Genomic DNA, 45,456 nt, shown 5'->3' on the forward strand with positions numbered 1-45,456 from the left:
CCAGCAGTTCGCACAGCGCGGTATTGGTCTCGTCGATCACACGGTCGCGGCCAAACACCGCCACGCCGTCGGGCATGGCCAGGAACAGCCCACGCAAATGCTGCTTCTTCTCGGCCAGGATATCGCGCACCACGGACTCCCGGTCGGCCAGCGCGGCGAGCTGGCCCAGCGCGGTGAACTGCCGGACCTGGAAGAACATCACCAGCACGGTGACCACGCCGGCGATCACGATCCCGACGCGCAGGCGGTCGTGATAGCTGGCAAGGGCCGCATCGCTGCTGATGCCGACCAGCACCGCGAGATTGCGCCCCGGCAGGCGCTGGATGGCGTAGATGCGGCGGGTGCCATCCAGCCCGCCGGCGGCCGTGATGAGGCTGTCCGGCGCGCCGGCCAGTGCCCTGCGCAACGCCGATCCGGGCATCAGCATCTGGCCCGGCTGGCAGCTTTCCTCGCTCCAGCGCGCGCGCACCACGAAGTCGTCGGTGCCCGCCAGCAGCACGGTGCCGGAATCCCCCAGGCCCGCCTTTGCGTAGACCTGCGACAGATAGCCGGGGTCAAGCGACACCACCACCACGCCCGCGAAGCGGCCATCCTTGGCGGCCACGATGCCTCGGGACAATTGCACGGACCAGTGGCCGCTGAACCGCCCGACAAGCGGCATGCCGACATAGAGCGACGGCAGCGCACGGCTCTCGTGAACGCGGAAATACTGGCGGTCGCTCAGGTCCAGCGACTCGAAGCCCTCGCTGGTGGATGCGCGCAGCCTGCCGGCGCGGTCGAGCACGGATACCTCGAGAAAGGGCTCGACAGCAAGGTAGCCGGCTCGCTTCCATTGCGCCAGCGGCAGCGCAGGCCCGCGCTCCACCACGGCGCCACCAATGAGCGACGCGATCTGGTCGGCCTCGGCCAGCGTAAGCTCGGCGTGTTCGCCGAGCAGCCCGGCCACGCGGGCCAGGCCGGCATGCACGTGCCGCAATTCGGCCGCGCGGTCCCATAGGCCCCAGCCGGCGAGCGCGCACCAGATGCAGACCACGATGACAATGCCTGACCAGAACGGGTGCCTCGCGGAGCGATGCGCACCTGCCAATGCCTGTCGGTAGATTTCCAGCCTCATGGGAAAGCTACCAAAAAACGAATATATTGTTCATCACAGCCGTGAATCGCAGCCTTCGATACTAGTCCGCGCGTGCGTGCGCCCCGCGCACCCCCTCGGTGCTGCTGCCTGAGGGCAGCCTGCTTGCGGCAAAGCTTCACAGTATGATCTATTCGGCTGCGCCAGTCCGCTCGCACTGGCCCATCGCCCCGGGACATCCGGCATAGCCGGCCAGGTGCATCGCGAAGCGTTAGCTTCGACGGTTCAGCGATGCCTTATCATGATTGCGTGTTTTCCTGGCATTAAGTTGCGCTCTGGCAGCTTTCCGAAGAATAATGAAAACAATACGATACGTAACGCCGCAGCCTCGCCCGGCGCGCGTTGCGTCAGTTGAAGAGGCCATATGACCGATCTGCGCTTTTATTCCACCAAGACCGCTGCCGAGTTGCTTGGCGTCTCCCTGCGCACGGTCCAGCTCTGGGTCGAAAACGGCCGGCTGCCCGCGTGGAAGACCGACGGCGGACATCGCAGGATCCCGGCCGATTCGGTCGACCGCATGGTGGCCGACCAGCGCAGCCAGACCGCCGCGTCCACGACAGCGGCAGCCGCCCCGGCGGGAAGGGCGTTTCGCGTACTGCTGGTAGAAGACGACGAGCACCTGCTGCAGATTTACCGCATGGCGCTGGAAACCCTCAACCCACCGGTCGAAATACTCGAGGCCACCAACGGATACGACGGTCTGCTGCTCATTGGCAGCAGCAAACCCGACCTTGTCATCCTGGATCTGATCATGCCTGGCATCGATGGCTTTCGCCTGTGCCGGACCATCGACGCGCAGCAGGAGTTTGCCGCCACACGCATCGTCGTGGTGACTTCGCTGGACAAGCATGCGATTGCGGACCGTGGCGGCATTCCCGCGCATATCCGTGTCTTTTCCAAGCCGATCCCGATGTCCGTGCTGCAGTCGCTGGTGGTGACCTTGCAGGTCGGCCCCGGCACGCCAGCCTAGGATTTGGGCAGGCGCAATGGCGGGATTCAGCGCAGCCATTGTATATCATTTTTTTCAAATGCCTTGATGCGCAAGGTTTCATATTTGCGCGAGTCGCGTGCGATGAAGGGCTGCCCCCCACTAGCCACGCCCCCCTCCCGGAGATCCCATGTCTATCCATGAACAACACCTGCGCGAAGCCGTACGCCTGGCCCGCGCCAATCGCGCGCGCGGCGGCCGGCCCTTTGGCGCGGTGCTCGCGCTCGATGGCGAACTGGTGGCAACCGGCGTCAACGACATCGTGCACAGCTTCGATCCCACCACGCACGCCGAGATGCAAGCCATCCGCGCCGCGTGCCGCAAGCTGGGCCGGCCAAGCCTCAAGGGTGCCATAGTGTATGCCAGCGGCCATCCGTGCCCGATGTGCCTGGCCGCGTTGACCATGACAGGCGTGGCGGCGGTGTACTACGCCTTTGACAATGCCGACGCTGCGCCCTATGGGCTCTCTAGCGAGGCCGCCTACCAGGCGCTGCGCCTGCCGCTGGACCCGCCACCGCTGCCGCTCACGCGCCTGCCGGCAGGGACGACGGCGGCGGAACTGTATGGGGCGTAGGACGGACGCCATGCGCAAAAACGGGCCGCATAACCAAAGCGTACCCGTTTCTGCGTGAGCGATAAAACCTGTTCCGTACCCATTTCTGCGTGGCTTTCAGGAGGCCGGAACAGGGAGCGTACCCGTTTCTGCGTGGCGCGGAGCGCCCGGGTGCCAGCCCCAATCAGTAGGTTTTATAGGGCAGGAACTTGCCTGACATCTCGATCTTCACGCGATCGCCATTCGGATCGGCCTCGCGCTGCAGGTCCATGCGGAAATCGATCGCGCTCATGATGCCGTCGCCAAACTCTTCGTGGATCAGCGCCTTGAAGGTCGTCCCGTAGATGCTGACCAGCTCGTGGAAGCGGTAGATCAGTGGATCGGTTGGCACGGAAGTGGGCAGCGAGCCCTTGTAAGGCACGGCACGCAGCCACGGCTCGGCCTGCGGCGGCAAGCCGAAGATTTCCATCACGGCCTGCGCGCCGGGCGCGTCGAAGGCCATCTGGCCCAGGCACGCGGCGGTCGTCCACTCCTTGCTCTTGCCTACCTTCTCGGCCACATCCGCCCAGCGAATGCCTTGGGTGACCTTGGCTTCGATGATCAGGTCGGTTACATCGCTGCGGTTCATTTGCGCTCCTCTGGATCCGGGTTCAGGGTGGGGGTGGCGGCTGCCGCGGCGTGGCGGCATATGCGCCGCGATGTCAGGGAAGCCCGTCCAACCGGGTGCAAGCCGCGGTGCGCGCGTTGTCGTATCGCGCCAGCGCGGCAAATGAGGTAGCACCCGGCACGAGGGCCTGCAGCGCCAACACGACAAGAAGGATCGGCATCACACCTCCGGCAGGTTCGTGCGCACCACATGGGGACTCGGTACCGGCACCACGCGTGCCGGCGTGGATCGTTGCGCGCATAGCCAGCATGACAATGCGCGCGCTCCCGTGACAAAGCGCTCCGCGCAAGGTTCGTGCCACTGCGCGGAACGCTGCGCCAGATGGTGCGTGCGAGCGCAGGCGCCGCACACAGGCGCACCAAGGCCGTCGCGACGCACGCACTGCCGCGGTGAATCACGCCGCGCTTGCGCACCCATCACCGCGCTCGCGCCCCCAAGCGGTGCAGCGCGGCGCATGGAATCCCGCCGCACGCGCCGGGCGTTGCGGCATGGCGCACATGGCGCACGTGGCACAGCCATTGCTTGCATACAAGATCGCATACAAGCAGCGGCCCGAGACCAACGAATTCCCGGAGAAATGCCATGACCAAGCTTTGCGACGAGACGCTGGCGCACTACGCCCGCAGCGCGCTCAAGCTGCACGGGCTGGAGCTGCCCAAGGACGCCGAGGCGCGCGTGATCGAACAATTCCTGCGCGTCGCCGCGGTGGCGGCGCCCATGCTGGCGCACCCGCTGGACGCCCATGACGAGCCGGCTCCGGTGTACCGGCCATGAGGGCGCACGATCCCTTGTTCGAATCCGCGCTGGCGATCCGCAGCGACATCGACACCGGCGCGCGCAGCGCGCTGGATGTGGCCACCGCCACGCTCGCGCGCATCGAGGCCTGCGACCCGCTGCTGCACGCCTTCACGGCCGTGACGCGCGAGCGCGCGCTGGCCGAGGCGCGCCGCATCGATGCTTTGCGCGCCCAGGGCGCGCGGCTGCCCCCGCTGGCCGGCGTGCCCTACGCCGTGAAGAACCTGTTCGACGTGGCGGACCTCACCACGCTGGCGGGCTCTCGCGTGCTGGCCGGCGCCGCACCGGCCCGGCGCGACGCGACGCTGGTTTCGCGCATGCGCGAGGCGGGCGCGGTCCTGGTGGGCGCGCTCAACATGGATGAGTTCGCCTACGGCTTCACCACCGAGAACGCGCATCGCGGCACCTGCCGCAATCCGCACGATCTGGCGCGGGTGGCGGGCGGCTCCTCAGGCGGCAGCGCGGCGGCGGTGGCCGCTGGCCTGGTGCCGCTGTCGCTCGGCTCGGACACCAATGGCTCGATCCGCGTGCCGGCGGCGCTCACCGGCATCTTCGGCCTCAAGCCCACCTATGGGCGGCTGTCCCGGCGCGGCAGCTATCCGTTCGTGCACAGCCTGGACCACGTCGGCCCCTTCGCGCGCTCGGTGGCGGACCTGGCGGCGGCCTACGATGTGCTGCAGTTCGCCGACACGCGGGATCCGGCCTGTGCGCGCCGCCCGCTCGAAGCGGTCAGCGGGCAGGCGCCGATGCGCGTGCGCGCGGCACGCCTGGGCGGCTACTTCGATGACATGGCCGGCGCCGACGCCCGCGCCGCCGCGCAGCGCGTGGCCGATGCGCTCGAAGCCACGGGCGTGATCCATCTGCCGGGCGCGGCAGCCGCGCGCTCGGCCGCCTTCGTCATCACCGGCACCGAGGGCGGGCACCTGCACCGCGAGCATCTGCGGCACCAGTACGCGCAGATGGAGCCGCTCTCGCGCGACCGCCTGGCCGCCGGGCTGGTGCTGCCGGCCGCGTGGTATGTGCGCGCGCAGCAGGTGCGCGCGGCCTTTCGCCAGGAACTGCTCGACGCCTTCACGCGCACCGAGCTGCTGATCGCCCCGGCCACGCCGGTGGCAGCACCGCTGGCCGGGCAAGAAGGCATCGAGATCAACGGCCAGGTGCTGCCGGCGCGCGCCAGCCTGGGCCTGCTGACCCAGCCCGTCTCGTGCATCGGCCTGCCGGTGCTGACGGTGCCGCTGGCCGGCCCCGACGGCTTGCCGCTAGGCGTGCAGCTGATCGCGCCGCCGTGGCGCGAGGACCTGGCCTTTGCGGCCGCCCAGGCGCTGGAGGCCATGGGTGTGGCGGCATGCCCGCGGCCATCCGCCTTGCTCGCGCAGGCCGCAGCATGAGCGGCGCCGAGGTCCGTGTCGTCTCACGCGCCGAAGCGGTCTATGCGCAACTGCGCGACGACATCTTCGAGTTCCGGATGCTGCCCGGCGACCGCTTCACCGAAGGCGAGATCGCCCTGCGCCTGGGCGTGTCGCGCACGCCGGTGCGCGAGGCGCTGCTGCGGCTGCAATCCGACGCGCTGGTGCAGGTGTATTTCCGCAGCGGCTGGGAGGTGGTGCCGCTGGATTTCACCCGTTTCGACGAGCTCTACGAGCTGCGCAAGCTGATCGAGGTCAACGCCGTGCGCATGTTGTGCACGCACGCCACGCCCACGGTGGATCACGGCGCGCTGGCCCAGCTCGCGCAGTTCTGGCAGGTGCCGCAGGACGCACGCCTGGACGATGGGCGCCTGGTGGCGCAACACGATGAGGCCTTTCACGCCGCGCTGGTGGCAGCGGCCGGCAATCGCGAAATCGCCAGCGTCCACCGGCAGGTCACCGAGCGCATCCGCATCATCCGCCGGCTCGATTTCACGTACGCCGCGCGCGTGACCGCCACCTACGACGAGCACGCCGCCATCCTGCGCGAGATCCAGCGCCAGCGCGCGGAGCAGGCCGTGCTGCTGCTGTCCAGCCATATTGAAGAAAGCCGCGCCGAAGTGCGCAAGATCACGCTGCACCGCTTGCAGACGATACGCACCGACGGCGCGCGCGCACGCGCCTGACGTGCACCGCGATGGCACCACGCAGGCACGGCGCTCACCTGCCGCGCCTTATCGCGCCTGATCCCACCATGGCGCGCCCGCATGCGCCGGCACGCGGGCGTGCACGGGCAGTGGCACAGAGCTTGCGTCTTTGATCTTGTGTACCGGCTTGCATACAAGATGCAGCGAACCTCCCCGCCCGCGCTTCGCGCTCCCCGGCGTCTGCGGATTTTGTCCCTCCACTCCTTTCGTCGCGAGATCACCATGACCGATTCACGCTTCAACCCACGCCGCCGCCTCGCCCTGCGCCAGGGCCTTGCCGCCGGCGCGATGCTGGCCGCGCCTGCCATCGTGCGTGCGCAAACGCAGAAGATCCGCCTGGGCTTCTGGCCGATCGCCGGCGGCATCCCGCTGTACGCGGGCATCGAGACGGGGCTGTTCAAGCAAGCCGGCCTGGAGGTGGAAGCCGTGAAATTCGCCAGCGCGCAGCAAGTGGTGGAAGCCATGATCGCCGGGCGCATCGAGGGCTCGGCCAACGGCACGGCTTCCGCGGCGCTGGGGCTGGGCGAGATCACCTCGCCCGGCCTGTGCAAGATCTTTGCCGCCAACCCGTCCAACGCCACGCTGCTGCTCGATGAGATACTGGTGGCCAAGGACAGCCCCTTCAAGACCCTGGCTGATCTCAAAGGCAAGCGCATCGGCTGCGGCCCCGGCATCCAGAACGTGACGCTGGCCAGGGTGATCTTCGAGAAGAACGGCTACGCCGACGTCAAACCCGTCGAGTTGCCGGTAGGCCAGCACGTGGCCGCACTTGCCGCGGGCCAGCTCGACGCGGTCTATACGCTGGAGCCCACCGGCACCGTGGGCCGGCTCAACGGCACCTGCCGCGCGCTGGAGTACGGCGTGATCTCGCGCTATGTGCTGGGCAACGCCGGCCTGCCCTGGTTTGGCGGCTCGGCCTCGCTGACCTCGGCCTTCCTGTCATCCAACCCGGAGTTGTCGAAGCGCTTTATCGCCGCCTACGGCCACGCCATCGACATGGTGCGCAAGGATCCGGTCAAGGTGCGCCCCTTCCTGAAGGGCTACACCAGCATCGACGACCAGCTTGCCAAGGAAGTGCCGCTGCCCGGCTTCACGCTCTACAACGAGTTCAAGCCGGCCGATATCGAGGCCTTCCAGAAGTTCTTCGACGTCTTCCACGACCGCAAGCTGTTTGCCCGCCGGGTGCCGGTGGCGGACATGCTCTACCGGGGCTGACATGCGTGCTTCCCACCTGGCGCCGCGGCTGCTGCCGCTGATCGGCCCGCTGGCGCTGCTGGCGCTGTGGCAGGCCGCGGTCTCGGCCAAATGGGCCAACCCGGTGCTGCTGCCATCGCCGGCAGCCACGCTCGGCGTGCTGTTCGGCAGTTTTGCCGACGGCTCCATCAACACAGACCTGCTGGCCACTGTGTCACGCACCTTCTACGCGTTTGCGATCGCCGCGGTGATCGGCGTGCCGCTGGGCGTGGCGCTGGGCAGCTCGGTCCCGGCCTATCGCAGCGTGGAGTTCCTGATCGACTTCTTCCGCTCCACGCCGTCATCCGCGCTGATCCCGCTGTTCATGCTGCTGTTCGGCCTGTCGGATGCGAACAAGATTGCCATTGCCGCGTTCGCCGCGGTGCTGCTGATCCTGTTCAACAGCGCTTACGGCGTGATGAACGCCAAGAAGACGCGCGTGCTGGCGGTGCAGGCCATGGGCGTGTCCAGGTGGCACGTGTTCAAGGACGTGCTGCTGATGGAGAGCCTGCCGCAGACCTTCGTCGGGCTGCGCACCGGGGTGTCGATGTCGCTGGTGATCGTGATCGTGGCGGAGATGTTCATCGGCTCGGACACGGGCCTTGGCCACCGCATCATCGACGCGCAGCAGGTCTTCAACATCCGCAGCATGTACGCCGCCATCCTGGTCACCGGCGCGCTCGGCTATGTGCTCAACCTGGCCTTCTTCATGCTGGAGAAGCGCTTTGTCCACTGGAGCGGCAAATGAGAGTCCTGCAATCGGGTGCCGGCGTGGCCGACGCGCCGCCGCCGTCGCCGCTGGTGGCCGCACCGGCTAGGCGCGAGGTCCATGTCACCATCCGCGGCCTGTCCAAGGCCTTCGGCGGCGTGCCGCTGTACCAGCATCTCGACCTGGACCTGCCGCGCGGCAAGATCGTCTCGATCTTCGGGCCCAATGGCTGCGGCAAGTCGACGCTGATCAACATGGTGGCGGGCCTGCTGCCGTTCGACCGGGGCGAGGTGCTGTTCGACGGCAAGACGCTGCGCCAGACCGTGATCGGCTACGTCTTCCAGAACTACCGCGACGCCCTGCTGCCGTGGATCAGCGCGCGCGACAATGTGGCCTACCCGCTGCGCCGCAAGGGCATGCCGGAGGCGCAGGTCAAGGCGCGCACCGAGGAGCTGCTGCGCACCTTCGACGTACGCTTTGACGTCAACCGCTTTCCCTATGAGCTCTCGGGCGGGCAGCAGCAACTGATCTGCATCATGCGCGCGCTGGCGCCGCGGCCCGAGGTGCTGTTCCTCGACGAACCCTTTTCTGCGTTGGATTTCGAGACCACCCTGTTCATCCGCGACAAGCTCCAGGAGGTGCAACTGGCCGAGGGCACCACCATGGTGATCGTCTCCCACGATCTGGAGGACGCCGTCTTCCTGGCCGACCGCATCCTGCTGCTGACGCGCCGGCCCACGCGCGTGGCCGAGGCGATCGACTTCGACATGCCGCGCCCGCGCGATGCGCAGGCGGTGGCCGATCCGCGCTTCATCGCCACCCGCGCGCATGCGCTGGCGGTGTTCCAGCGCGAGGTGCGGGCACGCTGAGGCGCGTGTCGACGGGCCGCTGCAGGGGCAAATCCTTGCGAGAGTTATTTCCGATGTAACGCCACATTACGGGACCGGCCACGGTCCCGTTTTCTTTTTGAGGCTGCGGCCGGCCCCGCGGCACCACCCGTGCGCCCAATGCCGGCAAGGCCTGGAGGGTCGCGTGCGAGGGCTCGGAGAGCCTCTCCGAAGGTGACGCCGAGGCCGTTGAAAGTGTGATTGCGCCTTACAAGTGCAAGCACACCGGCGCGGGCCCGATGGCTACAGTGAAGCCATGTTCAACGCGAAGCCAGTCACGGAGTCCCCAACATGAAACGCGCCATCGCCCTGGTTGTCCTGCTCTCCTCCGCAGCGGCCCTGTTGTCCGCCTGCATCGTGGTGCCCCCGCGTGGCGGCCCGCCGCCGTACCGTTACCACGACCGCTATTGAGCGGCCGCCGGCAAGACGCACGCGCCGCCCCCGAATCCAATGCATCGCTCGCCCCCTGGAGTTGAACCATGAAACGCCAACTGCTGCTCGCCCTCACTACCCTTGCCGCTGGCGCCGCGCTTGGCCTGATCTCGCCGGCCCAGGCCCAGGCCTATCCCCCGGGCTACCACGGCACCCCGCATATGCGCCCGGCGCCGCCCCCGCCGCGCTATGAGCCGCGCCCGCCGGGCCGCCCTGGCCAGGCATGGGTACCGGGACACTGGAACGCCCACGGCGGCAGCTATGCCTGGCGCGGCGGCTACTGGCAACGCGAACGCCCGGGCCACCGCTATGTGCCCGAGCGCTGGGTGCAAGGCCCGCATGGCGGCTGGGTGATGCGGCCCGGCTACTGGACCCGCTAAGCCGATCCTCCGCGGCAAGCATGCCACGCACGCCGTCCCTGCCTCGCGCAGGGACGGCGTTTTTTTTGCGTGCCTGGCTGGCGCGCCCGGCACGCTACAGCAGCCGGCCATCGAGTGTGTGCTAGCCAACAGTCCCCCTCGTGGCCCGGCATTACAGTCACCTCACTACCCGTCACCCGGCTCGCCGCTAGCGCGAGCCAGGCTTCGTGCTGCGTGAAGGAGACATGCCATGGCAGACGACAAGCAGATCGTACCGGTCATCCTGTGTGGCGGCGCTGGCTCCAGGCTGTGGCCATTGTCCCGTGACGGCTATCCCAAGCAGTTCCTGCGCCTGCTCGGACAGGACTCGCTGCTGCAAGACACCCTGCTGCGGGTGCGGGAGATTCCTGGTGCGCAAGACCCCATCCTGGTCAGCAATGAAGCGCACCGTTTCGTGGTGGCCGAACAGGCGCGGGAGGCGGGCTGCGCACTGTCCGCCATCGTGCTCGAGCCGCATCCGCGCAATACCGCGCCCGCCGCCGCCGTGGCTGCGCTGCAGGCGCGCAGCGGCGGTGCCGACCCGGTGCTGCTGGTGCTGCCCTCCGATCACCTGATCGGCGACCGCGCCGCCTTCACCCAGACCGTGTGCCAGGCCAGCGCCGTGGCCGCGACCGGGGTGGTGGTGACGCTGGGCGTGGTGCCCACGTTTGCCGCCACCGGCTACGGCTATATCAAGGCGGTGCCCAGCAATACGGCCGACTTGCTGTCGGTCACGCGCTTCGTCGAAAAGCCCTCGCTGGAAATGGCCACCGGCTACCTGCAGGAAGGCAACTGCTTCTGGAACAGCGGCATCTTCCTGTTGCGCGCCTCCGCCTATCTCGCCGCGCTGGAACGGTTCGCGCCGGACATCCTGCTGGCCGCGCAAGAAGCGATGGTGCGCGGCCACCGCGACCTGGACTTCTTCCGGCTCGACGCCGACGCCTTCGCCGCCTGCCGCTCCGACTCGATCGACTACGCCGTCATGGAACACCTGCGCGACGCGCAAATGGCGCCGCTCTGCGCCGACTGGAGCGACGTGGGCTCCTGGGACGCGGTGTGGAAAGCCGCCGGGAAAACCGCCGATGGCAACGTGGCCATCGGCGACGTGGTCACGCACCACGCGCAGGGCTGCCTCGCCCACGCCTCGCACCGGATGGTGGCGATCGCCGGCCTGGACGACGTGATGGTGGTGGAAACGCCGGATGTGGTGCTGGTGGTCCACAAGGATCACTGCCAGGACGTCAAGCAACTGGTGGAGGCGGTGCGCGCCCAGGGCCGCCCCGAGGCCACCCAGCATCGCAAGGTATACCGGCCCTGGGGCACCTACGACGCCGTGGACCACGGCACGCGCTACCAGGTCAAGCGCATCACGGTCAAACCCGGCGCCAAGCTTTCGCTGCAACTGCATCACCACCGTGCCGAGCACTGGGTGGTGGTTTCCGGCACGGCGCGCGTGCGCCGCGGCGACCTCGAGTACCTGCTGACCGAAGACCAATCCACCTATATCCCGATCGGCGAGGCGCACAGCCTTGAAAACCCCGGCCGGATCCCGCTCGAACTGATCGAGATCCAGTCCGGCTCCTACCTTGGCGAAGACGACATCATCCGGATGGCAGATATCTATGGGCGCGCATGAGTTCGAACGCCTTGGCCGGCTCGCGACCAGCGAGCTGCAACCCCAAGCCTGCGGCGACACCGGCAGCGGCGGGGCGCAACGCCCGCGCCGCGCGCTGATCACCGGCATCACCGGGCAGGACGGCGCCTACCTGTGCGAACTGCTGATCGCCAAAGGCTACGAGGTACACGGCATCAAGCGCCGCAGTTCGTTGTTCAATACCGAGCGCATCGACCACCTGTACCAGGACCCGCAAGCGCCCAGGCGCAGCCTGATCCTGCACCATGGGGACATGACCGACACCGCCAGCCTGGTGCGCGTGGTGCAGCAATCGCAACCCGACGAGATCTACAACCTGGCGGCGCAAAGCCATGTGCAGGTGTCGTTCGAGCAGCCTGAATACACTGCCAACACGGATGCACTGGGCACGCTGCGCCTGCTCGAAGCCGTGCGCATTCTCGGCCTGGAGAAGCAAACCCGCTTCTACCAGGCGTCCACCTCCGAGCTGTACGGCCTGGTGCAGGAAACACCGCAAAAGGAGACCACGCCGTTCTACCCGCGCAGCCCCTATGCAGCCGCCAAGCTGTACGCCTACTGGATCACGGTGAACTATCGCGAGGCCTACGGCATGTATGCCTGCAACGGCATCCTGTTCAATCACGAGAGCCCGGTGCGCGGCGAGACCTTCGTCACGCGCAAGATCACGCGGGCGATCGCGCGCATCGCACTGGGGCTCCAGGACACGCTCTATCTCGGCAATCTGTCGGCCCTGCGTGACTGGGGCCACGCGCGCGACTACGTGCAAATGCAGTGGCTGATGCTGCAGCAGGACAAGCCCGAGGACTACGTGATCGCCAGCGGCGAGCAGCATAGCGTGCGCGAGTTCGTGCAGTTGGCCGCCCAGGAGCTCGGCATCACGGTGCGCTTCGAGGGCGAAGGCGTCGATGAGGTTGGCGTGGTGGCGCGCGTCGATGCCGCCACCGGCCCGGTGGTGGCGCGTTGCAAGGTAGGCGACGTGATCGTGCGGGTGGATGCGCGTTACTTCCGGCCCACCGAAGTCGAGACCTTGCTGGGCGACGCCAGCAAGGCGCGCGAGCGTCTTGGCTGGTCGCCGCGCACGCATTTTGCGGCGTTGGTGCGGGAGATGGTGGAGGCTGACTTCGCCGCGGCGCGGCGCGATGCGTTCGTCAAGCTGGCCGGGTTCCGGGCTTACGACCATCATGAGTGAAGCCGGCAACGCGGTGTCAAGACATCCCGCGCCAGGTTCCACTCCCGCGCGGCGAGCCCCTGTGTTCGTGGCGGGCCACCGCGGCATGGTTGGCTCGGCCATCGTGCGCGCGCTGGAGGCAAGCGGGCAGGCCGACGTCATCACGCGCAGCCACGCCGAGCTCGACCTCACCGACCAGCAGCAGGTGCGTGCGTTCTTTGCCACCCAGGGCATCGACACGGTCTACCTGGCAGCCGCCCGGGTCGGCGGCATCCACGCCAACCACACCTATCCCGCCGAGTTCATCCAGCAGAACCTTATGATCGCGGCCAACGTCATCCACGAGGCCTGGCGCGCGGGCGTGAAGCGCCTGCTGTTCCTCGGCTCCAGCTGCATCTATCCGAAGTTCGCGCCGCAGCCCATTGGCGAGGCCGCGCTGCTCACCGGGCCGCTCGAGCCCACCAACGCGCCCTACGCCCTGGCCAAGATTGCCGGCATTGCCCTGTGCGAGAGCTACAACCGCCAGTACGGCACCGACTACCGCTGCGTGATGCCGACCAACCTCTACGGCCCGGGCGACAACTATCACCCCGACAACAGCCACGTGATACCAGGCCTGCTGCGGCGCTTCCACGAGGCCGGCATGGCACACGCCCAGCACGTGCCGGTGTGGGGTAGCGGCACGCCGCTGCGCGAGTTCCTCTACGCGGACGACCTGGCCGCGGCATGCCTGCATGTGATGGCGCTGCCCGAGGACGTGTACCGCCAGACCGCGCCGGCCGGATTCCTGAACGTGGGCAGCAGCGAGGAAGTCAGCATCCGCGAACTGGCGGTGCTGGTGGCGCTGACCGTGGGCTTTCGCGGCGACGTGGTCTTCGACAGCGGCAAGCCCGACGGCACGCCGCGCAAGCGGCTCGACTGCACGGCCCTTGCCGCCACCGGCTGGCAGCCGGCCGTGGCGTTGCGCGACGGCCTGCGGCTGGCCTACCTGGACGCATTGCAAAGCGGGAGGCTGGCGCATGGCACAGCGCCGGCACAACCCGTGGAGGCCTGACATGAAACCCCTGCTCCGCCATGCCGACAAGCGCGCACGGCCCCAGGCCGCTGCGCCCACGGCGTCGGCTACCTCCTCGCCAGCGCGTCCCGGCGTGCTCTGGCCCGGCCAGGTCGTCTTTCCCACGGGCAGCGCTGATGCGGGCCTGTGGCGGCGCTGCCTGCAGCAGATGAGAGCCATCTCGCTCAGTCCCGGCGCGCTGGTGGTGTTGGCGGGCCAGAGCCGGCTGGAGAACTGGGCCATGCTGCTGGCCAGCATGGCCCTGGGCCGGCGGCGCGCGGCATTCTTCCACGGCGCCGCCTTTGCGAGCGTTCCCGGCCGCCTGGGCGCGCTGGCAGATGCGGTATTGCTGCGCCGTTGCCAGGGCGTCTTCGTGGGCAGCGAGCGCGGCTGCGCGCGCGCCATTGCCGCCGATGTCCCACCGCGCAAGATCTTTGCCTGCCGCCCGCCTGCCGTGCTGCCGGACGGCTTCAATGCCGCCGCCGAACTGCGCGAGCGGGTCGAGCACGCACCGCCGCCGCATGCGCCGCATTTCCTGCATGTTGGCACCCTCGCGCACGATCCGGCCCTGGTACTGCTGCTCTACGCGTTTGCCGGCGCGCGGCAGGCGTGGCCGGCGGCCACGTTGGCGCTGGTGGGCACCGGCCACGCCTATGGCCGCCTGCGCACCATGGCCGACGCGCTCGGACTGGGGGCATCGGTCCGCTTCCTGGGTGCGATGGCGCCGGCGGACTATGCCGTGGAGTACCGCAAGGCGAGCTGCCTGGTACTGCCCGATGCCGCGCTGCGCTGGCATCCGCTGGTGCGCGAGGCACTGAGCTACGGCTGCCCGGTGGTGGTGAGCGTGAACAACGACGACGCCGGCGAACTGATACGCGACGGCGTCACCGGCTTGTACTTCAAGGCGGGAGACGCCGGTGCGCTGGCCAGGTGCCTGACGCAGGTACCCACGCGTTTTGCCGATGCCGCCGCCACCGCCGCGCGCTGCCAGGCCGCCGCGCTGGAGGACTCCCCCGCCTCCGCGGGCAGGGCCATGGCCGCCGGCTGCGTGCGGATCATGGCCGCGGACTAGGCGCGCGCCAGCATGTGCCGCCACGCCCCCCGCGCGCCGCGCAGGGCGTGACGGCTTCGTACCCCCAGACAAAGCATCGACGCCACTGACGCTACCGTTGCCATGAAGATACTCATGTACTGCCTCAACTATGCGCCCGAGCTGACCGGCATCGGCAAGTACACCTGCGAGCAGGCCGAGTGGCTGGCCGCACGCGGCCATGAGGTACGGGTGGTCACGGCGCCGCCGTACTATCCGGCGTGGCGCGTGGGCGAGGGCTATCGCGCCTGGCAATACAGCCGCGAGCGGCGGCGCTGGGTAGAAGTGTATCGCGCGCCGCTGTGGGTGCCGCGCAAGCCAACCGGCGTCACGCGGCTGCTGCACCTGGCGAGCTTTGCCGTATCCAGCCTGCCCAGCCTGATGGCCCAGTTGCGCTGGCGCCCGGATGTGCTGTTCGTGGTGGAGCCCCCCCTGATGTGCGCGCCGGCCGCCCTGCTGTTCGCGCACTGGTGCGGCTGCAAGACCTGGCTGCATGTGCAGGACTACGAGGTCGACGCGGCCTTTGCGCTGGGGCTGCTGCGCCGGCCCTGGCTGCGCCACCTGGCGCAGCACATCGAGCATCAGCTGATGGCGCGCTTTGACCGGGTCTCATCGATCTCGCAGGCCATGGTCTCGCTGGCGCGCGGCAAGGGCACGCAGCCCGAGCGCGCGGCCTTGCTGCCCAACTGGGTCAACCTGCGCGAAATCGGCGCCGGCAGCGCCACGCTGGCGCGGCGTGCGCTGGGCATTCCGGCCAATGCCGTGGTGGCGCTGTACTCGGGCAATATGGGCGCCAAGCAGGGGCTCGATGTCATGGCCGACGCAGCCCGCCTGCTGCATGGCCATGAACGCCTGCTCTTCATCTTCTGCGGCGACGGCGCCGGGCGCCCGGCACTGGAGGCCGCCTGCGCCGGGCTGCCACAGGTGCGTTTCCTGCCCTTGCAGCCCGCCGACATGTTTGCATCGCTGCTGGCCGCCGCCGACATTCACCTGCTGCCGCAGCGCGCCGGCGCTGCCGACCTGGTCATGCCCTCGAAGCTGACCGGCATGCTGGCCAGCGCCCGCCCGGTGGTTGCCACCGCGCAGCCGGACACGGAACTTGGCCGCGTGGTCGCGCAATGCGGCGTGCTGGTGCCGCCGGGCGACGCGGCGGCGCTGGCCGGTGCCATCGACATGCTGGCGGCCCGGCCCGCGCTGCGCTCGCACCTTGGTGACGCCGGGCGCCGGTGGGCCGAGCAGTACCTGGACCGCGACATGGTGCTGGGGGAACTGGAGAAGGCACTATTTGCGCTGGTCAGGCGGCAGCCTGCCGGTGCGCCTACGACCGCCGGGGTTGGTGGAGAGTGATTTGGTGGGGCGTTTTAGGGCTCTTAGCTGTTGGTGCAGGCTGGCGTCCCCAAGCACCCAACCTCATACCCAAAAAAACTCTCACGCATCCACCGATACGCGGTCTTGCACCGAAGCCGCCGCCAACACACCAAGATAGATACGCTCGTACTGGTCGATGGCCTTCTCCGCGGAGAAGTTCTTGGCCCACCCTATCGAGCGCGCGGCCACTTCGGCGCGCCGCGCCTGCGGCCATGCGAGCATCCCGGCCAGCGCCTGCGCGCCGCGTAGCGCCCAACCGTCCATGTCACCGCTAGCCATCGGCTCGAGCAACTGCACCTGGTTGCCACTGATCTCGGTCATCGGCGCGCGGTTGGTGGTCAGCACCGGCGCGCCGCATGCCATGGCTTCGATGATGGGCCAGCCAAAGCCTTCTTCCAGGCTGGGAAACAGCATCACGGCGGCTAGCGAATAGGCTGCCTGCACCGCCTCGGTGGGCAGCCTCGTCAGGAAGCGCACGCTGCCGCCGAGGGCAGCCGCCCGCTCGCCCTGCTCGCGCATTTGCGCGGTGGGATCGCCACCGATCATCCACAGCGCCCGGGGCTCGCGGCACTGGCGGCAATAGGCGAGGTAAAGCGCCAGCACGCCTTCGCGGTTCTTGTACCACTGGTTGCCGCCGATATGCACCAGCATGCCTTGCGGATCGGCCGGCACGCCGGCGCGCTGCAGGCAGGCCAGCGCCTCGGTGGTGCCCATCCTGTGGAACGGATAGTTCATCCCGTTGTAGACCACCCACGCCGCCTCGGGCGCGCACGGATGCAGCCGCCGCAGGTCGCGCATGGTCTTGTTGGAGACCGCGATAAACGCCTTTCCCTGCAACAGGCCCCAACGGATCAGCGACTGATAGGTGTGCCCGCTGGGCGAGAGGCCGTGCTCCGGGAACTCGCCGGCGAGCGTGCGCAGGGCAATGAAATCATGGCAATGCACCACGTGCGGACGATGGCGCAGCAGGGGCATCCAGATGCCCAGCGCATGATCGGCCAGCACCAGCAAGGTGTCCTTGTCGACTTTGCGCAGGCGCCATAGCGCAAGGATCGGGAACAGGATGTACTGGTCGATGTAGCCCAGCCATTTGCGCAGCCCGCCCCGGGCCGGCAGGCGCCACATCACGGCCGCGGGTGTCCATAGGTCGGCCTGGTGGCCGCGTGCGCGCATGCCGTCGACGATCATCGCGGCAAAGCGGTCCATGCTGTGGCTGCCAAAAAAGGCGGGGTGACCCAATAAGATGATCTTCATGGTTGTTGGAAGGTGTGCGGATAGCCGGTCGCTGCCGCGTAGTTTTTTTATGACGTGACTTCGTCATGCCGCTCCCAGGAGGGCTTAGCCGGGGTGATACAAGCGTTGGCTCGCCTGCCGCGTGGCCGCCAGCGTAATGCCGGCAAACACGAAGCCAAGCACATTGGCTGTCAGTTGCCCGACCACCGGCCAGGAGGTCAGCCCGAAGATGGCAATGGTCCACATCAGGATAAGAAAGCAGTTGCCGGTGCGCTTGGCCACGCGCAACGCGCGCCACATGCCGTTGCAGAAGATCAGCACCTTGAGCAAGATGCTCAGGTAGCCGACCAGGCCCATCTCGCCAATGACGCGACCGGTCTCCGTTTCGCTGATCACGAACAGCAGGCCGGTCTGCAGGAAGTAGTTGGCAAGATTGCTGCCAAGCCCGAGCCCGCTGCCAAGCAGGCTCTGCTCGGCCGAAACATCGTTGACGCCAAAGAACATCGACTCCACCCGGTCGCCGAAGCTCTCCGACTCCGCCGCGGAGCTGAAGCGCTCGAGTGTCGCGTCCACGGCCGAGCTGACGAACAGCACGATGACCACGCTCATGAGGATGGAGACGATGCCCCACGACACCGCTGCCCTGCGCCGTTTTCCCTTGCCGTAGCGCAGGTTTGCCAGCAGTGCGATGCCGAACACGATCGGCAGCAGCAGGATGGCCGAGCGCGACCCGCTGACCAGCGAGGCAATGAAGAGACTGCCCATGACCGCAAGCGAACGCAGCTTGCCCCAGAGCCCCGGCTTCTGCCCGCCCAGCACCGCCTCCAGCGCGAAGGGGCTGACGATCGCCAGGAACAGGGTGTAGCCCAGCGTGAACGAGAAGGTGCCCGTGGTGCGCACCACGTCGGCCGTCACGCGGAAGACCGTATCCGGATCGCCCTCGATCTGGCGATTGAGGAAACTCTCCGGCGGCTGGAAATGCTGCACCAGTGCCAGCGGGGCCATGAACAGCAGCATGGCGAGCGCGACCTTGTAGATGGCATCCAGGTCCTGCTCCTCGAGCAGCTCTGCGGCGGCGTAGGCAAACCACAGGTACAGTAGCCAGAAGCGCACGCCGATCAGGAAAATGGGCAGCGAGTTGATGCCCGCGACCAGCTGCAGCAAGCCCCAGAAGCAAACAATGGCCGACCACCATAGCAGCATGCGCACGGTGCGCCGCGCCGGGGTAAAGCCTGAATAGCGCACCGCGTGGTACAACGCATACACGACCATCAGGTCGCGCAGCAGGATCAGCGGCATGGTGAGCGAATCCGACACCCACTTGCGCGCGGCGCCCTCGAGCACCGCAATCACGAAGACCGTGATGAAGATCCGCCCGAACACAGTGACGCGTGCCCGGCGGGCCGCGACCGCGGGTTTCGCGTAGGGAAGGGAATGGCTCAGCATAGCGCGGCTACCGTTTCGGCTGCACTCAGGCGGTACCTCGCCCAGGTGTATTTCTGCCCGGCGACACAGGCCTGGGCGCGCGCGCGCTCCAGCTGCGCGCGATCGGTGGCCAGCGCCAGCATGCGTTGATACAGCGCTTCGGCGCTGAGCGGCACCACCCAGCCGGCCTGCGGGAACTCATGGATGATTTCTTTCGCCCCGACCCGATCCGAGAGCAGCACCGGCGTGCCGCATGCCAGCGCCTCGGCCACCACCATGCCGAAGGAATCGAAGCGCGACGGCAGCACGAAGCAATCGGCATCGGCAAACACCTGGAACAGCGCCGGCTGCGGCAACGCGCCAAGGTGAACCACGCCCGGCATGGCAGCAATGCGCCCGCCCAGCTCCGGCTCCACGAGCGCGCCGGCAAGCACGAGCTCCACCTCCGGCAGGCGCTCCTGCAGCCGCGCGAACGCGTCCAGGAGCAGGTCGATGCCCTTGCCCACGCGCACCGCCCCTGCGAACACAAAGCGCGGGCCGCCAGCGGGCCGCTGGCGGCGGACGTCATCCGGCAGCGTTGCGCCAAGCAGGATCGGCTTGAGCTTGGCGGGTAGCACGCCGGCGTCGATGTAGGTACGCGCGGCAAACTCCGAGCAGGTGATGATGATGTCCGCCAGCGCAATCTCCGCATCCTTTTGCGCGTTGATCTGCGCAAGGTAGGTGCGGTCTTCGACCGGCACCATGGCCTCGGCCGCGCGGTGGTGCACGGCGGGTGCCTCCAGCACGCAGCGCGCGCCAATGCGCCGCGCCGCCTGGAAGGTGCGCAGCGCGGAGTTCTCGTAGGCCACCACGATATCCGGGCGCAGCGCCTCCACCCGGGCGGCCACCCAATGGTCGAACAGGTGGAAGACCCGGTGCGCGTAAGCCGACGAAGAGCGCCCGACGTAGCGATTCAGGCCGAGCTTGAGCACGCCCGGAAAGAACACCGGGTGCCGCCGCATCGCGCTGGGGATCGCCACCTCACGCAGCTTGGCGCGATAGGCGGCCGGCAACCACCACGGCGGCGCCTCGCCCGGGGCGCGCACTGGCACGCCGGACCAGTATTGCTTGAGCAGATCGTGCTCATAAAGCGCCTGTGCCATCTGGTGCGAATGCTGCAGGCCGGGATGCGTGACCAGGGCTTTCATGCTTCGCTCCCCCGTGGCGCGCCACCGGGCCTCGCGCCCGCGGGCACCGCTGCCGCGACCGGCCCGGCCCAGCGCGTGGGCCGGCCGGGCGGCTGCATGCGCAGCGTGCCCGCCAGGCGCACGCCCTGCACAAAGCCCCCCCAGCCACCCAGCAACTGCCCGGGCAGGCAGCGTGGGCGCTTGAGCAGGCTGTGCGCCAGGAAGTAAGCGCCCGGGCAACTGCGCGATCCCACCAGCAGCTGGAACAACACAAGGCGCAGGCGCATCGCCGGCGGCGCGTACGCCATCGAGATCGCCGCCATGTTGCAGGTCTCTTCGAAGCAGCGCTTGCGCGCATAGCTCTCGCGCTCGTAGTTGTAGCGCGCGGCCGGATAGTGGTCGACGATGGCGCCGGGATCGAGCACCAGGCGCCATCCTGCGTGCCGCAGCATCTGGCACATCCACGTCTCGTTACCGGGCTGCGCGCCCTGCCCCTGCAGCCGCTCGTCGAAACGCGCCGTGCCCAGCGCCGCGCGGCGCAGGATCCAGTTGCAGCCCTTGAGCGTTTCCACCGCGCGCGGCGTGCCGCGCACGCGATGGGTCTCGCCGATGATCCTGCCCCAGCCGTCGCGATAGCCGGCCAGCGGCACATCCGGCACCGCCAGCGGTTCGCCATCGGCGCCGCGCACGACGTCCCGGCCACCGGCGCCGCCCACCGCGGCATCGGCAAAGTGGGGCAGCAAGCGGGCCAGCCAGTCCGCGCGCGGCAACGCGTCGTCGTCCAGGATCGCGAGCAGCTCGCCGCTTGCGTGCGGCAGGCCGGCGTTCATGGCGGCCACCACGCCCGGCTCGATCACCTTGACTACCAGCAGCGCCGGATAGCGAGCCTGCGCCGTATCTGCCAGCCACGCTGCCGTGTCGGGATCGTCAGCGCTGCGGCAGACCACGATCAGCTGGCTGGGCGCGGGCACAAGCGCGGCGGCAGCCTGCAGGCAACGCTGGAGCATGTCCAGGCGCCGGTAGGTCGGGACCATCAGCGTAACGCTTGGCGCATCGCTCATTGCATGCTTCCTCCATGGGGGGCAAGGCGCTCGTCGGTTGGCAGCAGGCGCCCGGCACGCACGGCGGCGGCGATCTCGCAGACGATGGCCGCGGCCAGCCCCGACGACAGCCCGAGCTGGAACCACAGCACGCCATCGAGCGTGGTCAGGTCGAGAAAGCGCGGCGCAACCGCGCACCAGGCGAGCACCACCGGCACCTGCACGAATGCAAAGTGATTCAGCCCCCGGTTGGCCAGCAACTGCCAGGCGATGCCGACCACGCTGGCAAAGCCCGCGCCAAGGCAGGCGATCACCAGCTCGGCGCCCAGCGAGGCGTAGTTCGGCCCCACCAGCCACAACAGCAACCCTGGCCAAGCCAGGGCGAGCAGCACCAGCGCGGCGGCAGGCAGACAGGCCAGCGCCACCCAGCCGGCAAGACGCCGCAGCACACCTTCACGCACTTGCGCGAAGCGCGGGATCACATACGCGGCCACCACGGCGCCCACCGGCATCAGCAATTGCCCGATGCGCGACAGCGCGCCCAGCGAGGCCGTTTGCCCGACCGCGCCGTGATAGGCGACGATGGCAAACACCAGCTGCCCCTGGACGCAGTAGAACGCCTCCAGCGGCAATTGCCGCCGCATGATGCGGCCGATGTATTGGCTGTCTTCCACCTTGCCCACGCTGGCGGCATGCGCCGCCAGTGGTATCTCGCGCGCGATCCAGCGTCGGACAAACGGCACACGCAGTCCCGCGAACAGCACGTTGACGAGTGTCGCGCCCAGCACGCCGAGCAGGCCCAGCGCGTAGAGCGCGGACGACAGCACCAGCCGCCCCACGGACAAGCCGGCATCGAGCGCCTGCAGCGCCGGCGCACGGTTGGCGAACAGCAGCACCTGGTCCACCACGCGCGATTGCATGTCGAAGTACCAGGTCACCAGCAGCAACGCCAGCAGTAGCAAGATCAGGATCACGCCCGCATGGTTGCGATACAGCAGCCACGCGGCCATTGCCAGCACCACCGGCAGCAGCCAGGCGGAGAGCTTCCAGCGCTGGCCCATGGCGGCGCAAGCCAGTTCCGCGGCACGCTCGCGGTCCGGCCAGGTTTTGCCCAGGAGGGCGTTCAGGCCAAGCTGGATGCCGCCCTTGGTGACGATGGCGATGGCGCCCATGATCAGGCCGACCACGGTGTAGATGGCGTAGTCGCCCACATCCAGCCAGCGCGCCAGCAGCAGGCCGGTGATGGCGCCGATCCCCTGCGAGAGCACCGCATAGACGAGGAATTTGAGCAGCTTCACGGCGGTCCCGCTCCCCGCGCGATGACGCTGTGGCATGATGGCGCGACCATGGCCTTGTCTCCTCTATCCCGCCGTCGCGTGCTGCACGGGCTGCGCGGCCTCGGTCGCGCCATGGATGATGTCGAGGAGGCGTTGCGCCGCCTGCCCGGCCTGAAAGCGCCGGGCAAAGGATAGCCGCGCGGCAGTGCGCATGCGCGCCCGCGCGGCGGGCTCGGCCTGCAGCCACTGCTGCAGGGTAGCGGCAGCGCCATGCGCTGTGTCGGGGCCGACCAGCCCGGCGCCGTCGGCAACGATCTCGCGCCAGATGTTGACCTTGTCGGAGATCAGCACCGGCACGCCGCAACCAAGCGCCTCGGCCACCGCCACGCCGAAGTTTTCCTGGTGCGAAGGCAGGCAGAACACCTCGGCCGCGTGAAAGGCGCCCCACTTGAGATCGCCCTTGAGCATGCCGGTCCAGCTCACGCGCGCGGACAGGCCAAACGCGGCAATGCGCTGCTCCAGCGCCGCGCGCAACGCGGCGTCGTACGGTCCGGCCAGCACCAGATGCAGCGCGGGATGCTCCGCGGCCACGCCGGCGAAGGCTTCGACCAGCAGGTCGCAGCCCTTCTTCTCGTGGATCCGGCCAAGGAACAGCACGCTGCGCTTGTCGCGCACCTCCGGGAAAGCGCAGAAGAAGGCCTCACGCAAGGGCACGCTGTCTTGCGGCGGCTGCGCCGTGCCGTAGCTTGCCACCACCTCCCGGCACCGATACGGCCAGAACGCGCCGCTGGCGCGCAGCTTTTCCTCGCTGCACGTGAACAGCACGCCGCGCGCGTGGCGCAGGACCCAATAGTCCCCCACCAGCCAATAGAGGCTCTTCTTGAGATGCTTGAGCGGATAGCGGTCGCGAAACCAGGGGTCCAGCATGCCGTGCGTAAACACAAAATACGGTACCCGCCTGCCACGCAGCGCCAGCCACACGGCCAGGGCGTGGAACTGCCACAGCCCTTCGACAATGACCGCGTCGTACTCTTCGCAATGCGCGCGCAGCCAGGCCACCATGTGCCGGTTGAATCCGTACTTGAACGATGAAGGCCCCAGCGCAATGACGTCGAGCTCGCTATCGCGCACGCAGGGCGCATCGGGCGCGTCGCCGCAGCACACCTGCACCTGCACGCCGCGCTCGCGCAGCGGCGCGCGCAGCTGGCGCACGCCCTCGATGGGACCGCCGCCACCCGGATCGATCGACGAGATCACGTGCAGGATCTTCATTGCCGGGTCCCGAGGGCCGACGGTGACAACTCGCCGGCCGCAGCCTTGCGCGCGATGAAATGAAACCAGTACATGTCGCGCAGGTCCTGGCCCTCGCGCACCGGCTCGCCGTTCAGGTTGCCGAACACCACATCGGTGTGCAGCCCGAGCTCCGCGAGCGCGCGTTTCTGCGCGGCGAGCTCGGTATAGACGATCACGATGCCGAACTTGTGCGCGGCGCAAACCCGGATGGCGTAGCCGTCGTACTCGCGGTTCAAGCGCGAGTGCCGCAGGTAGTTGAAGGTGGCAATCGGCAGGTTGCAGATGACCCGCGCGGTGTCGATGCCGACCGCGATGGGGTTGGCCGACAGATGCGGAAAGCGCACGAAGCGCGAGAGATTCTCGCGATAGCTCGGGCCGCGCATATTGTGCGTGGAGAACAGCATCAGGCCGCCGGGCCGCAGCACGCGCGCGAACTCGCGCAGGATGGCGACGCGCCCCGGATAGTCGACCGCATCGATGCCGTTGAAGCTGAACATCACCAGCGCAAAGCTGTTGTCCGCAAACCGCGACATGTTGCGCGCATCCATCTGCAGCACCCGCACGCCGGGATGATTGCGCTGGCAGATCTCGACCATTTCCGGCATGTAGTCGACCGCCGTGTAGTCGTCGCTCAGCGCACGCAGCAGCGCAACGGTGCGCCCACCGCCCACGCCCACGTCGAGGATGGGCTGGCCGCGCACTTCGTCTGCCACCCAGGCGATCGCGGCGGCCTCGCCGGGGTCGGTCCAATCGGTGGCGGTGCCGAACCACCGTCGCGCGCCCCAGCTACGCCATGCGTGTTGATTGATACGATCCTGGGCCGTGCCTGAAGCCATGACAACCTCGTGGAGATAAGCAACGTTGGACCAAAGCGCAGCTGTGCGGCTGGCAGGCTTTGCTGGGCAGATGACCGGTCTGCGTGCAGTGAGGATGCCGGGGCGGGATTCGGGTTTCTGTACGTTGCCACACACGGGTCGCCACGCTGGGGAACAGGCAATGGCGGCGTGCGATGCGGGGTATCCGCGGGGTCGCTTCAGGCGCGGCGGCGGGTAGCGCCAGCATCGCTTTCCTGTTGCGCAAGGGGGCATCCGGCTCGGCGGAACGCTCGCGAGCCGGCTGGACAATTCCCCTCATCCTGATGGCTGAGAGGGTTCTCATCCGTTTGTCGTGCAGCTGTCGTCCAAGGCTCATGCCGAGGGCGCAAGCAGGCCGCGGACTCCACCTTGGAGCGAGTTTCAAGATTGATTCGCCGCGCGGGCGCGCCACCCGGAAAAGCCATCAATGCGCTAGCAACATCCCTTTCTGTTGCAACGGTGAAACATTATTCGCCAATTACTGTTTCAGTCTTGAAACGTAATCCCGGCGATTATCCATCACCCGTTCGGGTAACCCGCCAGGCGGCCACCAACAAGGCTTTCCGGATGATGAGAACAAAGCTCTCCACCCTGTTTTGGGCGTCGCTAAAGCAACTTGATTTCGTGCAGATCAGACCATAAGATGACCTTAATTCGTTTTAAGACGAATGGCATTTTGGGGTGGGTTCAGGGGGTCAGCCTTCCGGCTAGCGGTCAGTTCCCGACAATAAAAAGGGACAGTCCGCCTTGGCGGTGGTACGGGGATAAATAAGGGCGGCACGCGTGGGGACCACGCGGGTCGCGCAGGCCATTATTCCGCTGCGTTCAACCTGTTTCCTACCGCAATCATACGGGGGGGAAATAAGAACATGAACGCGCTGCTCATCGAGGGTCACCCACTACTGCGTCTCGGGCTGCTGCAAATGCTCGAACGCATTCATGGCGTCGACCACGTCATCACCGTCGACCCGGCCGACGTCGCCCTGCTGGACGGCAATCATTGCGACCTGCTGGTGTTCGGCATGCCTGCCGACACCGAGGCCGGATGGCAACTCCTCAACAAGGTACGCTCCGTGCTCTCGGCCGAGCGCTTGCTGCTGCTCGCCGATATGCTCCCGCTGCAGATTCCGGCGCTCGCCATGGCGCAAGGCATCTGCGGCTGCCTGCCGAAATCCGCGTCGCTGGCCGTGCTGGAAGCCGGCATCCGCCTGGCCATGGTTGGCGGGCAATACGTGCGCGGCCAGAACAACCGGCAAGCCGGCGCATCAAGCAGTGGCTCGCCGGGCCTGTCGGCCGGCAACTATCCTGTCGGGGGCCGCGCTCCCGTGCAGGCGCCGCTGGCTGACAGCGCGCCTTGCAGCCCCGCCGGCATGCGCATCCAGGCCACGCCAGCCTCGCGCGAATCCCTGGCAGCCACAGCTCGCCAGAGCGCTGTGGGAGTCGATGCCGGTGGCACCGGCGGCCACGGCGAGACCGCGTACGACGAAGCCGAGATGCTGCAGATCACGCCGAGGCAATATGAGGTGCTGGTGCTGCTTGCGCGCGGACATCCCATCAAGACCGTGAGCCGCATGCTCAATATCTCGGTGGCGACCGTCAAGAGCCACGCCTGCACCCTGTATCAGCGGCTCAAGGTGCGCAACAAGGGCGAGGCGGTTTACGCGGCGCTCCAGCGCGGCGCGTCGCTGGAATGGGTCAGCGGCGACGAAGCCACACCGCGCACGGCGGCGCGCAACGCACCGTCTGCCGGCACCCGGCCGGTACGCGCGGTCGCGGAGTACGGCACGGGCGCGTCCGCCGCGATGCGCTGAGACGCGGTTGCGGCGCAGTCAACCAACGGCGGCGGGCACAAGCCTGCCGCCGTATTCTTTTGTCCAAGTCCTCCGGCAAGCATTCCAGCATCGCAGTGCAATGTGTGACAGCGCACCGATTGGCCACTCCCCGCCTCCTAGGATGACAGCATCGGGGGACTGTCGCAGCAGTTGCGGTGTCCCTGTCGCCAAATGCCGGAGGCTGCCGTGAACGAGATCACCGACCATGATTGGCAACACACGGGCGCGCAACGCCAATGCCGGCCGCTGGCATGCCTCGCCATGCTCTGCGCGACCCTGTTGCTTGCCGCATGCGCGAGCTCACCGGGCATGCACTTCGACCCCAAGGCGCCGGTGGGCGCGGTCGGGCCCGATTCCATGCCGAACATCACGCCGATCACGCTGGATGTGGTGCGCAACCAGCGCACCATGGCGCAACGCGAGGTGGAGAAACTCGACGAGCTCTACGGCAAGCCGCAACCCTATCTCATCGGCCCGGGCGACATCGTCTCGGTGGTGGTGTGGGATCACCCGGAACTGGTCTTTCCCAACCAGACCTACAGCATCGGCGCCGCGTATGAGATCCCCGCAGTGGGCGGTGGCTCCAATGTGCCCGGCTATGTAGTTAGCGCGCAGGGCGATATCCAGTTTCCCTATGCCGGCGTGATGAAGGTCGCCGGCAGGACGGCCAACGACGTGCGCGACCAGATCGCCAAGGTGCTCTCGCGCGTGGTGCGCGATCCCCAGATGACGGTACGCGTGCTTGCGTTCCGCAGCCAGCGCATCTACGTGGATGGTGAAGTGCGCACGCCGGGCATGCAGCCGATCGACGATGCACCCATGACGCTGATCGAAGCCCTTAATCGCGCGGGCGGCGTGCTCAACCTGACGGGCGACAACAGCCGCATCCGCGTCACCCGCGGCGAGCGCAGCTGGCACGTCAACATCCCGGCGCTGCTGGCGCGCGGCATCGACCCCTCGCGCATCATGCTGAAGAACGGCGACATCGTGCGCGTGGAGCAGCGCGAGGACAGCAAGATCTTCGTCACCGGCGAAGTCGTGCGTCCCACCACCTTGCTGATGCGCAACGGCCGCATGACGCTCAACGAAGCCATTGGAGACGCCGGCGGCGTGAACCCGAACACCGCCAATGCCGAGCAGATCTTCGTGATCCGCAAGGCGGCGGACGGCGAGCCCAAGGTCTACCACCTGGATGCCACCTCGCCCGTGGCACTGGCCATCGCCGAAGGCTTCGAGCTCGAGGCGAAAGACGTGGTGTTTGTCGATGCGCGTGAACTGGTGCGCTGGAGCCGCGTGGTCAACCTGCTGCTGCCGTCGACTGGCGGGGTTTTCAGCGCCGCCAGCGTGGTCAAGTAGGCGAGCCCGCAATGATCCGCTCGATCCTGGTTGTCTGCATCGGCAATACCTGCCGCAGCCCGATGGCACAGGGCCTGCTAAGCCACGCGCTGCCCGGCTGCACGGTGAACTCTGCCGGGCTGGCCCCGCTGGAGGGCGCCGCCGCCGACCCGCATACGGTGCGCCTGCTTGCGGAGGACGGCCTCGATCTCGCCGGGCACCGCGCGCGCGCCGTGGACGGTGACATGATCAACGGCGCCGACCTGGTGCTGGTGATGGACACAGAACAAAGAGAAGCGCTTGAGCGCCAGTATCCGCATGCACGCGGCAAGGTCTACCGGCTTTGCGAATTCATGCACGCCGACGTACCCGATCCCTATGGCTGTTCGCAGAATATGTTCAGGATCGTGTTGGGGCTGATCAGGCAAGGGGTCGATTCATGGTCGGTGCGCATTCGCGCCATTGCTCGGGACCAATGTCACGGGGAGGTAGCATGAACACGTTCAATCCACACGAGGCACTGCCGGGGGGGCGCGCTCAGCGGGAGAAGTCGATCGACCTGACCGGCTATCTCGACGTGCTGATGCGCTACCGCTGGACCTTCATCCTGATCGCAGGCACGGTCTTCGGCCTGGGCGCAACCTACGCGTTCTTCACCAAGTCTGTCTACCATACCGATATCGTGGTGCAAGTGGAGGACACGGGCAGCGGCACCAACAGCAAGCTCGCGGGCAGCGTGGCGCCGGTCTTCGACGTCAAGCCGGCCGCCGCCGCGGAGATCGAGCTGCTGCACTCGCGCATGGTGGTGGGCAAGGCCGTGGAAAGCCTGAAGCTGTTCATCGACGCCAAGCCGAGCTATTTTCCGGTGATCGGCCAGGCGCTGGCTCGCTACAACCCTGGCCTGTCGGAACCCGGCCTCTTTGGCTGGGGCGGCTTTGTCTGGGGCGACGAACGCATCACGGTAGGCCGCCTCGACATGCCGACGCGGCTGGAAGGCACCAGGATGATGGTGACGGCCCTTGACGGCAAACGGTACCGGCTGAAGGTCAAGGGCGAGCAGACCATGGCAACGGGCACCATCGGCCAGCCGCTCGTTGTACCGACCACGCGCGGCAACATCGAGATCCTCATCACGGAACTCGAAGGCAATCCGGGCGCGACCTTCAACGTGACGCGGCTGCCGCGGGCCATTGCCATCGCACAGTTGCAGCAATCCCTGCAGATTGCCGAGCGCGGCAAGTCGAGCGGCGTGATCGGCATCACCCTTGAAGGCCCGGACCCGGACCTGATCGCGGCAACGCTTAACGAGATCGGCAGCGAGTATGTCGACCAGAACGTGCGCCGCAGGGCGGAGGAGGCCGAGAAATCCCTGGCCTTCCTCGACCAGCAGCTGCCGCAGGTCAAGCAGCAGGTGGAAACGGCCGAGACGCGCTACAACGCGCTGCGCAACCAGCGGGGCACGATCGACCTGGGCGAAGAATCAAAGCTGATCCTGTCGCAATCCGTGCAGCTGCAAACCCGCTTGCAGGAGCTGCGCGCAAAGCGCCAGGAACTGGTGACGCGCTTTACCGGCAGCCACCCCAGCATCGGCATCATCGACGAGCAGATCGCCGGCCTGAACACGGCGCTCGCCGGCGTGACCACGCGCATCCAGAAGCTGCCCGAGGTGGAGCAAAACGTGCTGCGCCTGCTGCGCGACGTCAAGGTCAGCACCGAGTTGTACCAGTCGTTGCTCAACGACGCCCAGCAACTCAAGCTGACCAAGGCCAGCAAGGTGGGCACCGCGCGCATGGTCGACCCGGCTGAAGTGCCCTTGCAGCCCGTGCGGCCCAACCGGTCGCTGCTGGTGATCTTCGCGGCCATGCTTGGCACCGTGGGCGCGCTGATCGTGGTGTGCATGCGCCACATGCTGGACGGCGGCGTCGCCGAGGCGGACGATATCGAAAGCCTGACAGGGTTCACGGTGTACTCCACCATCCCGTTCAGCCCGGAACAGTCACGCCTGGCCACGCAGGGCAACCCGAAAGTCTCGCTGCTGGCCTGCCGGATGCCGGATGATCCCGCCATGGAAAGCTTGCGCAGCTTCCGCACCGCGTTGCAGTTCTCGCTGCTTGGCAACCGCCATCCGGTGGTGCTGGTGACTGGCCCGGCGCCGGGCGTCGGCAAATCCTTTATCTGTGCCAACTTCGCCGCGGTGCTCGCCGCCGGCGGCAAGCGCGTGGTGCTGATCGACGCCGACCTGCGGCGGGGCAACCTGAACCGGCGCTTCGACACCGACCGCGGCCCCGGCCTGACCGAGTTGCTGCAGGGCGCGCCGGTAGAACCCGCCGTGCGCAGGCAGGTTGTGCCCGGGCTGGATTTCATTCCCACCGGGACACTGCCCGAGCATCCCGCGGACCTGCTGCTGAGTCCCGCGATGGATGCGCTGCTCAATGCGCTAAAGGCGAACTATGACATCGTGCTGATCGATACGCCGCCAGTGCTGGCCGCCTCGGACACCGGGATCCTTGCTACCAAGGCGGATGCGGTCTTCATGGTGGCTCGGGCCGACTCGACTACCGTAGATGAGCTGGAAGCCGCGGGCAGGGCGATCAGGCAGGTTGGCGGGGAGGTCAAGGGGGTGCTGTTCAATGGGTTGAATGTGCAAGGGCGGTGGTATCGGGCGCATTACAACTTTGGCAAGTATCGGTACCTGAGCTATAAGTATCAGGATGTGGATACCGTGCAGAGCCGGTAACCCCGCTGCGCGCAGCGATTAGTCAAAGGCGCCGGGTTTCCGGCGCCTTTTAGCTTGCTGACAAAGCCGGATCTGCGCTGTCGTGCTCCATCTCTCCCGCGTGCGGGAGGGGCTGGGGGAGAGGGAGTAACAGCCGTCGTCATGGCGCGCGGCCGTGGCTCGTTCGGCAGCTTCGGCTAACGCATCAGGTTTGTCAGCAGTCTGAAAGGCGCCGGGATTTCCGGCGCCTTTTTGTCGCGCGCGGCGGCTCGCCCCCTGCTCAGGCGCTCGCCGTGCCTGACACCGCTTCCGCCAGCGCGCCGGCTCTTTCCTCGCTCGCCTCAACCGGCTCGCCACGCGCCAGCTGCACCTCGATATAGCGCACCAGATGCGCGCCCAGCGCAGCGCGGCTGTCGGCAAGAAACAGCGAGTGATCGAACTTGGGCAGGGTACGCACGCGAATGTTGGCCAGGCCTTGCAGCGCTTCCAGGTTGCCGCCGAAGTGGTCCTTGGCTTCCTCCAGCCCGATATCGCTCATGCCGTAGAGGAAGTCCGTCTGCACGCCGCGCCGGTCGAGTTCCCGCATGGCGGCCCGCGCGAAGCCGGTCACGGTGGTGGTGTCGTCGCCGCCGCGCCAGCGCGCCACGGCGGCAGCGGCGCGTTGCACCACGCGCCGCTTGCACCGGCGTGCGAAGCCGGACAGGATCGGCCAGACCTTGACCTGGCCGCGCCATAGCCGCTGCCAGTTCTGCGCGCGGCGCACAGCCGCCACATAGCCCCGCATGGACTGTACCCGTTCGTTCACCGCGGCGGTGTCGGCATCGTCCCAGCGGAATTTCGCCAGGTTGGCCAGGACCAGGCCGTTGACCGCCGGATTGCGCAGCGCCACGTGCAGGCTGATGAACGCGCCCGAGCAAACCCCGGACATGACGATGCGCTTGTACCCCTGTGCGCGCAGCCAGTCGACGGCGGCACTGGCATCGTCGCAGGCGCTCTGCGCGTATACCGCGGGAATGCTCATCTGGCGAGCCGGGGCCGGACTATCGCCCAGCGTGGAGAGATCGAGGCGCAATGCGGTTACGCCGTGCCGCGCCAGCTCGCGGGACAGGCTCACGAAGACCCGACCGTCGCCCACATGGTGGTTGCCGCCGGTATTGGGAAAGAGCACCGCGACATCGCTCGCGCCGCGCCGCGCGGGCTGGCAAAGGATGCCAAATTGCCGGCCGCGGTCCAGCCATACCCGTTGCTCGCGCACGCCGTCCACCTCGCACTCGAGCGCGAGGCCCTCATTGCCTGCCGCTGGCACGCCGCGCGCGGCGCCGCTGCGCCCGGCGGCGATGGCCGGGCGTACCCAGGCCAGCACCTCTTGCCAGGCGGTCTCAGGCACCTGCGCATACTCGGCGGCTTGCATCATGCCGGGATACTCGCCCAAGGCGCCCAGCGTGACCTCGACGCCCGAGCCGCGATAAAGCGTACCCATTTCTGCGACGGGGGAAGTGGCCCCCGGCCAGGCGTCGAGCAACAGCACCCGCGGCGCGGGACAGCCCTTGCGGCGGTCCAGGCGCAAGCCTTCTAGCGTTGTCACGGTGTCGGGCTGGAGGCGATAGGCGAGCACCTCAAGCGATCCGTCGGTGGGCGGCGCTAGCTCGATGTCAGGGATGACGTTGTTGACCCAGCTGGTGTGCAACGCGCGCAGCTCGCGCAGATAGGCGCGCCCGCTCACCACCGGCGCCACCAGGACCAGTCCTGCCACGGCATCGGGTTCGCGCGCGGCCAGCGCCTCGGCGGCCAGGACGGCCAGCGTGGCCCCCAGGCGCAGGCCGCAGAGCACGACCCGGCTAACCCCGGCCTGCTCGCGCAGCGTGGCTACCGCGGCCAGGATGCCATGCACGCACCAGGCAATGTGCTCGCCGTCGGCGTCGGTGCCGGCGGAGTCCCCGGTGCCGGGATAGTCGAAGCGCAGCACCGGCAGGCCCGCGGCGGCGAGGTCTCCAGCCAGGTGGCGAAAGGCCCGGTGCGACCACATCGCCTCGTGGCCGTGCGGGTTGCACAGCACCACGCCCAGCGTGCCTGCAGCCTCGTGCAGCCAGCCGGCGCAGCCGTCGAACAAGACCGGTTTCATGCGTTCTCCCAAAGAAAAACGGGCGTTGGCCCCTGGCATTGGCGCACGCAGAAACGGGTACGCTTTGCCTTCTGCTGTTGATTGTTCGTGTCCGTGCACCGTGCCCGCCGGCGGCTCCCGACCGGGCACAATCCTTCAAAATCCGCGTCCCGGCCCTCCCAGCGGCCAGCATTGGCCGCAACAGGCAGCGAATTCACGACAACGCGCAACGTGCCAGGCACGTTGCGCGCTGGTTGCAAGGCGGCTTTTCACAGGGTCCGGCCACACGCAGAAACGGGTACGCTCATGGAGATTTCCCTGGCGTTTCCCGCTATCAGCCGGCTGGCATGGAGCCATGGCCTGCCTGCCGCTCTGCCGTAGCGGCCCGCGCGGGGCGTGACTCCAGCGCCAGCGCTTCGGGCTGCGCGGGCGGCAGCGGCAGCCCCAGGTACGGGCTCATCGTGGCGAAGTCCGCGCGGTTGCTGCGCCGGCGCGTGACGCCGTTGAGCATGCCGCCGGCAAGCCGCGCCCCGGCGCGAGCCAGGCGCTTTAGCGTCTCATCCACTTGCGCGGCAGGCGTGACATCGGCGCGCACCACCAGCAGCGTCGAGCCGGCCAGGTTGGCGACCAGGGTGGCGTCGGCCACGGCCAGCACAGGCGGCGTATCGATGATGATCAGGTCGAACCGGGCCTTGCAGGCCTGCAGCGTCTCGGCCAGCGCCGGCATCATCAGCAGCTCGGAGGGATTGGGTGGCATCGATCCCGCAGTGATCACCGAGAGCCCCGACACCACGGTGGGCCGCACCACGGCCGCCAGCTCGGCATGGCCCGCGAGCAGTTCGGCCAGCCCCGGCTCGGCGGCCTGGTCGAACCAGTTGGCGACCTTGCCGCGGCGCAGGTCAGCGTCGATCAGCAGCACGCGCTGGCCAGCCTCGGCGAACAGCACGGCCAGGTTAACGGAAGCAAAGGTCTTGCCGGTGCCCGGCGCCGGGCTGGTCACGGCCAGTACCGCATCGGGCGCGTTGCGCACGGCGAAATGCAGGGCCGCGCGCACGCTGCGCAGGCCCTCCACCGCGAGCGCGTGCGGCGAGCGCCGCGCCAGCAGGAAGCGGTCATGCAGCCCGCACCGCTGCAGCCGCTCGGCCTCGCCGGCGGAGAAGCCGCCGGGTTCGGCCAATGCGCTGCCAGGAGCGGGGGCATACAGCCGCGGGGTGGGCTGGGCGGCGAAGCCCATCATCATGCCCAGGCGGCGATGCACTTCGGACTGGTGCTCGAGCTCGGTCTGCTCGCTGCTGAACGCGATCTCGCCGAGCATGGGCATGCCAAGCCGCGCCTCGGCGTCGGCCGCATCGGCCACCGAGGGCCGGTAGCGCTGCCGCGCAGCCACGCCGGCCAGCCCAAGGCACAGCCCGAGCAGCGCGCCACCGCCGGTCAACGGCCACGGGCCCACCCCGTCCGGCCGGGCCGGCGGGAGCGCCGCATCGACAATGCGCATGTTGTTGGAGCGATCCGAGCGCACCAGCGAGAGCTGCTGCATCCGGTTACGCAACGTCATGTACATGTCCTCGGCCACTTTTACGTCGCGCGTGAGCGCCACGGACTCGCGCTCCGTCTCCGACAGGTTCTGCATGCGCGAATCCATGTCGCGGCGCACCTTGCTGAGCTCCTGGATCTGGGTGTCGACGGTGCGCACTTCATTGCTGTCCGTGGTGAAGCGTTGCAGCAGGCGGGTGCGCTCCAGCCGCAGCGCCGCTATCTGGCGCTGATAGTCCATGCTGCCGCTCAGGTACGACTGCGCGTCCTGGGTCGGCGCCATGGTGCCGCTACGGGCGCGGTAGCGCGTGAGCGCGGCCTCCGCACGCTCCAGCTCGCCCTGCACGCGCGGCAGCTCGCCGGTGACGAAGGCAAGGCTGCCGGCGGCATCGTCGCGTCGCTGGGTGGTCTGGCTGTCGATATACGCTTGCGCCACGCCATTGACCAGCGCGGCGGCCAGCTTGCGATCGGGGTAGCGCCAGGAGATGCGCACCGTGCCGGCGTCGCGCGTGTGTTCGTCCACCACCAGCTCGCGCGAGATGGCATCCACGGTGGAAAGCGAATCATGGCGGATCAGTTCGAAGCGCGCGCCGGGCAGCGCATCGAGCTTGGCCACCTGCAGCTCCACATCGTTGCCCGCGGCCGGCTCGCCCGTCACGCCCTCGAACAGCAGCGCCTTGCCGGCATACAGGCGATAGTGGCCCTGCGGCTGCACCTCCAGCATCAGCGGCACGTTGAGCAAGCGCTCTGGCACCGCCAGGCTGTCGATCTGGATGCGCTCGCCGCCCCAGGCGTAGCCCAGGTTTTCCGGCCAAGGCGCCATGGCCTGCCCGGGCTCGGCAAAGCGCGCCGCCAGCGCACCCACCAGCGGCGCGCGCAACGGCACCGCCGAGATGTCCAGGTGCAGCCGCTCCACCACGGGCCCGACCACCGCGCGGCTGGTCAGCATGCCGGTATCGAACGGGGCGGCGGGGCCGCCCTGCGTCCCACCGCGCACGGCGGCATTCTGCCCGCCATCGCGCGGCTCCACCTGCACCAGCGCCTCGACGCGATAGCGCTGCGGCATGGACAGCGCAACCAGCGCACCGATGGCGCCACCGGCAAGCGTCAGCGCAACGATCCAGCCAAGGTGATCAACAAGCGCGCGCGATCCGGGCGCTCGCGGTTGCGCCGGCTCATTTGCAGCCGGCGACGCACCGGCAAAGTACAACCTCTTCACGGCAATCTCCCTGACCCAACCCCGCTCCCGCCTCAAGCACTGGCAAGCGCCGGCAGCAAACGATCGAACTCGCGCTTGACGAGCTTGTAGCACTCACAGGAATGCGCCTCCAGCCCATGCCGGTCGAGCACCGTGATGTGCCCGCGGCTATGCTGGATCAAGCCCAGGTCCTCCAGCTTGCCGGCGGCTTCCGTCACGCCTTCGCGGCGCACGCCGAGCATGTTGGCGATGACCTGCTGGGTGATCACCAGCTCGTTGGACGCCATGCGATCGAGGGCCAGCAGCAGCCAGCGGCAAAGCTGCTTGTTGAGCGAGTGGTGACGATTGCACACGGCGGTCTGCGCGATCTGGGTGAGCACGGCCTGCACATAGAGCAGGGTGACGCGCTGGATCGCCGGGGAGTGCGTGAATTCCTGCTTGAGCGTGGCGGCCGAGAGGCGGTAGGCAAAGCCCGGCGTGCGTACCTCGACGCGGCAGGGCATGGTGTCGCCACCGGTCAGCACCGGGATGCCGACGAGGCCTTCATTGCCGATGGCGGCGATCTCTACGGTGGCGCCGTCCTCCAGCAGCGACAGCATCGAAATGATGGCCGTCGTGGGGAAATAGACATGATGGATGCGCTGGCCGGAATCGGTCAGCAACTGCCCGGCGCGCATGCGCACCAGCTCAAGATGTGACGACAGTGATTCCCAATCCTTGCGCGGCAAGGCTCCAAGCACATGATTGACGTGTAGATCCGAACGCTGACTGATCATTTCCCACTCCCCGTGACCAGCCGTACGAACTCATCGACCGAAGCCGGCCCGCCGTGATCCGGGGACCCGCGCCGACCACCTATTCTTTGACCCTGGTTCGCACGGCATTTGTGCTTGTATTAAGTGCCATATGTGGCCCTGCCAACAGTAGCCGCACGGTTGAAACCTGATCATCCTTCGGTAGGTGTGAGAGCGCGGCCAGGCCGCATCGCCGGCGCGCGGCAATGACGGCCAAGCGGCGCTTCGCACCGCCATCGCCTAGCGCTTTTCCGCCTCTTCAGGCGCCTGGCGCGCTGTAGGCAATCGCGCGGCGCGCATTGAGTGCATGGACCTCCCCCATCGGGATGGGATCCGCCTGCGCAACGCCTACACCCTGCGCTCCTCCATGGCCTCCACCTTTCGTGCCGTCGTCGGGTAAGAGTTTTACCCGCTGCTGGCTGCCGGGCGCGAGATGGAACCAGTCCTGCTCCGCGCGAAAGGCCATATCGTCGATATGCACCCAGCGCGCAAAGCGCCGCGTTGACACCGTCAGCCACCAGTCGCCGTCTTCGCGCGCCACGTCGACCGTCAGCTCCGGCGGCTCGAGCGCGGCCGCGCTGCGATCAGGCAGGTAGCAGGCCTGGCTCAACAAGGCACCATGGTGCGGATCCACCAGTGCGGCGCGCACCACGTCATGCATGCGCGGCCCGAAGCGATAGGCATAGGTGAAATCGAAGAAGGCCCCGGCCAACGCGGCGCCGCTGATGCGCCGCGTGGAACGCGGGGCCAGGCACACATCGCGCGCTACATCGAGCAACGCGGTCTCGCCGTCGCGCCAGCATTGCAGTTGCAGGCGCACGTTGCGCGGCGTGGCGCTCTCATTGATCAGGTGCAGGTGAATGCCGTTGAGGCCTTCGTCGGTGATCAGCACCTGCAGCGGCTGCCACACCTGGCGCAAGGCATGCCAGGCCGACTTGGGCCGGGCCAGCGCATCGACAATGCCCCAGCCCGCGCCCGGCAGCAGGTCCTGCAACTGCCACACCAGCCCACCCGAGCAGGTCGAGCCCGCTCGGCGCCATTCGCTGAAGACGTCGGTCATCGCCTCCGCCACCACTGCGCGGGACAGCGCCAGGTAACGCGCGGTGTCCTCATAGCGCAGGCGCGGCGGGTCCACCTTGAACAATTCGCGCAGGTAGAAATCGCGCACGTCCTCGAAGTCCCAGCCGCTGCCGGCATCGCGCGGCACGCGGGCCTTCCAGCGCGGGTCGTGCACGGGCGGCACCGCGAGCGCATCCGACATGGTGCGCGCGCATGGCACGTTGGAGAATGCCAGGCACTCCGAGGCAAAGCGCACATTGGCGCGGCGCGCGTCGTCGAGCGGGCGCTGGTAGGCACCCACGCCGTAGTAATGCGTCACGCCGCTGTCGGCCTGGAAGGGCCATGCGCCGCCGCACGGCGAGTTGCGCACATAAACCGCGTCGGGATGCCAGGCCGCAACGCACGCCGGAATGATCTCGTCGAACAAGGGCTGGCGCCAGGTGGCCGCGGGCGTGCCCATCATCGCGGCCTGCTGCTCGACCTCGCTGCCGCCGCACAGCACCGCCACGCTGGGATGATGGCGATGCGCCGCCAGCCACTCGCTGACCTCACGCCCGGCCTGCGCCATCAGCGGGCGCGCGGCCTCGGCGTTGGCCGAGTAATCGAAGTTGGCGAACATGAAATCCTGCCAGACCAGCAGGCCCAGCGCGTCGCACGCGTCGAAGAAGGCCTCGCCCTGGTAGCAGGTGACGCCGCTTACGCGCACCATGTTCATGCCCGCGCCATGTGCCAGCGCAAGCCACTTTTCCACTTCGGCGGGTGCATCGGCGTGGCCGGCAAGGTCGTGGCTGGTCCAGCAGGCCCCGCGGCAAAAAATGCGCTCGCCGTTGATGCGCAGCGCAAAGCCCTGGGCGTCTTCTTCGCGATCCGCCAGGCCGTCGGTGCTGCCATCGCTGGACCTGTCAATCTCTATGCGGCGAAAGCCGACCTGTCCGCACGCGATGCGCTCTTCGCCAAGCCGCAGGTGCACCGCATAGCGCGCGGGCACGCCATGCGTGTGCGGCCACCACAAGCGCGGCTCGGGCACGCTCAGCTCGCCCTCGTAGACGATGCCGCCGATGCCGGCGTCCACTGCCGTCACGGGTGCCTCGCGGCCATCGGCGCACAGCATGATCGTCATCGCCGGCGGCAGCGGTGCCACGTCGCGCAGGCGCAAGCGGATGACACCGCCTTGCGCCGCATCGGCGGCCAGGCATGCCTGCAGGTCCAGGCGCGCCGTCAGCAGCGGGCTTGCGTCGGTGGCTAGCGGCAGCAGGTCGATGCCGCGCCAGGGCCCGATCGTGTGCACGCTGGGGCACCAGCCGGGCATGTGGCCAAGCAGCGTGGTGCGGACCAGGCGCAATGTGGGCGGCGTGATCATGCGCGGCTTCCAGCGCACCGGGCCGCGCTGCGTGCGCAGCCAGCGGTGCAGCGAACGGAAGCAAAGGCAGAGCACATGCTCGCCATCGAGATGGAGCTCGGCCTCAAAGGCCGTAAACATGTTCTGCGCGTCGAGCACGCGCACCTCGCCCAGCCAGACCTCGGCCACGGTAGCCAGGCCGTGCAGGCGCAGGCGGTACGCGCCCGCGCCGCACACCGTCACGCGGTACCAGTAGTCGTGATCGTGCAGCGGCCGAGGCGCCGCCGCCTGCCATTGCCCCGCAGTCTGGAGCGCCTGCGCCACCGTCCCGGGCACCTGGGCCGGCAGCCAAGGGCCGCGCCCGGCCAGCGCCGCGGGCGATGCCACGGCGCCGGCAGGCGTCTCCAGCAAGGTCCAGTCGCCGGCGAGCGGCTGCCGGTGCGCGGGTCGCCCGGGGACGGGCGTCAAGGCGAGCGGCGCGTGCATGGCGGGCGGCCCTCAGTACTCGGCTTCGCCCACGTAGCCCGCCAGCGCCGGCACCGCCGCCTCGTAGGAAGCCTCGAGCTGGTCCAGGCAATCGCGGCAGCGATCCACGCGGCGGCTGATGATGGAACGCACCAGGCGGAACTGCATCACCATGGCCTCGGACGCGAGCTTCTGGCACGCGCCCGCAATGCTCTCTGGCATCGGCTGGCCGTGTTGCACCAGCCAGCGCAGGTACTGCCCAAGCAGCTCGAAGTTGGCACCGAGCTGGCGCAGCACGCTGAAGGCGTAGGGATGGAAGGTTCGCTCGCCACCCGCCATCAGGGCTTCCTGATGCGCGGGAAACGCAGTGCGGAAGGCCGTGATCGGATTCTGCCGCGGACGGCGCGCCAGGTGCTTGCGCAGCAGCGCCAGCGAGGCGCGCACCAGCATCGTCCCTTCGAGCGCGGGGAAGCGGCGGCGCACCACCTCGGCGTACGGGAACAGCAGGTTCACGTCGTCCGCCAGCGCGGGCAGGCGGCGGAACAGCCCGGCGTAGTCCTCGCCGCTGGCCACGTGATAGCCCTCGTTGTGGTAATAACCCACGGACTGCGTCTCGGGCATCATCACATCGATGCCGATGGTGGTCTTGGTATGTTCGCGGCGGTACGATGTGGCCCGGTTGTCCGGCAGGTAAAAGCCGTCCACCTCGAGTAGCACCACGTGGCCACGGCAGGTCTGCCCGGCGACGCGGTCTTCCATCGACTCATATAGCGACAGCTCCTGCACCACCACGCCGTAGAGACGTTCGAGATCGTCCGGCGGGTATTTGAAGAAGGTGAACTGGTCGCCCTCGAAATCCTGCGACACGGTGAAGCCGAGCGCCGCCACCGGGTCCAGCCCCCAGCCGTGCAGCAGTTCGATCCACAGGTCCACATAGCAGTTGGTCTGCGGCCAGACGGGATTGCCATTGTGCAAGGCGTGCGACACGTGCGTGCCACGCTCCAGGGATCGCGGATCGACGAGCATTACAGCCCTCCCAGGGTGGCGCGTACGTCCTTGGGCCACAGCGACAGGTCGAAGCCGTGGTGGCGCAGCAGCGCCAGCGTCAGGCGCTCTATGCCGAAACCCACGCAGCCGGTGTGCGCCGGCTCGCCGTCGGCGGTGCGCAGCGTCCACACCTGGCCGAAGTGATCCATGTGGTAATTGAAGCTCATGCACGCCGTGGGCGGGGCGCCCTCGTTGATCGGGATCAGCAGCTCGAACTTGAGCTTCAGTTCGCGCTGGCTGTCCGCCACGATCTTGCCGCCACGCCCGAAGAACGGGTCATTGGCGACGTCCACCTCGTGCGGGAGCTCGAGCATGGTGGCCAGCTGCTGGCCGCGCTCCATCCACAGCTGGCGAAAGGCGATGATCTGCCCTGCATTGCCCAGGCGCACGTACTCGCGCTGGCGGAACATCTGCATGCGCGCCGGATCGATCGACGGCTCATGGCGGAAGCAATACGACAGCACATCCACCACCAGCCCCTGCGGCGGCATCGGGCCGCGCCGCGCCACCGCCGGATAGATCGGGTAGCACGCGGCCGGCGTCAGCACCACGCGGGTCGGCCGCTGCTCGTCGGCCCATTCCTCGCCCGTCTCCATCCGCGCCAGCAGGCGATGATGGTCGCGATCGCTGCCGCAGAAGCTGTGCACGGTGCCGGCTAGCTGCGGAAAGCTCTTCAGGTAGTCGCTGGCCTCGAAATCCTTGCGCGACATGGCGGGCGGAAAGCGCATCACTTCCGCGCGCTGGTCGGCGCCGAGCTCGGTAACGGCCACGTTCAGCCCGTCCGCGATGGCCTCGAACACCGCGCTGCGGCCATAGACGCCATCGACCCCGCTCGGGATCAGCAGGCCCGCCTCGATCAATGCCTGCTGGTAGCGCCGCTGGCCTGCCTGCGGATCGCTGTACGAGGGCGTAGCGGCCGAGGCGGCGGCGGCGTCCCCGGGCGCGGAACTGGCGCGATCTTCCACGCTGACGTTGGCATCCATGTCGTGCTCCCTAGCTGGAACGCTCGGCCAGCAGCAGGCTGGCGGTATTGGTCAGGATCCGGTCGTTGTTGATCATCAGCGGCGCGGACCAGAGATCGCGCAGGTGACGCCCCAGGCTGTAGGGCGTGCCCTGCTTGTAACCGGCCATGCCGCAGACCATCATCGCTTGCTGCACGGCCTCGATCGCCATCGTGCTGACGCTGGTCTTCAGGCCGTTCATTTCCGCGGCGAGCGAGAACAGCGCCGACACCGAGAGGCCAGCGTGACGCTGGCGCTGGTGCGCCAATGCGAGCTCGATCCGTCCTTCCATCATCTGCACCATCGCCACCGCATCCGCCACCCGCGTCGCCGAGGGCGGCAGCGAGCCCGGGCGCGCACGCGCCTGGCCCTGGAAAAAGGCCTTGGCGCGCTGCACGGCATCGCCGGCGATGCCGGTCCACAAGGCGGCCCACAGGATGTGCGAAACCGGCGTCATGGTGCCGTCCGCGATCTCACCGAACGCCACCGGCAGGATCTGCTCGCAGGCGCCGCGCGCCTCCAGGCGAAAGCCGTTGCTGCAGGTGCCGCGCATGCCAAGGGTGTCCCAGGTGCTAAGGCCCTGCAGCGTAAAATCGTCTTTCAGCAAGCACACCATGACCTGGTCCGAGGGCGAGGCATCGGCATGACGGCGCGCGGTGGCCAGGATGGCGTCGGAATGCGCGCCATAGGAAATCGTGGGCGCCATCTTGAGCAGATGGAAGCGGCCGCTCTCGACATTGACGGCGCAGCCGCTGTTGCGCAGCGCGCCGCCGATCGCTTCTTCTGACGTGGCCGAGGCGAGCAGCAACTGTTCCGAGGCAATGCGTTCGAGCAGATGCTCATGCCAAGGGCTCCCCGTGCCGTGCTCGACGATGCACGCCACCTGGATCTGGTGCATGGCGTAGACCATGCCGGCCGACGAGCAGGCCCCGCCCAGCACACGGCAGAGGGCCGCAACGGTGTCGAGCGAGGCGCCGGCGCCGCCGTGCGCGGCGGGCACCATGGCGCTGAGCAGCCGGTGCTGCCTGATGGCGGCAAAGGCTTGATGCGGAAAGGCTGCGTCGCGGTCAACCTGGTCGGCGTGCTTGGCCGCCTCGGTCGCGGCGAGCTGCGCTGCAGCCATCAGTTCGGCGGCGGTGGTGTGGGCCGCCATCGGGCGTGCCAGGTCCACACTGGCTAGCGAGGGGCTCATGCTGCCTCCTGTTGCTGTCTTAGATGCGCGGCCGCCGCTGCCAGCGAGTTGACACTGCGAAAGAGCTGGCGGGTCAGCATGGCGTCCGGGATCTCGATATTGAATGCGTTTTCGATCGCCAGCATCACATGGACGGTGGCAAGCGATGACAAGCCGGCCTCGTAAAGATCGGCCTGGTCGTCGAGCGCGTCGACCGACACGTCGAGCCGCGCCACATCGGCAAGGATTTGTCGAATGGTTGCCTTCATCACTGTGTCTCCTCGGTGAGGATGGTCGGGATTCATCATTGGGCCGCAGCGGCAGGCCGCCTTCGGTGCGCTGGCCCACCAACCTTGCATATCGGTTGCCGGCGCCGGTGCTCGGGGGCGCGAACGGCTCAGACCGCCTCGCGTCCCGTCCAGCCGTGCAGCGCGGTGCGCAGGATAATGTGCAGGTCCAGGCGGAAGGACCAGTTGCGGATGTAGAAGATGTCGAACTCGATGCGCTTGCGCATCTTCTCCACCGTGTCGGTCTGGCCGCGCAGGCCATTGATCTGCGCCCAGCCGGTGATGCCGGGCTTGACCCGGTGGCGCAGCATGTAGCGATCGATGACCTCCTTGTAGATCTCGTTGTGCTCGATGGCGTGGGGACGCGGGCCCACCACCGACATCTCGCCACGCAGCACGTTGATGAACTGCGGCAGCTCGTCCAGGCTGGTGCGGCGCAGGAAGGCGCCGATACGGGTGACGCGCGCATCGCCGCGCACGGCCTGGGTCACGCTGCCTGCTTCCTGGTGCTGCACCATGGTGCGGAACTTGTAGACGCGGAACGGCCGGCCATCCATGCCCAGGCGGGTCTGGTGGAACAGGACCGGGCCGGGCGAGGAGCGCTTGACCAGCACGGCGATCAGCAGCAGCAGCGGCGACAGCCCGACCAGCGCCGCCAGCGCGAAGGCGCGGTCGAAGCTGGCCTTGAGCAGACCCGTGATGCCCGACTGCGGCGGGCTGTTCAGGTCGATGACCGGCAGGCCGAGGAAGTCGCTGAAGCGATGGCCGAGCAACTCGACCGCCATGATGTCGGGCACCCAGCGGATGTCGATCAGGTCATTGCGGAAGTGGGATACCACGTCATAGAGATCACGGCACGCAGCCATCGGCAGCGTCAGCCAGATTTCGCGCACGCCGTTGTTGCGCACGAACGCGCAGACCTGCTGCAGCGAATCCAGCCGCGTCACGCCCGCGGGCACCGGCTGCTCCGTGCCTTCGTCGTAGATACCGGCCACGTCGTAGCCCGCGCCGCGATTGTTCCGTACGCGCTGGTACATCTCGTGGCCGAGCGAGCCGTAGCCCAGGATCACGACGCGCTTGGCATTGATGCCGTGCTCGCGCACGCTGCCCAGCATGCCGTAGAGCACCACCCGCGAGGCCAGCAGCATGACGGCGACGCTCAGCACCCAGCCCATCGACCAGAGCCGGGACAGCGCGGCCGACTGGTGCATCAGGTACGCAGTGACCAAGCCCAGCACGCACACCGCGCCCCAGGCCGCGAGCGTGCGCACCGCCAACGCGGCGCGGCTGCGGCCGCGCCAGGAGTTGTACAGGCCACAGGCGGGGAACACCAGCAAGGTGCTGACCGAACACAGCACGGTGATGAAGCCATGGACCGGGGCGGCGCCCCGCAGGCCTTGGGGGAACAGGAGCGCGCCGACCACCACGCCGCAGGCGGCAACGATGGCCGCGTCGGCGAAACGATACAGGATTTGCAGGGCGGCCTGCCTCTCGGCAACGAATGCGCGCACCGTCGACATGATTTGCCTCCATCCGGCGAGCCGGACTTGTTATGCAGATCATGGTTGCGCCGCGGCGGCGATACAGTCTGTTTGCTTGCGCACACACACGCTCAGGACGCGTGCTGGCCGGCTGGGCAGCCCGGCTCAGGGCGGCGTGGAGGTGGGCATGCAGGCCAGCAGCGCGGAACCCTCGCGCTGTCCAGCCCATTCGCGCCATTGCCCGCGCTGGAATGGCTTGTCGCGCCCGGCCAGCCGGGCGGCAATGATTTCGAGCCAGTGATGCGTGGGCGCGGCGACGCCAACCGCCGGCACCCCCAGCATCAGGACGACCACCAGCGCGCCTGCCAGGGCCGGCGCGGAGCGGGCCGGCCGCCGGCCCCAGAAGATGAAGCTCAGGCTGACGGCAAATCCGAGCGCAAGCCCGCTCAGTACTTCGGAGCCGGAATGTGCCTCCAGCTTCAGCCGCGATACGCCAACCAGCAACGCCAGCAGCAGGCCGATCCAGCCAGCGCCAACCGCAAGACGAGGATGCCGCGCCGACACGACCAGGTAGAACAGCACTGGCAGTACCGACGCCGACATCATGCTATGCCCGGAAAACCCAGTGAAGTTGAGCGCCGCGCAGCCGATGCCCCAGCCCATGAAGGCCAGCTTGGAGGCCAGCACCACCGCGGCGGTCACACCGAAGCTCAGCACCCAGCGGCGCGCGCTGGCAACGGCGCCGGCATGGAACAGCCATGCGGCGATCAACACGGCGCAGGGCAGCAGAAGGGAGGTTTCGCCAAAGCGGGAAATGAAATGCCAGGGAATCATGATGGCTGTCAGGGGGCGAGCACGCGAGCAAAGTAACACAGTTGCGCGACGGGCTTGCCTGCCGCGCGTGCTTTCGGGTCGGCCTAAACCCAGCCAAAAGCATGAGGCGGCCAGGGTGCCAGCCGCGGGGCCACGCGGTGGCGCGAAGCGCGCGCTGGGCTGGCGGGTCTGCGCGGGGAGCCGGCGGGCCAGCCCTTCAGCCATGTGGCAGATGCGTCTTCTGGTCGATACAGCTACCGCCGGGGTTTAGCTATCGTCGGAGAGTGGCCGGCCGAGCGGAATCGAGCAGGCCACTTTAGAGTCCGCATGGTCCCCCGGTCGGCGGACTCTTTTTTTTGTGCGGCGCATTCTGGTTTTGGCAATCTTGCCGGGCAGCCATCGGCAGGCAGGAAAAGAAACAGGCCACGGTTTGCCGCCTCTGCCGGCCGGCTCGACCGTGGCCATCAAGATCCGGCGCAGCATGCGCTGCGACCGAAACACGCGTGCGCGCATCCCTGCCGGCATGCGCACCGGAAAAGCTCCGGTCCCCCGAACACGCGCTTCTCGTCGCTCCCTCTTCTTGTCCTGCCCTCGTGGTCTTGCCGCGGATGACCAGGTGTCTGCATCCCGCGCTGCTACCGGGACGCCCTATCCAGTGGCCGCGGCCTAGCCGGCCGCCGGCTCATGCACGCACTCATGCACGCGCTCCAGCGCCGGCTCGCTCGCCACCACCACGCAGTACTCGTGGCGAGCGA

Annotated in this window: 37 protein-coding genes and 1 pseudogene; 19 read left to right on the top strand and 19 right to left on the bottom strand. The window is 67.9% G+C overall.

Annotated features, from left to right (window positions below; translation table 11 throughout):
- Positions 1 to 1,114, bottom strand: a pseudogene (locus ACYP5B_RS37810) (ATP-binding protein); the annotation flags it as partial.
- A gap of 382 nt (positions 1,115 to 1,496) precedes the next feature.
- Between ACYP5B_RS37810 and ACYP5B_RS37815 the strand changes: the two are divergent.
- Both ACYP5B_RS37815 and ACYP5B_RS37820 read left to right on the top strand, forming a co-directional pair.
- On the top strand, positions 1,497 to 2,102 hold the full coding sequence (locus tag ACYP5B_RS37815; RefSeq protein WP_400094692.1) for a response regulator: 606 nt from the start codon (positions 1,497 to 1,499) through the stop codon (positions 2,100 to 2,102).
- Positions 2,103 to 2,250: 148 nt separating this feature from the next.
- The gene (locus ACYP5B_RS37820; RefSeq protein ID WP_400094691.1) at positions 2,251 to 2,694 is read left to right on the top strand and encodes a nucleoside deaminase; all 444 of its coding nucleotides are present in this window, start codon (positions 2,251 to 2,253) and stop codon (positions 2,692 to 2,694) included.
- 163 nt (positions 2,695 to 2,857) lie between these two features.
- Here ACYP5B_RS37820 and cynS read toward each other — a convergent pair whose 3' ends face one another.
- Positions 2,858 to 3,301: a cyanase gene (gene cynS / locus ACYP5B_RS37825; RefSeq protein WP_318231483.1), complete on the bottom strand. Its 444-nt coding sequence runs from the start codon at positions 3,299 to 3,301 to the stop codon at positions 2,858 to 2,860.
- A gap of 621 nt (positions 3,302 to 3,922) precedes the next feature.
- On the opposite strand from cynS, the gene ACYP5B_RS37830 reads away from it, so the two are divergent.
- From ACYP5B_RS37830 to ACYP5B_RS37885, 12 genes are all read left to right on the top strand, one after another.
- Positions 3,923 to 4,114 carry a DUF4089 domain-containing protein gene (locus ACYP5B_RS37830; RefSeq protein ID WP_400094689.1) on the top strand — a complete coding sequence of 64 codons (192 nt, stop codon included), beginning with the start codon at positions 3,923 to 3,925 and terminating at the stop codon, positions 4,112 to 4,114.
- Positions 4,111 to 5,523, top strand: a complete 1,413-nt coding sequence (locus tag ACYP5B_RS37835) for an AtzE family amidohydrolase (RefSeq protein ID WP_459572993.1) — start codon at positions 4,111 to 4,113, stop codon at positions 5,521 to 5,523. Before ACYP5B_RS37830 ends, ACYP5B_RS37835 begins: the two co-directional genes overlap by 4 nt.
- A complete protein-coding gene (locus ACYP5B_RS37840) occupies positions 5,520 to 6,227 on the top strand; it encodes a GntR family transcriptional regulator (RefSeq protein ID WP_400094687.1) in 708 nt (235 codons plus the stop codon). The genes ACYP5B_RS37835 and ACYP5B_RS37840 overlap by 4 nt, the downstream gene beginning before the upstream one ends.
- A 243-nt stretch (positions 6,228 to 6,470) precedes the next feature.
- On the top strand, positions 6,471 to 7,463 hold the full coding sequence (locus ACYP5B_RS37845) for an ABC transporter substrate-binding protein (RefSeq protein WP_400094686.1): 993 nt from the start codon (positions 6,471 to 6,473) through the stop codon (positions 7,461 to 7,463).
- A gap of 1 nt (position 7,464) precedes the next feature.
- Positions 7,465 to 8,229: an ABC transporter permease gene (locus ACYP5B_RS37850; protein ID WP_400094685.1), complete on the top strand. Its 765-nt coding sequence runs from the start codon at positions 7,465 to 7,467 to the stop codon at positions 8,227 to 8,229.
- Positions 8,226 to 9,059: an ABC transporter ATP-binding protein gene (locus ACYP5B_RS37855; protein ID WP_459572994.1), complete on the top strand. Its 834-nt coding sequence runs from the start codon at positions 8,226 to 8,228 to the stop codon at positions 9,057 to 9,059. The genes ACYP5B_RS37850 and ACYP5B_RS37855 overlap by 4 nt, the downstream gene beginning before the upstream one ends.
- Before the next feature lie 497 nt (positions 9,060 to 9,556).
- Positions 9,557 to 9,889: a hypothetical protein gene (locus tag ACYP5B_RS37860; protein ID WP_318231490.1), complete on the top strand. Its 333-nt coding sequence runs from the start codon at positions 9,557 to 9,559 to the stop codon at positions 9,887 to 9,889.
- Positions 9,890 to 10,118: 229 nt separating this feature from the next.
- Positions 10,119 to 11,543, top strand: coding sequence for a mannose-1-phosphate guanylyltransferase/mannose-6-phosphate isomerase (locus ACYP5B_RS37865; RefSeq protein WP_459572995.1), 1,425 nt, complete (start codon positions 10,119 to 10,121; stop codon positions 11,541 to 11,543).
- Positions 11,530 to 12,750: a GDP-mannose 4,6-dehydratase gene (gene gmd, locus ACYP5B_RS37870; RefSeq protein WP_459572996.1), complete on the top strand. Its 1,221-nt coding sequence runs from the start codon at positions 11,530 to 11,532 to the stop codon at positions 12,748 to 12,750. The genes ACYP5B_RS37865 and gmd overlap by 14 nt, the downstream gene beginning before the upstream one ends.
- Complete coding sequence (locus ACYP5B_RS37875; protein ID WP_400094678.1) at positions 12,743 to 13,783, top strand: GDP-L-fucose synthase family protein; 1,041 nt, start codon at positions 12,743 to 12,745, stop codon at positions 13,781 to 13,783. The genes gmd and ACYP5B_RS37875 overlap by 8 nt, the downstream gene beginning before the upstream one ends.
- Position 13,784: 1 nt before the next feature.
- The gene (locus ACYP5B_RS37880) at positions 13,785 to 14,855 is read left to right on the top strand and encodes a glycosyltransferase (RefSeq protein ID WP_459572997.1); all 1,071 of its coding nucleotides are present in this window, start codon (positions 13,785 to 13,787) and stop codon (positions 14,853 to 14,855) included.
- A 102-nt stretch (positions 14,856 to 14,957) separates the two neighbouring features.
- A complete protein-coding gene (locus ACYP5B_RS37885; RefSeq protein WP_459572998.1) occupies positions 14,958 to 16,220 on the top strand; it encodes a WcaI family glycosyltransferase in 1,263 nt (420 codons plus the stop codon).
- An 81-nt stretch (positions 16,221 to 16,301) separates the two neighbouring features.
- Here ACYP5B_RS37885 and ACYP5B_RS37890 read toward each other — a convergent pair whose 3' ends face one another.
- The 7 genes from ACYP5B_RS37890 to ACYP5B_RS37920 all read right to left on the bottom strand — a co-directional run bounded on the left by ACYP5B_RS37890 (position 16,302) and on the right by ACYP5B_RS37920 (position 24,511).
- A complete protein-coding gene (locus ACYP5B_RS37890; protein ID WP_459572999.1) occupies positions 16,302 to 17,495 on the bottom strand; it encodes a glycosyltransferase in 1,194 nt (397 codons plus the stop codon).
- Positions 17,496 to 17,579: 84 nt separating this feature from the next.
- Positions 17,580 to 18,920 carry a hypothetical protein gene (locus ACYP5B_RS37895; RefSeq protein WP_400094671.1) on the bottom strand — a complete coding sequence of 447 codons (1,341 nt, stop codon included), beginning with the start codon at positions 18,918 to 18,920 and terminating at the stop codon, positions 17,580 to 17,582.
- Entirely contained in the window at positions 18,914 to 20,086 is a 1,173-nt protein-coding gene (locus ACYP5B_RS37900) for a glycosyltransferase family 4 protein (protein ID WP_459573000.1), read from the bottom strand. The genes ACYP5B_RS37895 and ACYP5B_RS37900 overlap by 7 nt, the downstream gene beginning before the upstream one ends.
- Positions 20,083 to 21,126: a glycosyltransferase family 2 protein gene (locus ACYP5B_RS37905; RefSeq protein WP_459573001.1), complete on the bottom strand. Its 1,044-nt coding sequence runs from the start codon at positions 21,124 to 21,126 to the stop codon at positions 20,083 to 20,085. Before ACYP5B_RS37905 ends, ACYP5B_RS37900 begins: the two co-directional genes overlap by 4 nt.
- On the bottom strand, positions 21,123 to 22,403 hold the full coding sequence (locus ACYP5B_RS37910; RefSeq protein ID WP_400095870.1) for a hypothetical protein: 1,281 nt from the start codon (positions 22,401 to 22,403) through the stop codon (positions 21,123 to 21,125). Before ACYP5B_RS37910 ends, ACYP5B_RS37905 begins: the two co-directional genes overlap by 4 nt.
- Positions 22,404 to 22,466: 63 nt before the next feature.
- On the bottom strand, positions 22,467 to 23,654 hold the full coding sequence (locus ACYP5B_RS37915; RefSeq protein ID WP_459573002.1) for a glycosyltransferase: 1,188 nt from the start codon (positions 23,652 to 23,654) through the stop codon (positions 22,467 to 22,469).
- The gene (locus tag ACYP5B_RS37920) at positions 23,651 to 24,511 is read right to left on the bottom strand and encodes a class I SAM-dependent methyltransferase (protein WP_400095868.1); all 861 of its coding nucleotides are present in this window, start codon (positions 24,509 to 24,511) and stop codon (positions 23,651 to 23,653) included. Before ACYP5B_RS37920 ends, ACYP5B_RS37915 begins: the two co-directional genes overlap by 4 nt.
- A 387-nt stretch (positions 24,512 to 24,898) precedes the next feature.
- On the opposite strand from ACYP5B_RS37920, the gene ACYP5B_RS37925 reads away from it, so the two are divergent.
- The 5 genes from ACYP5B_RS37925 (at position 24,899) to ACYP5B_RS37945 (ending at position 30,433) form a co-directional block, all read left to right on the top strand.
- Complete coding sequence (locus ACYP5B_RS37925) at positions 24,899 to 25,171, top strand: hypothetical protein (RefSeq protein ID WP_459573003.1); 273 nt, start codon at positions 24,899 to 24,901, stop codon at positions 25,169 to 25,171.
- 227 nt (positions 25,172 to 25,398) lie between these two features.
- A complete protein-coding gene (locus ACYP5B_RS37930) occupies positions 25,399 to 26,340 on the top strand; it encodes a response regulator transcription factor (protein WP_400095866.1) in 942 nt (313 codons plus the stop codon).
- 282 nt (positions 26,341 to 26,622) lie between these two features.
- Positions 26,623 to 27,717, top strand: a complete 1,095-nt coding sequence (locus ACYP5B_RS37935; protein WP_318231547.1) for a polysaccharide biosynthesis/export family protein — start codon at positions 26,623 to 26,625, stop codon at positions 27,715 to 27,717.
- Between the two features lie 11 nt (positions 27,718 to 27,728).
- A complete protein-coding gene (locus ACYP5B_RS37940) occupies positions 27,729 to 28,193 on the top strand; it encodes an arsenate reductase/protein-tyrosine-phosphatase family protein (RefSeq protein WP_459573004.1) in 465 nt (154 codons plus the stop codon).
- Positions 28,190 to 30,433 (top strand): polysaccharide biosynthesis tyrosine autokinase, encoded by a 2,244-nt coding sequence (locus ACYP5B_RS37945; RefSeq protein WP_459573005.1) that lies wholly within the window; start codon positions 28,190 to 28,192, stop codon positions 30,431 to 30,433. Before ACYP5B_RS37940 ends, ACYP5B_RS37945 begins: the two co-directional genes overlap by 4 nt.
- Positions 30,434 to 30,692: 259 nt before the next feature.
- Here the strand turns inward: ACYP5B_RS37945 and ACYP5B_RS37950 are convergent, their stop codons facing one another.
- The 10 genes from ACYP5B_RS37950 to ACYP5B_RS37995 all read right to left on the bottom strand — a co-directional run bounded on the left by ACYP5B_RS37950 (position 30,693) and on the right by ACYP5B_RS37995 (position 44,722).
- The gene (locus tag ACYP5B_RS37950; RefSeq protein ID WP_459573006.1) at positions 30,693 to 32,534 is read right to left on the bottom strand and encodes an alpha/beta fold hydrolase; all 1,842 of its coding nucleotides are present in this window, start codon (positions 32,532 to 32,534) and stop codon (positions 30,693 to 30,695) included.
- A 313-nt stretch (positions 32,535 to 32,847) separates the two neighbouring features.
- Positions 32,848 to 35,256 carry a polysaccharide biosynthesis tyrosine autokinase gene (locus tag ACYP5B_RS37955; RefSeq protein WP_459573055.1) on the bottom strand — a complete coding sequence of 803 codons (2,409 nt, stop codon included), beginning with the start codon at positions 35,254 to 35,256 and terminating at the stop codon, positions 32,848 to 32,850.
- A 41-nt stretch (positions 35,257 to 35,297) separates the two neighbouring features.
- Positions 35,298 to 36,020, bottom strand: coding sequence for a Crp/Fnr family transcriptional regulator (locus tag ACYP5B_RS37960; protein ID WP_318231507.1), 723 nt, complete (start codon positions 36,018 to 36,020; stop codon positions 35,298 to 35,300).
- A 277-nt stretch (positions 36,021 to 36,297) separates the two neighbouring features.
- Positions 36,298 to 38,922 carry a glycoside hydrolase family 2 protein gene (locus ACYP5B_RS37965; protein WP_459573007.1) on the bottom strand — a complete coding sequence of 875 codons (2,625 nt, stop codon included), beginning with the start codon at positions 38,920 to 38,922 and terminating at the stop codon, positions 36,298 to 36,300.
- Positions 38,923 to 38,934: 12 nt separating this feature from the next.
- Positions 38,935 to 39,927 (bottom strand): DUF1839 family protein, encoded by a 993-nt coding sequence (locus ACYP5B_RS37970; RefSeq protein ID WP_459573008.1) that lies wholly within the window; start codon positions 39,925 to 39,927, stop codon positions 38,935 to 38,937.
- Complete coding sequence (locus ACYP5B_RS37975; RefSeq protein ID WP_400095860.1) at positions 39,927 to 40,931, bottom strand: amino acid--[acyl-carrier-protein] ligase; 1,005 nt, start codon at positions 40,929 to 40,931, stop codon at positions 39,927 to 39,929. Before ACYP5B_RS37975 ends, ACYP5B_RS37970 begins: the two co-directional genes overlap by 1 nt.
- A gap of 10 nt (positions 40,932 to 40,941) precedes the next feature.
- Positions 40,942 to 42,141 (bottom strand): acyl-CoA dehydrogenase family protein, encoded by a 1,200-nt coding sequence (locus tag ACYP5B_RS37980; RefSeq protein ID WP_400095859.1) that lies wholly within the window; start codon positions 42,139 to 42,141, stop codon positions 40,942 to 40,944.
- Positions 42,138 to 42,389, bottom strand: coding sequence for an acyl carrier protein (locus ACYP5B_RS37985; protein WP_400095858.1), 252 nt, complete (start codon positions 42,387 to 42,389; stop codon positions 42,138 to 42,140). Before ACYP5B_RS37985 ends, ACYP5B_RS37980 begins: the two co-directional genes overlap by 4 nt.
- A gap of 128 nt (positions 42,390 to 42,517) precedes the next feature.
- Positions 42,518 to 43,927, bottom strand: coding sequence for an undecaprenyl-phosphate glucose phosphotransferase (locus ACYP5B_RS37990; RefSeq protein WP_459573009.1), 1,410 nt, complete (start codon positions 43,925 to 43,927; stop codon positions 42,518 to 42,520).
- 126 nt (positions 43,928 to 44,053) lie between these two features.
- Positions 44,054 to 44,722, bottom strand: coding sequence for a phosphatase PAP2 family protein (locus tag ACYP5B_RS37995; protein ID WP_400095857.1), 669 nt, complete (start codon positions 44,720 to 44,722; stop codon positions 44,054 to 44,056).
- Positions 44,723 to 45,456 lie beyond the last annotated feature (734 nt).

The sequence above is a fragment of the Cupriavidus sp. 8B genome (assembly GCF_054589115.1).

Excerpts from the sequence above, each read along its gene's own strand:
- ACYP5B_RS37815 (WP_400094692.1), top strand. The coding sequence starts at position 1,497 with ATGACCGATCTGCGCTTTTATTCCACCAAGACCGCTGCCGAGTTGCTT.
- ACYP5B_RS37820 (WP_400094691.1), top strand. The coding sequence starts at position 2,251 with ATGTCTATCCATGAACAACACCTGCGCGAAGCCGTACGCCTGGCCCGC.
- cynS (WP_318231483.1), bottom strand. The coding sequence starts at position 3,301 with ATGAACCGCAGCGATGTAACCGACCTGATCATCGAAGCCAAGGTCACC.
- ACYP5B_RS37830 (WP_400094689.1), top strand. The coding sequence starts at position 3,923 with ATGACCAAGCTTTGCGACGAGACGCTGGCGCACTACGCCCGCAGCGCG.
- ACYP5B_RS37835 (WP_459572993.1), top strand. The coding sequence starts at position 4,111 with ATGAGGGCGCACGATCCCTTGTTCGAATCCGCGCTGGCGATCCGCAGC.
- ACYP5B_RS37840 (WP_400094687.1), top strand. The coding sequence starts at position 5,520 with ATGAGCGGCGCCGAGGTCCGTGTCGTCTCACGCGCCGAAGCGGTCTAT.
- ACYP5B_RS37845 (WP_400094686.1), top strand. The coding sequence starts at position 6,471 with ATGACCGATTCACGCTTCAACCCACGCCGCCGCCTCGCCCTGCGCCAG.
- ACYP5B_RS37850 (WP_400094685.1), top strand. The coding sequence starts at position 7,465 with ATGCGTGCTTCCCACCTGGCGCCGCGGCTGCTGCCGCTGATCGGCCCG.
- ACYP5B_RS37855 (WP_459572994.1), top strand. The coding sequence starts at position 8,226 with ATGAGAGTCCTGCAATCGGGTGCCGGCGTGGCCGACGCGCCGCCGCCG.
- ACYP5B_RS37860 (WP_318231490.1), top strand. The coding sequence starts at position 9,557 with ATGAAACGCCAACTGCTGCTCGCCCTCACTACCCTTGCCGCTGGCGCC.
- ACYP5B_RS37865 (WP_459572995.1), top strand. The coding sequence starts at position 10,119 with ATGGCAGACGACAAGCAGATCGTACCGGTCATCCTGTGTGGCGGCGCT.
- gmd (WP_459572996.1), top strand. The coding sequence starts at position 11,530 with ATGGGCGCGCATGAGTTCGAACGCCTTGGCCGGCTCGCGACCAGCGAG.
- ACYP5B_RS37875 (WP_400094678.1), top strand. The coding sequence starts at position 12,743 with ATGAGTGAAGCCGGCAACGCGGTGTCAAGACATCCCGCGCCAGGTTCC.
- ACYP5B_RS37880 (WP_459572997.1), top strand. The coding sequence starts at position 13,785 with ATGAAACCCCTGCTCCGCCATGCCGACAAGCGCGCACGGCCCCAGGCC.
- ACYP5B_RS37885 (WP_459572998.1), top strand. The coding sequence starts at position 14,958 with ATGAAGATACTCATGTACTGCCTCAACTATGCGCCCGAGCTGACCGGC.
- ACYP5B_RS37890 (WP_459572999.1), bottom strand. The coding sequence starts at position 17,495 with ATGAAGATCATCTTATTGGGTCACCCCGCCTTTTTTGGCAGCCACAGC.
- ACYP5B_RS37895 (WP_400094671.1), bottom strand. The coding sequence starts at position 18,920 with ATGCTGAGCCATTCCCTTCCCTACGCGAAACCCGCGGTCGCGGCCCGC.
- ACYP5B_RS37900 (WP_459573000.1), bottom strand. The coding sequence starts at position 20,086 with ATGAAAGCCCTGGTCACGCATCCCGGCCTGCAGCATTCGCACCAGATG.
- ACYP5B_RS37905 (WP_459573001.1), bottom strand. The coding sequence starts at position 21,126 with ATGAGCGATGCGCCAAGCGTTACGCTGATGGTCCCGACCTACCGGCGC.
- ACYP5B_RS37915 (WP_459573002.1), bottom strand. The coding sequence starts at position 23,654 with ATGAAGATCCTGCACGTGATCTCGTCGATCGATCCGGGTGGCGGCGGT.
- ACYP5B_RS37920 (WP_400095868.1), bottom strand. The coding sequence starts at position 24,511 with ATGGCTTCAGGCACGGCCCAGGATCGTATCAATCAACACGCATGGCGT.
- ACYP5B_RS37930 (WP_400095866.1), top strand. The coding sequence starts at position 25,399 with ATGAACGCGCTGCTCATCGAGGGTCACCCACTACTGCGTCTCGGGCTG.
- ACYP5B_RS37935 (WP_318231547.1), top strand. The coding sequence starts at position 26,623 with ATGCTCTGCGCGACCCTGTTGCTTGCCGCATGCGCGAGCTCACCGGGC.
- ACYP5B_RS37940 (WP_459573004.1), top strand. The coding sequence starts at position 27,729 with ATGATCCGCTCGATCCTGGTTGTCTGCATCGGCAATACCTGCCGCAGC.
- ACYP5B_RS37945 (WP_459573005.1), top strand. The coding sequence starts at position 28,190 with ATGAACACGTTCAATCCACACGAGGCACTGCCGGGGGGGCGCGCTCAG.
- ACYP5B_RS37950 (WP_459573006.1), bottom strand. The coding sequence starts at position 32,534 with ATGAAACCGGTCTTGTTCGACGGCTGCGCCGGCTGGCTGCACGAGGCT.
- ACYP5B_RS37960 (WP_318231507.1), bottom strand. The coding sequence starts at position 36,020 with ATGATCAGTCAGCGTTCGGATCTACACGTCAATCATGTGCTTGGAGCC.
- ACYP5B_RS37965 (WP_459573007.1), bottom strand. The coding sequence starts at position 38,922 with ATGCACGCGCCGCTCGCCTTGACGCCCGTCCCCGGGCGACCCGCGCAC.
- ACYP5B_RS37970 (WP_459573008.1), bottom strand. The coding sequence starts at position 39,927 with ATGCTCGTCGATCCGCGATCCCTGGAGCGTGGCACGCACGTGTCGCAC.
- ACYP5B_RS37975 (WP_400095860.1), bottom strand. The coding sequence starts at position 40,931 with ATGGATGCCAACGTCAGCGTGGAAGATCGCGCCAGTTCCGCGCCCGGG.
- ACYP5B_RS37980 (WP_400095859.1), bottom strand. The coding sequence starts at position 42,141 with ATGAGCCCCTCGCTAGCCAGTGTGGACCTGGCACGCCCGATGGCGGCC.
- ACYP5B_RS37985 (WP_400095858.1), bottom strand. The coding sequence starts at position 42,389 with ATGAAGGCAACCATTCGACAAATCCTTGCCGATGTGGCGCGGCTCGAC.
- ACYP5B_RS37990 (WP_459573009.1), bottom strand. The coding sequence starts at position 43,927 with ATGTCGACGGTGCGCGCATTCGTTGCCGAGAGGCAGGCCGCCCTGCAA.
- ACYP5B_RS37995 (WP_400095857.1), bottom strand. The coding sequence starts at position 44,722 with ATGATTCCCTGGCATTTCATTTCCCGCTTTGGCGAAACCTCCCTTCTG.